Source organism: Streptomyces sp. NPDC008238 (assembly GCF_042956445.1).
In the GTDB taxonomy this organism is placed as follows: domain Bacteria; phylum Actinomycetota; class Actinomycetes; order Streptomycetales; family Streptomycetaceae; genus Actinacidiphila.
The window spans coordinates 274,158-331,036 of record NZ_JBIBGK010000003.1; the positions used below are offsets into that span (position 1 = coordinate 274,158).

Here is a 56,879-nt window from a genome sequence, read left to right on the forward strand (position 1 = left end):
GCACCCTGAAGAAGGGCCTCGGGCACTACGCGCACACCGCCCGGCTCGGCGCCGTGGGCAACTTCGCCGTCGCCGGCCACCGCCGCACCTACGGCAACCCGTTCAAGGACTTCCCCAGGCTGCGCGAGGGCGACGAGGTCGTCCTGACCGACGGGCGCACCTGGTACACCTACGAGATCGACCGCGCACCCTACCGCACCGTCCCCACCGACGTCGCTGTGATCGATCCCGTACCGGGGAAGTCCGGCTACACCGTTCCGGGGCGCTATCTGACCCTGACCACCTGCGATCCCGAGTGGGGCCACAGCCACCGGCTCGTCACCTGGGGGCACCTGGAATCCACACAGCCCGTGGAGGACGGTATGCCGGAGGGCTTGTCGGGCTAATCTTGGGCGAGGCACGGCACGGAAGGCAGGAAGGCGGCGCATGTACGGCTGGATCTGGCGGCATCTGCCGGGCAACGTGTGGCTGAAGGCACTCATCTCGCTGGTGCTCGTCCTCGCCGCCGTCTACGTCCTGTTCCAGTACGTCTTCCCCTGGGCGGAGCCGCTGCTGCCGTTCGGGGACGTGACCGTCGACGAGGGGATGACGGCCGTCCGATGAGCGCGCGCATCCTCGTCGTCGACAACTACGACAGCTTCGTCTTCAACCTGGTCCAGTACCTCTACCAGCTGGGCGCCGAGTGCGAGGTGCTCCGCAACGACCAGGTGCGGCCGGCCCACGCCCAGGACGGCTTCGACGGCGTCCTGCTCTCGCCCGGGCCCGGCACCCCCGAGGAGGCCGGCGTCTGCGTCGACATGGTGCGGCACTGCGCCGCCACCGACGTCCCGGTCTTCGGAGTCTGCCTCGGACTGCAGTCCATGGCCGTCGCGTACGGCGGCGTGGTGGACCGGGCGCCGGAGCTGCTGCACGGCAAGACCTCCCTGGTGACCCACGAGGGCCGCGGGGTCTTCGCCGGGCTGCCGACACCGTTCACCGCGACCCGCTACCACTCGCTGGCGGTCGAACGGGACACGGTGCCGGAGGAGTTGGAGATCACCTCCTGGACGGAGAACGGCATCATCATGGGACTGCGGCACCGCAGCGCCCGGGTGGAGGGCGTCCAGTTCCACCCCGAGTCGGTGCTCACCGAATGGGGGCACCGGATGCTCGCCAACTGGCTGGAGGAATGCGGCGACAAGGGCGCCGTCGAGCGTTCCGCGGGCCTCGCGCCTGTGGTCGGAACCAGGGCGTGACTGCGTGACCGCGCATCGGCACTTCGGTGACACCGCCGAATTCGCCGCCGCGGTGGAGCAGTTGGCGGACCCGCTCAACGACCCGCTGCCCGGCACCTCGCGGCGCGCGGCCCGGCCCGCGCAGGATTCCGCCGCGGAACCCGTCGTGGAGCCGGACGTGGAACCCGCCGCGGAGCCCTCCACACCGCCGCCCGCGGCGGCCCGGCCGGTCACGCCCGCCGGCGTGGTGCCGGGCCAGCAGTCGTACGCACAGGGCTTCCACGCGCCGGCGCGGCCCGCCTACGAGCCGCAGCCGGCCGAGCCGTGGCCGACCCGCCCCGCGCCGGCTCCGGTGCCGGCGCCCGGCGCCCCTCCCGGCACCGAGGAGCCGCGCTCCCGGCACCGGGGGCCGGCCGAACAGCCCTACGCCGAGGACGCCAGGGCCGTCCGGCGGCCGCTGACCGACGAGGAGCGCGCCGCAGTGCGCCGCCGTGTCGCGGGGGCTCCCGGCGACACCATGGCGATGCCCGTCGTGACCGAGCCGGCGGCCGAACGCGAACCGAACCCCGAACGGCACCTGGAACGGGACCTGGAGGGGGACGCGGAGCGGGAGGAGACCCCGCAGCCGTCCCCCGACGCCCTGGCGCCCGAGGGCGGCGGCCGTGCGGCCCGCCGTAAAGCGGCCCAGGAGGCCGCACGGCGCGGCGGCAGGGGACGGAGGCGTTCCGGTGCCCCGGCCGCCTCCCAGGCCGCCACAGAGGCCGCCACGGCCCCCATGGCGTCGACCCCGGCCGCCCCCAGGTCCCGCATGGAGGCGCGGCGCGCCGCACGCGCGGCGAAGGAGAGCCCCGCGGTGATCGCCAGCCGGGTGGCCGGCGAGGTGTTCATCACCCTGGGCGTGCTGATGCTGCTCTTCGTCACCTACCAGTTGTGGTGGACCAACGTCCTCGCCCACCAGCAGGCCGGCGGCGCCGCCAACAACCTGCAGAAGCAGTGGGAGGGCGAGAAAGGCCCGAACCGCGACCCCGGCGCCTTCACGCCGGGGCAGGGCTTCGCGATCATGTACATCCCCAAGCTGGACGTGAAGGCGCCCATCGCCGAGGGCGTCGACAAGCACAAGGTGCTCGACAAGGGCATGATCGGCCACTACTCCGGCCAGCTGGAGACGGCCATGCCCTGGGACAAGAAGGGCAACTTCGCCCTTGCCGCGCACCGCAACACCCACGGCGAACCGTTCCGCTACGTCAACAAACTGGTGGCGGGGGACAAGGTCGTGGTCGAGACGGAGAGCACGTACTACACGTACGAGGTGGCGAGCATGCTGCCCTCCACCCCGCCCTCCAACATCTCGGTGATCAAGCCGGTCCCCGACGGATCCGGCTTCACCAAGCCGGGCCGCTACATCACACTGACCACGTGCACACCGGAATTCACCAGTGAGTTCCGGTTGATCGTCTGGGGCAAGATGGTCGAGGAACGGCCGCGCAGCAAGGGCAAGCCGGACGCCCTGGTCGAGTAGGCCAGGAACGGACGCACACAGATCGGGGCAAGTGGTGACGACCACCCAGCATGACCGCGCCCGGGAGGCCGTGCCGACCCGGCGCCCCCTCTCGCGGCTCGCCGCCGCCGTCAGCCTGATCGGTGAACTCCTCATCACCACGGGCGTGATCCTCGGGCTCTTCGTCGTCTACTCCCTGTGGTGGACCAACGTGCTGGCCGACCGCGCCGCCCGGCAGGACGGCGACGCCGTCAGGCGCCAGTGGGCGGACAGCGCCCCGGGCAAGCTCGACACCAAGGGCGGCATCGGCTTCCTCCACGTCCCCGCCATGGGCCGGAACTTCGAGGTCCTGGTGAAGAAGGGCACCTCCACGAAGGTGCTCAACGAGGGCGTCGCCGGGTACTACACCGACCCCGTGGAGTCGGCCATGCCCTGGGACAAGAAGGGCAACTTCACGCTCGCCGCGCACCGCGACGGCCACGGCGCCAAGTTCCACAACATCCACAAGATCAAGGACGGCGACCCGGTCGTCTTCGAGGACCGCGACACCTGGTACGTCTACAAGGTCTACAAGGTCCTCCCGGAGACCTCGAAGTTCAACGTCGACGTCATCGACCAGATCCCGAAGGAGAGCGGCAGGAAGAAGGCCGGCCGCTACCTGACGCTCACCACCTGCACCCCGGTCTACACCTCGCGCGACCGCTACATCGTGTGGGCCGAACTCGTCCGTACCCAGAAGGTGGACGCGAAGCGGACGCCTCCGGCGGAGCTGGGCTGACGCGGACGCGCGGGCGCGCAGGCGCGCAGCGAACGGGAAGGGGCCGCGGACTCGGTGTCCGCGGCCCCTTCCCGTGTCCCGGCGCGGACGGATCCCTTGCCCGGGCCCCGGGCCGGACCCTCGCGGGCGGCAAAGAAGCGGGGAGGCGGCCACCGTGGTGACCGCCTCCCCGCTTCGTCAGGCGTGGTGACCGGCTGCGTCAGCCGCCGTTGCCTCCGTTGATGAAGCCTCCGCCGCCCCCGTTGTTCCCGCCGTTCTGGTCCCGGGCGAAGATCGTCAGGGTGTCACCCGGCTTCATCTGACTCTGGGGACCCGGGTTCTGGCCCTGGACGATGGCGTTCGGGTCCTGCGACGAACCGGGCGCGAACTGCAGCGTCACGCCGAACTCCTGCGCGATGCCGTTGACCTCGGCGACCGTCTTCCCCTGAAGGTTGGGGATGGCGTTGGTGGACGGCGGCTTCGCGATGATCAGGGTGACCGTCTCGCCCGCCTTGATCGTGCTCCCGGCCGTCGGGTCGGTCCGGATGACCGTGCCCTGGGCGTGGTCGGCGGACTCCTCCTCGGTGGCGACGACCTTCAGGCCGTCGTTCTGGAGGATCTGAGTGGCCTCGTCCTTGCTCTTGTTGCTCACGTCCTTGATCGTGACCTCTTCGGGCGCCACGGCCACCGTGAGGGTGATCGTCGTGCCCTTGGCCCGCTTCGAGCCGCCCTTGGGGTCCTGCTTGAGGACCGTGCCCTCGTCCTCGGTGGAGGTCTGGGACTGCTTGTCGACCTCGAAGCCCGCGTCCTTGAGCTTGCTCTCGGCGTCGTCGAAGGCGTCACCGGTGACGTCCGGGACGTCGATCTTCTCGGTGCCCTTGGAGAGCTGCAGGGTGACGGTCTGGTCCTTGGGGATCTTGCTGTTGACCACGGCCGACTGCTTGCAGACCTTGTCCTTGGGCTGGTCGGCGCAGAACATCGGATCGCCGAACGCGATGGTGATCCCGCCGTTCGCCGCCTTGGCCTCGGCCTCGGACTTGGTGTCGCCGACGAACTGCGGGACGGACACCGAGTCGGCACCGCCGCCGTTGCCGGAGAAGAGCGCCTTGCCCATGAAGATCGCGCCGATCAGGACCAGGACGGCCGCGACGACCAGCAGGATCGTGGAGGTGTTGCTCTTCTTCGGCTTGCGCCGGCCGCCACCGCCCTGGGGCTGGTCGTACCCGAAGCCGCCGTCGTCGTCGCGCATGGGCGGCAGCATCGAGGTGCCGGCGTCCTGCTGGGGCGGGAGGGCCGTGGTGGGCGAGTCGTTGCCGTAGCCGCCGTAGCCGCCGCCGTTGTAGCCGACGGCGCCCAGGGCGACCGTGGCGGCGACGGGCTGGCCGTCGAGGCAGGCCTCGATGTCGGCGCGCATCTCGTCGGCGGACTGGTAGCGGTAGTCCGGGTCCTTGGTCAGCGCCTTGAGGACGATGGCGTCCATCGCCGGCGAGACCTCGGGGTCGTAGACGCTCGGCGGCTGCGGCTCCTCGCGCACGTGCTGGTACGCGACCGCCACCGGGGAGTCGCCCACGAAGGGCGGCCGCACGGTGAGCAGCTCGTAGAGCAGGCAGCCCGTCGAGTACAGGTCGGAGCGCGCGTCGACGGTCTCGCCCTTGGCCTGCTCCGGGGAGAGGTACTGGGCGGTGCCGATCACGGCGGCGGTCTGCGTCATCGTCATGCCGGAGTCGCCCATGGCGCGGGCGATGCCGAAGTCCATGACCTTGACCTGACCGTTCCGGGTCAGCATCACGTTCGCGGGCTTGATGTCCCGGTGGACGATGCCCGCGCGGTGGCTGTACTCCAGTGCCTGGAGGATGCCGGTGGTCATCTCCAGGGACCGCTCCGGGAGGAGCTTGCGGCCCGAGTGGAGCAGCTCGCGGAGGGTGGAGCCGTCCACGTACTCCATGACGATGTACGGGATGGAGACCCCGTCGACGTAGTCCTCGCCGGTGTCGTACACCGCGACGATCGACGGGTGGTTCAGCGAGGCGGCCGACTGGGCCTCACGGCGGAACCGGGCCTGGAAGGACGGATCGCGGGCGAGGTCCACCCGGAGCGTCTTCACGGCGACGGTGCGGCCGAGCCGGGTGTCATGGGCGATGTACACCTCGGCCATGCCACCGCGGCCGAGCACCGAGCCCAGCTCGTACCGGCCGCCGAGGCGACGCGGCTCTTCCATAGCGCTTGCCCTTCCTAAACCGTCCGTGTGGCTGCTCGGGCATACCGTACCCGCCGCCGCGTGCCGATCCCGGTCCTCGCCGGTAGCCGATATACGACCGGTATCGCGACGTGCGACTTAGCGCACATCCATGGATACGGTGTGACCGGCATCACTTGTTCAGCACGGCCTCCATGACGCTCTTCGCGATCGGCGCGGCGAAGCCGCCACCGGAGATGTCGCCGCGGTTCGCGGCCGCGTCCTCCACCACGACGGCGACGGCGACCGGGGAGCCGCTGTCGGTCTTCGCGTATGAGATGAACCACGCGTAAGGCTTCTCACTGTTGTCCACGCCGTGCTGGGCGGTACCGGTCTTGCCACCGACGGTGACACCCGGGATCTGGGCCCGCGTGCCGGTGCCCGACTGCACGACGGTCTCCATCATCTGCTGGAGCTTCTGCGCGTTGTCCGAGCTGAGCGGCTGCGAGAGCTCTTCGGGCTTGACGCTGTCCACGAGCTTGTTGTTCGAGGCGCGGAGCTCACTCACCATGTACGGCTTCATCAGCTTGCCGTCGTTGGCGATCGCCCCGGCCACCATCGCCATCTGCAGCGGGGTGGCCGCGGTCTCGAACTGGCCGATGGAGGACAGCGCCGTCTGCGGCTTGTCCATCTTGGTGGAGAAGTTGCTGGCCGCCACGCGGACCGGGACGAACTGCTCCTTGTTGAAGCCGAACTTCTCGGCCTCCTCGACCATCTTGTCGCGGCCGAGGGTCGCCCCCAGCTTGCCGAAGACGGAGTTGCACGAGACCCGCAGCGCCTCCCTCAGGGAGACGTTCTTGCAGGCGATGCCGCCCTCGTTCTTCAGCTCCTGGTTGCTCGTGTCCGGGAGGATGTACGGCACCTCGGAGTCGGTCGGCTCGTCGACGTCGTCGTACAGGCCGTTCTCCAGCGCCGCGGCGGCCGTGACGACCTTGAACGTGGAGCCCGGCGGGTAGGTCTGCCGCAGCGCCCGGTTCAGCATCGGCTCGTCGGGGTCGTTCTCCTTCTGCAGGGCGTTCCAGGCCTTGCTGTCGGCCTGCGAGTTGCCGGCGAAGGTGGAGGGGTCGTACGAAGGCGTGCTCGCCAGCGCGAGGACGGCCCCGGTCTCCGGGTTGATGGCCGCGACCGCGCCCTTCTTGTTGCCCAGGCCCTCGAAGGCCGCCTTCTGGGCGGCGCCGCTGAGGGTCGTGACGACGTCGCCGCCCTGCTTCTGCTTGCCGGACAGCACGTCGACGGTGCGGGTGAAGAAGAGCCGGTCGTCGTCACCGGTGAGGATCTTGTCCTCGACGCCCTGGAGCAGGGTCGTGCCGAAGGCCTGCGAGGCGTAGCCGGTGACGGGCGCCCACATCTTCCCGTTCTTGAAGGTGGCCTTGTACTTGAAGTCGCTGCCCGTGGTCTCGGTGTGGCCGGTGATCGCCTTGCCGTCGACGAGTATGTCGCCGCGGGGGGTGGCGTACTGGTTGATCGTGACCCGTCGGTTGTTGGCGTCGTTCTTGAGCTCGTCCGCCTGCACGAACTGGATGTAGTTCACCCGGATCAGCAGGGCGAGCACGAGCACGCCGCAGAAGACGGCGACTCGGCGCAGGGGCTTGTTCACTGGGTCCGCACCACCTGGGTCGGCTCGGCGTCGGGGGACGAGGCGGGGGCCGGCGCCGGGCGGCGCGCGGTGTCGCTGATTCTCAGCAGGATGGCCACCAAGGCCCAGTTGGCGATCACGGAGGACCCGCCCTGGGCCAGGAACGGCATGGTCATACCGGTCAGCGGGATGAGTCCGGTGACACCGCCGGCGACGACGAACACCTGGAGGGCGAAGGCGCCGGACAGGCCGATCGCCAGCAGCTTGCCGAAGGGGTCACGGGCGGCCAGCGCGGTACGGGCGCCGCGCTCCACGAGGAGTGCGTAGAGCAGCAGGATGCCCATGAGCCCGGCCAGGCCCAGTTCCTCGCCGACGGTGGCGAAGATGTAGTCGCTCTTGGCGGCGAAGCCGATGAGCCGGGAGTAGCCCTGGCCGAGACCCGATCCGAAGAGACCGCCGGAGCCGAAGGCCCACATGGCCTGCGCGGGCTGGCTCGCGCCCTGGCCGGCCTCGATGCTGCGGAACGGGTTGAGCCAGTCCTCCACACGGCTGTGCACGTGCGGCTCGAAGCTGCCGACGACCACCGCGCCGCCCACGGACAGCAGCAGACCGAAGACGATCCAGCTGGTGCGCTCGGTGGCGACGTAGAGCATGATCACGAAGAGGCCGAAGAAGAGCAGCGAGGTGCCCAGGTCGGTCTCGAAGACGAGGATGAGGATGCTGAGGCCCCAGATCACCAGGATCGGGCCGAGGTCGCGGCCGCGGGGCAGGTACATCCCCATGAAGCGGCGGCTGGCGAGCGCCAGCGCGTCCCGCTTGACCATCAGGTAGCCGGCGAAGAACACCGCGATGATGATCTTCACGAACTCACCGGGCTGGATGGACATGCCCGCGACGGTGATCCAGATCCGCGCGCCGTAGACCGGCGGGAAGAACACCGGGAGGATCAGCAGGACCAGCGCCACGACCATCGAGATGTACGTGTAGCGCTGCAGGATGCGGTGGTCCTTCAGGAAGACCAGGACGCCGAGGAAGAGCGCGACGCCCAGTGTCGACCACATCAGCTGCGTCGGCGCCGAGGCGCCGCCGGGGAGCGAGCTCTCCAGGTCCAGCCGCCAGATGAACACCAGGCCCATGCCGTTCAGCAGGGTGGCGATCGGAAGCATCAGCGGATCCGCGTACGGCGCGAACTTGCGTACGACGAGGTGTGCGACGAGGGCGATCGCGCCCAGCCCGAGGCCGTAGGCGAGCATTCCGGCCGGCAGTGAGCCGCTCTTCGCCAGCCCGACGTTCGCGTACGCGAAGACCGGGATCAGGACCGCGAAGACGAGGAGCGCGAGCTCCGTGTTGCGGCGGCTCGGCGCGCCGACGGACGTGATGGTCGTGGTGTTGGTGACAACGCTCATGCTGGACTGACGCCCCTCCTGCTCACTGCTAGCTGCCGGTCGGGCACTGTTGGGCCAGCGACCGGTCCTCGTCGGAGAGGGTGGGGCTGGTCGACGGGCTGGTGGAGGGGGTCGTGCTGGGCTTGGGGGAGCCGGACGCGTCCGAGGACGGGGTGCCGTCGGTCTTGCCGGTGGCGGTGTCGGCGCCCTTCTGCTGGTCCTTCTTGGCCTTCTCCGCGGCGGCGGCGCTGGACTTGTCGATGGCTTCCTTGGTCTGGCAGACCTTCGCCTGGTGCTCGAGCTCGTCCGCGGTCCTGCGCGCGTCGGCGAGGTCGCTGGCGGCGATCGTGGCCGTGACGTACTTGCGCTGGTTCTGCGGTAGGTACTTGAGTTCGATCCCGGGGCGGTCCTCGTGGACCTTCGACAGGTCGAGCCAGGCCAGCTTCTGCTCGATGCCCTGGTAGATCGCCGCGTGGTCGCCCTTGACGCCCACGTAGTACTGCGTCTGGGTCCAGCGGTACGCGCCGTAGAGGCCGCCGCCGACGACGCCGAGGACGACCAGCAGGATCAGCGAGCGCTTGAGCCAGCGGCCGCGCTTGCGGGGCTTGCCCAGCTCCTCGTCGTCGTACGCGCCGAAGCCGCCCGCGGGCGTGCCGACCTGCGGGTTGCCGCTGCCGGGCGGGCCGAAGGCGCCCTCGGGGGCCGGCGGGCGGCCGAGCTCGGAGGCGCGGCCGGCCGGGGTCTGCAGGTGCCGCGGGTCGGACAGCGGCAGGTGGTGCCGGCTGTCGGCGACGGCGCCCACGACGACGGGCGTGTCGTGCAGCTGCACGGCCAGGGTGTCGCCGTCGTCGATGTCCAGGACGTCGGCGACGATGCAGGTGATGTTGTCGGGGCCGCCGCCGCGCAGGGCGAGCTGGATCAGCTCCTGCACGGTCTCGGCGGGCGCCTGGTACCCGGCGAGGGTGTCCTCGAGGGTCTGGTGGCTGACGACGCCGGACAGGCCGTCGGAGCAGATCAGGTAGCGGTCGCCGGCCCGGACCTCGCGGATCGACAGGTCGGGCTCGACCTGGCCGCGGCCGTCCAGGGCGCGCATCAGCAGCGAGCGCTGCGGGTGCGTGCCGGCCTCCTCCTCGGTGATCCGGCCCTCGTCGACGAGCCGTTGCACCCAGGTGTGGTCCTGGGTGATCTGGGTGAGCACACCGTCACGCAGCAGGTACGCACGGGAGTCACCGACGTGCACCAGGCCGAGCCGCTGCCCGGTCCAGAGCAGGGCGGTGAGCGTGGTGCCCATGCCCTCCAGCTGCGGGTCCTCCTCGACCATGACGCGCAGCTGGTCGTTGGCCCGCTGCACGGCGGTGGCGAGGGAGGTGAGGATGTCCGAGCCGGGGATGTCGTCGTCGAGCGGCACGAGGGTGGAGATCACCTCGGAGGAGGCGACCTCACCGGCGGCCTGGCCGCCCATGCCGTCGGCGATGGCGAGCAGCCGCGGACCGGCGTAGCCGGAGTCCTCGTTGCCCTCCCGGATCATTCCCTTGTGCGAGCCGGCGGCGAAGCGCAACGACAGAGTCATGCGCACCTCGCCCGTCGGCTCCGGGTACATCCGCACGCTGCCCACCCTCTCGCTCGCGCTCGCTGGCTGTGCTCGCCCATTGTGCGACTACTTCCGCAGCTCGATGACGGTCTTGCCGATGCGGATCGGCGCACCGAGCGGGATCGGGGTCGGCGTGGTGAGCCGGTTCCGGTCCATGAAGGTGCCGTTGGTGGATCCCAGGTCCTCGACGATCCAGTTGCCGTCGCGGTCCGGGTAGATCCTGGCATGACGGCTGGACGCGTAGTCGTCGTCGAGCACGATCGTGGAATCGTGCGCCCGGCCCAAGGTGATCGTCTGGCCCTGCAGCGCGACCGTGGTGCCCGCGAGCGAGCCCTCGGAGACCACCAGTTTGGTGGGGGCGCCGCGCCGGGCCCGGTTGTTGTTCTGCTGCTGGCGGCCCTGCGCAGCCGGCGCCTGCTGGCGCTGCTGCGGGGGACGCGACTGGGCCTCGCGGCGCCCGGCCGCGCGCTGGGTCACCCGGGTCCCGAACAGGTCGCTGCGGATGACCTGCACGGCCACGATGACGAACAGCCACAGTACGGCGAGGAAACCCAACCGCATGACCGTCAGGGTCAGCTCTGACATTGCCCCCGCTTCACCCTTCGGCTTGCCGGTACACGATGGTGGTACTGCCCACGACGATCCGTGAACCGTCGCGGAGCGTAGCGCGCTGGGTGTGCTGTCCGTCCACCACGATGCCGTTCGTCGACCCGAGGTCGACGACCGTCGAGGGCGATCCCGCCCTGATCTCGCAGTGGCGGCGGGACACACCGGGGTCGTCGACCCGCACGTCGGCCTCGGTGCTGCGGCCGAGTACCAGGGTCGGACGGGAGATCTGGTGGCGCGTGCCGTTGATCTCGATCCAGCGGCGTACGTTCATGGTTGCGCCCCCGGCGGCCGTCGGGCCGCCTCCGGGGAGCCGGGTGACCGGCGCGGCGCCGGGCGGCGGGCCGGCCGGCATCGGCGGCGGGCCCGAGGGGCGCTGCGGGGCCTGCGGCGGGTAGCCGTAGCCGCCGCGGCCCGCGGGGGGCTGCTGCTGGTACTGCTGTTGCGACTGCTGCTGTTGCTGCGACTCGCTGGAGGCGAGGGTGCGGCTGCGCACCCGGTACAGGCCGGTGTCGAGGTCGTCGGCCTTCTCCAGGTTCACCTTGATGTTGCCCATGAAGGTGTAGCGCTGCTGCTTGGCGTAGTCGCGCACCATGCCGGCGAGCTCCTCGCCGAGCTGGAGGGCGTAGGGGCTCAGCCGCTCGTAGTCGGAGGTGCTGAGTTCGACGATGAAGTCGTTGGGGACCACGGTGCGGTCCCGGTTCCAGATCGTCGCGTTGTTGTCGCACTCACGCTGCAGGGCACCCGCGATCTCCACGGGCTGGACCTCGGACTTGAACACCTTGGCGAAGGTGCCGTTCACGAAGCCCTCGAGACGCTGCTCGAACTTCTTGAGTACTCCCACGGTGCACCTCCCTCCTCGAGGTCCTGCGGTCGCACACGGCCTCCGCCGTGATTTTCCGGTCCGATCCTTCCGGTACTGCTTACTGATCGTATCCACGCACTGGGAAAACCGCTGGTTCCCCGGCAGCTCCCACGGGACCGGTGTCAACAGTGACACGGTCCGCGGCCGCTCCCCCACAGGGATGGTAGAGGCGGCCCCTGCCAGTGTCCCGCAACAGAGGACGGTTCCCCTCGCTCGGGGGTGCCCGGAAACGGATGTGATTCCACCCTGAGCAGCGTGCTAATGTTCTGGGTGTCGGAAGGGGCTGACGCACCGGACGGGGAAGACCCCCCAAGGTGTGAAGGACTCCAGAGGACAACACCCATGCGCGGGTGGCGGAATAGGCAGACGCGCTGGATTCAGGTTCCAGTGCCCGAAAGGGCGTGGGGGTTCAACTCCCCCCTCGCGCACAGAGCGGGAACGGGTCTTCGACCGTGACGGAAGTCGCAGTCGGAGGCCCGTTTCTCGTGTTGATCAAGATGTCTGCCGGCCTACGGCTCCTCAGCACGCTGCAGCCCCCTCAGTGGCCGTTTGCGGCCAGTGAGAGGGATCTTTCGTACGGCTGATGTTCATCTGTGAGGCGCGTCACTCAAGTGGCGGGTGTCAGGTGGCCCGTTGGTGCTGTCTGCCGAGGGACCGGCTGTCCGGCCACATCGTGATCTTCGGCCGGTTCGGCATGGCGATCTGGAAGACCAGGAGGACGGTCCTGGCGGTGGGGCCGCGGATGGGCGGGGATCGCGAGGATTCGTCGGTCTCCGCGAGCGGCTCTTGGCGAAGCCGTTGAAGCCCTCGATGGCGTTCCGGATCCGGAAGTAGATCTCCCGCCACGGCTCGTCGCCGGAGTCCGGGGTCTGCCGGTGCTTGGCCCCTTCTTCCGGGGCGAGGGTGATGGGGCGCCGACGGCAGTCCTTGAGGGGGCAGGTCGGGCTGGGCTGTGGGTCGACGAGCGGTAGGTGGATGTCGAGGCCCGGCGTGTGGGCTTGGGCGGGCACTGGACCTTGCCTGCCTCGGCCGGGCAGATCATTCGCTAATGGCCTTCGACGTCCTCTCCTTCTTTAGGCATGAGGCGGTACGGCTTGTGGGCGGCGATGCGGGCGGCCCAGGTCTCTCGGTCGATGCGGGTGGCGTGCAGATCGCTGGTGGCGTCGATGAGGGACTCGGGCATGGAGGGGCAGTACCAGGTGCTCTCGACGAGGATCGAGCCTTGCGCTCCGCCCTGGTAGCCGAGCTGGTCCGGGACAGGCGTGGCAGGTGCTGCTGCGACCCGATGCCGCGCAGTGCCCGGAATGCCAATCGGAGCGCGCGCTGAACGAGGCGCTGCGGTATCCGGGATGTCCGCGCTATGGCCGGCAGCGTGACTTCTGCTCCGGCTGGACGTTTCGGGCGGGCTGCGCCTGCCACGACGGGCGCTGGTCGTCCAGGTTCGCGCGGCCGGGTTGGCGGCGTCTTCGCCCTTTCCCTGCAGGGATGCGACGGCGTGGTCCAGGTGTCCGGACGGGTGGTGGACACTCACGGCACGCTGGGGCCGTCGTGGCTGAAGAGAGGACGGCACTTCTTCAGCACTTGTCCTATTTACGGTCTCGCTGTACGGGTCAGCAGGCACTCGTACAGCTGGTGTCCGACCGACACCAGCCACGTACAGCGAAAGACGGACAGCATGAAAAGCCCATCCGCCACCGCCCAAGGACACACTCGACATGCGATCGTCATAGGCGGCAGCATCGCGGGACTTCTTGCCGCGCGTGCCCTTCACGACACGTTCGACAAGATCACGGTTGTCGATCGGGACACCCTGCCCGACATGCCCGAGCCGCGTCGGGGCGTGCCGCAGAGCCGGCAGTTGCACGGCCTGCTGGCGAGCGGCATGGCGGCCATGGAAGATCTCCTTCCAGGTATCGCGGACGAATTGGTCGGTGAGGGCGCGCCCCGTGGAGACCTGCAGAGGGACGCGCTCTGGTACCTCGACGGACACCTCATGCGGAGAGCGGAATCCGGTCTCATCGGCATCGCCCCGACGCGCCCCTTGCTGGAGTACGTCATTCGCCGGCGTGCAGCGAGGCTGCTCTCCAAGGTCACTGTCGTGGACGCCTGTGAAGTGACCGGCCTGGTCATGGACGCGAGCGGTAAGCGGGTGGCCGGTGTACGCATTCACCGGCCCACTGTGCATTCGGCGGAGTCCGAGATGGCCGCCGACCTCGTCATCGACGCGTCGGGGCGCGGATCTCGCGCGGGCGCGTGGCTGTCGAAGCACGGCTTCTCCAAGGCGCCGGAGTCCAGGATTCGTGTGGACATGGTCTACGTGCACCGCTATTACCGTGCCGAACCGGGCTTGCTGGACCGCACATTGGCCGTGAGTTACACAGCTTCCCCGGGGCAGCCTCGGTCGGCGAACGTGCTGCGGCAGGAGGGAGACCGCTTCTCTCTCGCGCTGACAGGCATGCTGGGCGAGGAACCGCCGACGGATCCCGCAGGGATGCTCGCCTTTGCCGAATCTCTGGGAGCCCCGGAGATCCTGGAGGTCATGAAGTCCGCCGAGCCGCTGAGCGATCCGGTGAAGATGCGCTATCCGCACAGCGTGCGGCGGCACTACGAAAAGTCCAATGGGCACCCCGAGGGGTTCGTCGTCCTCGGTGACGCGTTGTGCAGCTTCAACCCTGTCTATGGGCAGGGCATGAGTGTCGCGGCGATGGAGGCCGTCCTGCTGCGCAGGTTGCTGCGGGAAGGGGACGAGAACCTGGCTCGGCGGTTCCACCGGTCGGTCGCGAAGCTCCTCGACACGCCGTGGGCCCTTTCGGCGGGTGGCGACCTCCGGTTCCCCGAAGTGGAGGGGAAGCGCACCCCTGTCGATGGCGTCATGAACCGATACCTGGACCGCTACCGCCGGGCCGCGACCGTCGATGCGCACCTCGGCCGGGCCCTGCTCGGTGTCATCAATCTGCTCGATCCCCCGACCCGCCTCCTTGCGCCTTCGCTGGTTCTGCGCACTCTCCGCACGAAAACCGGCACTACGCGCTGAGTCGCATTCATTCTCGCTCCTGCACGACGGACACATCTCTCCCAACCACACTGAACTGGAAAAGCCATGTCCATTTCCCACTCCGCCGAGCACCCCGTTGCCGAGCGGCCCTCTCCCGAGTTCCTGCACGACGGTCCCAAGGGGTTGCTGATCGGCGGACGGTGGCTGCCGCCGCAGAACGGTGCGTACTTCGACACCGTCGACCCGTCCACGGAACTAGTCCTCACCAGGGTCGCTGCGGCTGACTGGCTCGACGTCAGCCTGGCGGTCACTGTCGCCCGCCGAGCTCTGGAGGATGCCTCCTGGGCGTCGCTCACGCCCTACGACCGGTCGCGTGTCCTGCTGGACATCGCCGATGTGCTGGAACGCAATGCCGAGGAACTCGCCGTTCTGGAGGCGCTCGACGCGGGAAGTCCGGTCTCACAGAATCTGTGGGCCGTGGCGGGCGCCGTCGAGGCGTTCCGTCACTACGCCGGCTGGCCCACGCGGGCCTATGGAGAGACCGGTCCCACCGACCCGTCCTCGCTCCACTACACCGTGCGCCGACCGGTCGGCGTCTGCGCGGCGATCATTCCCTGGAATGTCCCGATCTTCATGGCGGGCTGGAAACTGGCACCGGCACTGGCCTTCGGCAACACGGTCATCCTCAAGCCTGCGGAAAGCACGCCGCTGACCGCTCTCCGGATCGGGGAACTGCTCCAAGAGACGGATCTTCCCCCCGGAGTGGTGAACATCCTGACCGGCTTCGGAGACGTGACCGGGGATGCCCTGGTCCGGCACCCCGGGGTCGACAAGGTCGCGTTCACCGGATCGGGGGAGGTGGGCCGGCACATCCTGCGGACAGCGGCAGACGACTTCAAGCGCGTCACCCTCGAACTGGGCGGGAAGTCCCCGACCATCGTCTTCGCGGACGCCGACCTGGAGGCCGCAGCTGCCACGGCAGCCTTCGCCTTCTGCTCCAACGCGGGGCAGTCGTGCATCGCCGGGACATGGATCTTCGTGCAGGAGACGGTGCGCGCCGAGTTCACCGAACGTCTGCAGCAGGAACTCTCCGGTTACACGCTGGGCGACCCCTTCGACCCGAGCACGCGTATGGGCCCGCTCAACAACAAGGATCACTTCGACCGCGTTCGCGGCTACCTGGAAGCGGCGGCCTCCGAGGGCAACGTCCGCCTCGGCGGAGAACCTACGGGAGGCACCGGCTACTTCGTGCCCCCCACGCTGGTTGACGAGGTGTCCCCCGATGCGCGCATCACCCGTGAGGAGATCTTCGGACCCGTGGCGACCATCATGTCGTTCGACGGCGAGGAGGATGCCGTACGGCTGGGCAACGACACGGCCTACGGCCTGGCGGCGTCCGTCTGGACCAGGGACCTGTCGACGGCGCACCGCGTCGCCGGCGGACTGAAAGCCGGAACGGTCTGGGTGAACAAGTGGGGCACGTTCGACCTGAGCCTGCCCTTCGGCGGTTTCAAGCAGTCCGGCATAGGCCGTGAACACGGCACCGCCGCTCTCGACATGTACACCGAGACGACCTCCGTCATGGTGAACCTGGGTCGCTGACGGAATCAGGCGAAGCGCGCGGTCAGGGCCCCTCGGCCCGACCGCGCGCTTTTGTGACGGAGGGCATCAGAGAGAAGGGTTCCGTCACCCTGCGATGGGGAATGTCCATTGGCTGGGTCGAGAAACCCGACGCGTCCAGCTTGGTGCGCAGCACACCTGCCCACGTGGGATCCAGGTCGGTCATGATGGCCAGTGACGCATGCCAGTACGTACGCGCGGCCTCGTCCTGTCCCGCTTTGGCACAGATGTCACCGAGACGGCTGAGCGTGCTGCCCTCGTTGTAGGGAGCGCCGCACGACCGGAACAGTGCGACGGCCCTTTGCGCGTGATCCACCGCGGAACGGTACTGGCCCAGGTGCGCATGGGCGAAGGCCAGGGTGTCCAGGCACCGAGCCGCGTTGAGCGGCTCGGTGGTCTCATCGAACCGCTCAAGCGCCAGGTGAGCGCAGGGGATGGCCTCCTCGCCCCTGTCCAGCAGTACCAGGAACCAGGCGACGGCGTACAGACACCGCCCTTCCATGATCGTCTCTCCAAGTGAACGGTACAGGTCGAGAGCCTGCTGGGCCTGGTGCACCGCTTCCTGGTGGCGGTTGCTCTTGGCCATCACCCAGGCCAGGGTGCGGTACGTGTGGGCCAGGTCGAGGGGGAGGTCGAGCCCCGTATAGAGCTCTCGTGCTCGCTCCAGATGGGTGCGCGCCTTCTCGTGCTGGTGCAGTAGCGAGGTGACCCGGCCCAAGCGGCGATGTGCGTGCGCCTGGGCACGGCGGTCCGACACCTCCATTGCCGAGTCGAATGCCGTCTGCTGCACCGCGGCCCACTCGTGGAACAGCCCGGTCAACTCGTAGAAGCCGCCAAGTGCGTGCCCGAGCTGCCAGGCGTATTCGTGCAGGCCCGCATCGGCGGCACGCTGGACCGCGGCAGCCAGGACGTTGCGTTCGGAGGAGAACCAAAGCGCGGCGCTCTCGGTGTCCGGGAAGGTTGTCGGCTCTGAGGTCGTCTCCGGATCGACCACGGCGGCGGCGGCCAGACCAAGGGCCAGGTAGTGATCGAGCGCGCGCTCGAGGACCGCCTGGCGTTCTTCCTCGGGCGTCTCCGTCCCCAGCAGTTCGACGGCGTAAGCCTGGAGGAGGTCGTGGAGGGTGTAGCGACCGGGGACGTGTTCGGTCAGCAGGTGTGTGTGGGTGAGTTCGGCAATCAGCAGGCCGGCTTCGTCGGCCGGCACCCCGGCCAGTGCTGCGGTGGCTGCCAGGGTGATGTCCGGGCCGGGGCGCAGGGCGAGCAGCCGGAAGAGTCGGGCCGCACCAGGTGACAGTCTCCGATAGGACCACGAAAAGACGCTGCGCACGTCGAGTTCTGCATCCGGTCCGGCGAATCCGCTCAAGGGACCGGTCTCCCGCAGGTGCTGGGCGACAGCCGTCATTGTGAAACCACGGTGAGTGGTGAGCCGAGCCGCGACGATGGCCAGAGCCAGCGGCAGCCGGCCGCAGTGCGCGGCGATCTCACGCACTGCCGCCGGTTCGGCGGCCAAACGGTCGGGGCCGAGCCGGTCGGCCAGGAGGGACCATGCGTCCTCCTCGCTGAGCACGTCCAGGTCCACGGAATGGGCCCCCTCGCGGGCCACCAGCCCTAGGAGCCTGTTGCGGCTGGTGACCACCACCAGGCTGTCCGACGCGCCGGGCAGGAGCGGCCTCACCTGTTCCGAGTCCAGCGCGTTGTCGAGCACGACAAGGGCGCGTCGGTCGGCCAGGAGACTGCGATAGAGCGCTGTCAGCCCGTCGAGGTCCTGTGGCATGTGGTGAGGCGTCACGCCCAAGCTGTGCAGGAAGCTCCGCAGGACGGCTTGAGGGCTGAGCGGCGGCTGGGAGGGGTCGAATCCGCGGAGGTTGACATAGAGCTGCCCGTCCGGGAACCGATCGGACACGCGGTGGACCAGATGGAGCGCCAGGGACGTCTTGCCCACCCCCGCCATTCCGCTGATCGCGCCGATGAACAAGGTTCGGCCGGCATCGGCGCCGGCGGCTTCGACCGCCGCGAGGAACCCGGCAACCTCCGTCCGCCTGCCGGTGAAAGGTGCCGGAGCCGAGGGCAGTTGGGCCGGCTGGGCCGGAACAGAGACAACGGTCCGCCGCGTCGGAAGACCGGACAGTACTTGCCGGTGAGCGGCCTGCAACTCTGCCCCAGGATCGACGCCCAACTCGTCCGCCAGGACGGCACGCATCTCCTGGTGGCTTCCCAGGGCCTCCGACTGCCGCCCCGCGGCCGCGAGGCACAACATGAGTCGCGCCCGTAGGGATTCGTCCAACGGATGTTCTCGCACTGCCACCTGTAGGGAAGGGAGGATCACCTCCGGGGTACCGGCGCGCAGCGCTGAATCGGCGGCTGCCATCACCGTGGTGACGTACTCGCGGTGCAGTCCGGTGAACATGGGGTGCTGGGCCGCTTGCGGCGTGATGCCGCGCACGGTGGGAGCCCTCCACAGGGAGAGCGCCTGGCCCCACAGGCCGAGTGCCTCAGAGGAACCTTCCGCCAGACGGGCTCGGTGTACCAGAGAACGGAAATCCTGCAGATCCGAGCACCCGCGTGGTACCCGGAGCCGATAACTTCCCGCGGCCGGCAGCAGCCATTGTCCGGCAGCCCGGCGTTTCAAATCCGGTTCCAGAAGCCGGCGCAATTCACCGATGTGCCGGTGCACGACATTTGCTGCATTCTCGGGGGCCGTTTGCCCCCACAGGACGTCGATGATCTCGGCGAGACTCACCGGGGATCCGTCGCGGAGGAGGAGCGTGGCCAGGATACTCCGTCGTTGAGGGGGGCCAAGTGCGAGATCTTCACCGGCGCGGCGACCCCTGAGTGTGCCGAGCAACGCCCAGCGCACGTGCTCCTGAGGCGAATCCAACGCAACATCGTCCGAACTTCGACTGCTCTCAACTCGCATCATTATAACGACAGTCGAAATGTGTGCCGGTGTGTCATGTTACCGCTACGTCCCGTAAGGAACGGGCGATGTCGTGCTAACTTTCCGCGTCGTTGTGACTTCCGCTCCTGAGGCCGGGCACACTTTTTGAGACCGAGCCATCTGCTCTCCAACACCGAGGACTGAGACCCACGGCTACGCGTCATGTCGCAGAAAGTGGACGAACCGCCGGTGGATTCGTTCTGCGAGTGCTGCGCCGGTACCCACATCGCATCGCGTTCAGCTGGGACGGCGGATCCGTGACTTATGCGGGAGTCGTCGATCAGATCGGCAGGATGCAGGCTGTCTTCGCTGCCTACGGCCTACGGTCCGGACAGTGCGCAGCCCTGCTTTCAGGGAACCGGGCCGAGAGTTGGTGCGCAGCCGTTGCCGCGCAGGCTTTCGGGCTCACCATCACCTGGCTGCATCCCCTGGCATCCCTGGAAGATCATGCCCACCAGTTGAACGACGTCGGTGCGGACGTGCTGGTCGTCGATGCGAAGGGCTTTGCCGACCGCGGAGGTGAACTGGCGGCACGCGCTGAAGGGGCCGCCCTGGTCTTCACCGTCGGCCGCACCGAGTACGGCATCGACCTGATGCGGGAAGTGGAGCACATCGGTGGGCACGAGGCGAGAGATGCGGCCGTCCCGGAGGGCGTCGCGTCCCTGTACTACACCGGTGGCACCACGGGACTTCCCAAGGGGGTGGTGAGCCTGAACTCAGTGCTGGCGGTGCTCACTGCCACGCTGCTCAGCGATTTCGAGCTACCGGAACGGCCCCGGTACCTGGCAGTCGGTCCCATCAGCCATGTTGCGGGCTCGAAGATCGTGCCGACCTTCGCTCGCGGCGGCACGGTGCACCTTCTCGGGGGCTTCTCCCCGGGGGCCGTTCTCGCGGCGATCGAGCGGGAACGGGTCAACGTCGCCCTGCTGGCTCCCACGATGATCTACTCGCTCCTCGATGACGCCGCTCTGCGCACCGCCGACCTGTCGTCCTTGGAACTGCTTTTGTACGGTGCCTCCGCCATCACCCCTGACCGCCTTGCAGAAGGGCTCGATCGCATGGGTGGTGTCTTCGCCCAGTTCTACGGCCAGACGGAGTGCTACCCCATCTCCCTGCTTCGCCGTGCCGATCACGACACGAGCAGACCGGAACTGCTGTCGTCTGCAGGAAGACCCGTTTCGGCATGCGCTGTCGCCATCTTGGATGACGCGGGTGACGAGATGGCCTCCGGTGGCATCGGGGAGATCTGTGTCCGCAGCCCGCTCGTCATGCACGGCTATCACCGTCAGCCAGGACTCACGGAAGAAGCTCTGGCCGACGGATGGCTCCACACCGGGGACATCGGCAGGCTCGACGATCGCGGATACCTCTTCATCGTCGACCGAAAGAAGGACATGATCATCAGGAACGGATCGAACGTCTTTTCGCGCGGTGTCGAGGACGTCCTCTCCGAGCACCCGGCTGTTTCTCACGCGGCGGTGTTCGGCACGCCCGACGCGGCTACGGGCGAGGCGGTCAACGCGGCCGTCGTTCTGCATCGTGGGGCGAACACGGACGCCCAGGCCCTGACGCAGTACGTCCGGGAGCGGAAGGGCGACCTGCAAGCACCCCAGCACGTCCACTTCGTATCGGAGATCCCCACGACCAGCCTCGGCAAAGCCGACAAGCGTGCGCTCCGGGAGTCGCTCAGGACCAGATCGGCGGTCGAACAGCGATGAGCGGCGCACGCGCCGGGTGACCGGGGTCCCCCGGCGCGCAGGCCGTCTGCGGTGGGACTGATGACTACGGTCGTCCAGCGGTCAGAACGGTACGCACCGCCGGACCGGCGGCATCTGCACCGTGCCCACCGCCCTCGACCATGGCGGCGGCCGCGACGCCGCCGGCATAAGCGGTGAACCAGCTGTCCGCAGCGGTACCGACTTCTGCGGTGCCGGTTTTGGCACCTCCGTCGAGGTTCGCCATGACCTGGGCAGCCGTCCCGCGCACAGCGGTGGTGTGCATCAGGTCCTTCAACCGGGCGTCCAAAAGCGGAGACAGAGCGCGGGCGGCGGGCTGCTGGATCACGTCGGTCCTGAGCACCGGCTGATGGAAGACTCCGGCCTGCACGGTCGCGGCGACCGATGCCATTGCGAGCGGGTTCATCTGGATGGAGCCCTGTCCGATCATGGAAGCGGCTTTGTCGACGTCAGTGCCCGGTGCGGGAACCTTGCCGTCGGCGTTGGCCAGGCCGGTGTGCCACTCCTGACCGATGCCGAAGACCTCACGGGCTTCTGCGGTCAGGTCGTCCGCGTCCAGCTTGCCGCGCAGTCCGATGAAGCCGGTGTTGCACGAGGCGGCGAAGTCGTCGCGCAGAGTGGCAGCCGGATTGGAGGTGCCCTCGACGTTGTGGAATTCCTTGCCGTCCACGACGAGGTGAGCAGGACAGGGGGCGGGGGTATCGGGGAAGACCCCGTGTTCCATCAGCGCGGCGGCTGTGATGATCTTCATGGTCGAACCCGGGGCGGTGAGCCCGCTGAAGGCCGCGTTGAAGGGCCGTGAATTGGCGAGGGCCAGGACATGCCCGGTGCTGGGCTCGATGGCGACCAGTGAGGCGACACGCTTCCCGTTCTTGCCCTGGAGCGCGACGGCACGTTCGGCGGCCTTCTGGTAGCGCCGGTCGATGGTGAGCCGTAGCGGGGGTGCAGGCTTTGACGCAGTGAAGGTGTGCACCACGACGGGAGCGTTCTCCCCGGCGGTGCCCCTGATGATCACGCCACGGCCCAAGGTGCCTCGAAAGCGCGGGTCATCGGGCTTCGCAATGCCGGAGGCGAGTGGCTTCAAAGAGGGGTAGGTGGTGATCGGCGTGCCAGTGCTGTCTGTCACCACAGGCGACGCCGGAGGGAGCGCGCCCACCTCCAGGTGGCCGCCCTTCGTGAGGCGGGGATGCAGCACCGAACTGTCCCAGTGGACCGCGATACGGCCGTTGGTCGCCTTGATGACGCTGACGAAACCGGCGTAGGACCACATGTGGTCGCCACGTATCTGCGCTGTGGCGCGGTAACCGACAGGTATGGAAGCGGCCGGCGGCGAGTCCCGGGCTATGACTGTGGGCTTCGCGATCGGTGTGAACCGCAACTTGGATACGGAGAGAACGTCCCTGTACTGCAGCATGCTCCGAAAGGCCGGCATGGGGTCGTCGGTCATCGATGCCGCGTTCTCGATATCGCCCCTGCCCCAGGTTGCGAGGAATGACGCGGCCGCGTGCTCAGCCTCGTCAGATGCGGGCGGCTGGTCAGAAGCCGTGAGCTTGGTGTGCTGGAGGTGATCCCATGGTTCATCGCCGAGATCACTGACGACGCTGTATGCGCCGTACCCCGTCGCACCGAGCGCGAGGCAACAAGCCAGGTAGAAGGTGATCTTGACGGACATCTTCATGTTGCGTGGTCCTAAATTTCAATGTGGTTCGATCTTCGGCTCGGGGTTCGCGTCGACGGGGACGGAACTTGCCGGCGCAGGGCCGTGGCCAAGGCGATGAGCAGGAGACTCTGCCGACTGTTGGCGTACTCGGGCTCAGCGCTCCGCGACGACGCGTACCGCGGCCGGCCCTCCGTTCCAGCGCAGCACGACGTCAAACAGATATCTGTCACCCGTGCGAGGGCTGATGAGCGCTACCGCACCCGTAGGCAGGGGGCGGGAGACGGTCTCATGCCGTTCGCCGGGCTGCGAGCCGCTGACCGCCACGATGGTGAGTGGCACCTGCCCTACGTTCCGCAAGCGCACCGAATGGGTGGGCGGGCAACGGCGCACACTCTCAGCGGATGCACAAGCGAATCGCACGTCTCCGAAACTCGTCAGCCCGCACGAGATTTCCGTTGCATACTCAAGGTCCGATTCACATATTTGCCCGGAACGGATCTGTGGGGCCGCATTGTTGGTTTCGCTCGGGTCAAGTGGAAAGCCATCCATTAATGCGGCAAGGGTCCCTAACGTGGCCGTAGCGAAAAATGCGGCGTAGAGGGCTGAAATTTTCCTCAAGGGCGCTGTGCCTTTCGGCTCCTTCGGCGGGTCGGTGATGGCGGGAACGGGTCTCACCGCCTTCTTGCCCGTCCAGCCTGTCGCGACTGAGTGCCGAATAAGTGCCGCACCGGGCGCAGGGCGCGACGGCGAGCCTCTCGACGTCCTCCACCCTGCCGAAGCCTCGGTCACCCTGCCCGACACCTTGCCGCCGGGCCGCCGTCCCCGGACCCCGGCTTCTCGAGAGTCTCGACCGCACCTCCGCCGGGTCCTCGCTTTTGGTGGAGGGGCTCAGCGGCAGGCGGGTTGTTGTGCGGGAGTCTCTTGAAACAAGGCCAGTGCACCCGAAATTGATTGAACAAAAGGTGAACGGGGTGGTGCATTGAGCGAATCGGCGGGCTGTCACCTGTCGCCCCGCCATGGAAAGCGATGGAAACTGCTTGGCCGTACAACCATAGGCCGCTCTCGTGGATCACATATCCCGTAGGACCGCCTGCGGGGCGGTCATGTGTCCAAAAGGGGACTCAGTGAGTAGTGTCGGTAGATCCCGCCTGGCCACCGGGACCGCGATGGTCGTGGCCTTGACGGGCGGTCTCGTCGCAGGGGCCGCATCGCCGGCGGGGGCAGCGACGTCGTGCGCGACGAACACCTACACCCGGCAGTTCTTCGCGAACACCACATTCTCAGGAAAGGCGAAGCGCACGGACTGCGACAGCGCGATCAGTGAGAACTGGGGCGGCAACTCGCCCGGCGTGTCCGGCGTCGGCAAGGACAACTTCGGAGTGCGCTGGCAGATGACCCGCGACTTCGGCTCCGGTGGCCCCTTCGCGTTCACCGCCTCCGGTCAGGACGGCATCCGCGTCTACCTCGACGGCGTACGCGAGATTGACCTGTGGAAGAACGGCACCACCACGGTCTCCAAGACGGTCAACCTGACGATCCCCAAGGGAACGCACACCCTCCGGATCGACTACGTGAACTGGACGGGCTCCGCCGCCGTCAAGTTCGCCTACACCCCGCGCACCGGGGCCGCAGTGGACCAGGTCGCCCCACTCACGCCGACCGGGCTGTCGATCGCCCGGGACGCCGGCGCCAAGCGGAACGTCCTGCGCTGGTCGGCGAACAAGGAGATGGACGTGGCCGGCTACCGGGTCTACCGCCGCACCCCCGGCCAGACCTCCTTCGGCAACCCCATCGCCACGGTCACCGGTACGATCTTCACCGACACCACCGCCGGCACGACCACCCACCTCTACGAGGTCCGCGCGTTCGACAAGTCGGGCAACACCTCTGCGGGAACAGCGGACGTCTCTGTCACCGGCAACCCGATGTTCCTCCGCCAGTACTTCGCCAACACCGCGCTCACCGGTACCCCGAAGCGCACCGACATCGACAGCGCGATCAGTGAGAACTGGGGCGGCAACTCGCCTGGCGTGTCCGGCGTCGGCAAGGACAACTTCGGAGTGCGCTGGCAGATGACACGCGACTTCGGCTCCGGTGGCCCCTTCGCGTTCACCGCCTCCGGTCAGGACGGCATCCGCGTCTACCTCGACGGTGCACGCGAGATTGACCTGTGGAAGAACGGCACCACCACGGTCTCCAAGACGGTCAACCTGACGATCCCCAAGGGAACGCACGCCCTCCGGATCGACTACGTGAACTGGACGGGCTCCGCCGCCGTCAAGTTCGCCTACACCCCGCACACTCCGCCGACCGTCGACAAAACCGCCCCGCTCGCGCCCGTGGGTGTCAAGGCGACCTTCTCGCCGTCGACCGGCAAGTCGACCATCACGTGGGCGAAGAGCCCGGAGATGGATCTCGCCGGCTACCGCGTTTACCGCACGCGCGGGTACACCGGAACCTGGACCAGGGTCAGCGGCACGAATGCGGTGACGACGACTTCGTACAGTGATACGCCGCCTCCGGGCCCCGACCGGTATGCGTATGCCGTCACCGCCGTTGACAGGGCAGGACACGCATCGGCGATCCCCTCCCCCTCGGCGTGGATCACGTGGGTGGACACCAAGGCCCCGGCCGCCCCCAAGGGGGTGGAGGACAACTGGGACATCGGCCTGACCAAAGAAGTCCAGCTCAACTGGGACAGCAACACCGAACAGGACCTGGCCGGCTATCGCGTCTACCGCTCCACGGAGACTCCGGTGGCACTCACCAGGGACAACCTGGTGAGCGGGGACGCGACGGTCTTGAACTCCCCCTGGTACGAGGAAACCCCGCCGGCGACCGGAGACTGGTACCACTACGTGGTCACAGCCGTCGACAAACTCGGACTGGAATCGCCGCCCTCACGTACCGCCACGTTCCAGACCTGGAACAAAACCGCACCCGTCTTCGTCGCCACGGACCTCAAGGCCACCGACGGCGAGCACGCCGTCACCCTGACCTGGTCCTGGAACCGGGACCTCAAGGACCTCGCTGGATTCCAGGTCTACCGCGACGGAGTGCCGATCGACGTGGCCTCCGGCTACTACGAGGACACCGAGGTCCAGCGCTCGATGACTCACAGCTACCAGGTGCGCGCCTACGACGAAACCGGAAACCTGGGCCGTGTGTCCGCCGCGGTCGTCGTCGCCCACGGCGGCGACTACACGGCCCCCGGCGCGGTGACCGGGCTGAAGGCCACCGCCGTCGAGAATGGCGTCAGCCTCGACTGGGACGACAGCACCGCCGTTGACTTTGATCACTACGAGGTCTTCCGCGGTACGCATTCCGATGGCCAGTGGTCCTACACGGACGTCACGGACGAGCTCTCGTTCGGCCGGATCTGGTCGGACAACCTTCACAGGACCCTGCCTGACGGTGAACAGGTCCGCTACGCGGTCGTCGCGGTCGACAAGGACGGCAACGCGCTGGATGCCTCGTCTGAGGAAGCGGCGGGGGTCGACGTGACCGAACTCGACATGACTCCCACCGTCGGCACCCCGGACGGGGCGCCGTTCTCGTTCCTGGAGACGGAGGACCAGCGATTGGCGCACGTCGAGCTCCGGTGGGGTTACGACCCTGAGCGGGACGAGCACGGCGCCGCGATCGGCTTCCACATCTATCGCTGGGACCGGGCTGCCGGGACGTACACCAGGCTGACCGACACGCTCCTTGCGCCGAACACCTGGTCCTACACGGACGTCACTTCTCCACTTGGCTCCACCCTCTACTACCGGATGACGGCCGTGTACGAGGACGGAACGGAGTCGGTGCCCATCGGCGACTACACCCTGACCTGATTTCTCGGTCCGGAGCTCTGCTGCAGCCCGTACCGCGTGACCGGGCCCGTGGGAAACGATCTCGGTGAGCGTGGGAAACGATCTTCGCTGGCGGAATGAGAACGCCTGATCAGCGCATTTCGTCGGTGCCCCACAGAGCGGGAACGGGTCTTCGACCGTGACGGAAGTCGCAGTCGGAGGCCCGTTTCTCGTGTTGATCAAGATGTCTGCCGGCCTACGGCTCCTCAGCACGCTGCAGCCCCCTCAGTGGCCGTTTGCGGCCAGTGAGAGGGATCTTTCGTACGGCTGATGTTCATCTGTGAGGCGCGTCACTCAAGTGGCGGGTGTCAGGTGGCCCGTTGGTGCTGTCCGCCGAGGGCCCGGCTGTCCGGCCACATCGTGATCTTCGGCCGGTTCGGCATGGCGATCTGGAAGACCAGGAGGACGGTCCTGGCGGTGGGGCCGCGGTTGGGCGGGGATCGCGAGGATTCGTCCGTCTCCGCGAGCGGGCTCTTGGCGAAGCCGTTGAAGCCCTCGATGGCGTTCCGGAGCCGGAAGTAGATCTCCCGCCACGGCTCGTCGGCGGCGGCAGTCCTTGAGGAGTCAGGTCGGGCTGGGCTGTGGGTCGACGAGCGGTAGGTGGACGTCGAGGACCGGCGTGTGGGCTTGGGCGGACACCGGACCTTGCCTGCCTCGGGGTTCCACAGTCGCGAGGCTCGATGGCCGTCGCCGGCCCGGAGGGCTCCCGGAGCACATTCCGGGAGCCCTGCGGCGTCCGTACCGGAGGAGCAGGATCAGGCGACCTTGAATATGACCTGCACGGACAGGCCGACGCGTCCGTACACGTCCACTGTCGCCACTTCGGCCACCCACAGGCCCTTTGCGGGCGGAATGTACGTCAGGGTGGCGTCCGGGGTCCGTTGGTAGCCCGTGTCCGTGCCTCCGATGATGCGCCACTGATACCCGCCGATGACGCGGTCGTCGCCGGCCGGGCGGCTCATCGTGAGCGTGACGGGTTGGCCGATGCCACCGTGGCCGGCACAGTCGTTCGACGTGCACGCGCTGTACGGGGCCTTGAGGGAGACGACCGGAGCCTGCGGTGGCGTGGGGGTCGCCGGGGTGATCCGGTCCACCGTGGCCGCGGGTGAGGGCGCGGAGTCCGCGCCGGCCGAGTCGACCGAGGCGACGTAGTAGTACGCCACTCCCTGGGGTGCGGTGGCGTCCTGGAACCTGTTGGCCCCGATTGCGGCGTCGTTGAGGAGTGTCCAGGCGCCGTTCGGGTCGGTACGCCGGTACACGTGGAAGTGCCACGCGTCGGTGTCGGGGAACGCCCACTCGAGGAAGTTGGCGCTGTCCCGGGGCGTGACGGTGATGGGCTGGGGTGCCGACACCGGGGCCGGGGCGGGGCGGACGCCCTCCACGGATGCGGAGACAGGCGAGATGTTGCCGGCCGCGTCCACGGCGTTGACCCGGTACTCGACGGTCTCGCCCACCGGGGCGGTGCTGTCCAGCCAGGAGGGGCCGTAGACGATCTGCGGGCCCGGGAACTCCTGCTCGCCTGCGGTGCGCGCCCATACTTCGTAGTACGCGGTGTCGTCCGCGTTCGCCGTCCAGCGCACGTTGTTGCCCGCCGTGCTGCCGACGGCCTGGACTCCGACGACCTGGGCGGGCGGGGTTTCGTCGGGGACGCCCGTGTCGGCGACCGCGGACGGTGCGGACGTGTTGCCCGCCGTGTCACCCGCGACGACCCGGTAGTACCAGCGCTTGGTGACGTCGAACGAGGGCGTGTCCTGGTTTCACTTATGCAGAAATTCATCTGCCCGGGCCTCCACGCTCCCTCCCGGTCAACCGGCCAGGACGACTCCGAGGGCGCTCACCAGCCGACGTGGCGGGCGTCGTGCGCGCCGACCGGGGGTTCGCCGCCGGCCTCGGCGAAGGCCTGGAGGGCCTGGACGAGGTGGCGGCGCTGTCCCGGGGGCATGGCGTCGACGATGCGGGCGATCTCGGCCCGGCGGCGCTCCGTGACGTCGTTCACGGTGCGTCGTCCGGTCGCGGTCAGCGAGATGACCGTCGTGCGCCGGTCGGTGGGGGAGGCGTCGCGGGCGACCATGTCGACCGTCACGAGCCGGTCCAGCATGCGCAGCGCCGTGGAGGGCTGCACGCCCAGTTCCGCGGCGAGCTGCGAGAGGTTCAGCGCGCCGTGGGTCTCGAGGACGACCAGCATGCGCAGTTGGGGCAGGGTCAGGGCCTCCTCGACCGCCGCGAGCGAGCGGGCGGAGACGGCGACGAGGAGCCGGGACGCGGTCAGCAGGGCGCTGACCATTTCCTCGGCGGTGCTCCCGGGGCCGTCGGCGCCGGAGGAGGAGTCGGACGAAGCACGGGAGCCGGTGGCCATGGGTCCTTTCTACCGCTACCGCGGCCTCGTGCGGGTCTGTACGGCACTCAGGTGAACGGCCGCGGCGCCGGGAACCCACGCCCGGGACGAGCCGTTGAGCGATTGGGCAAAGGAATCGTCAAGGGGCGCGGCCCGCGCCGGAATGAGCAGGGAGATCCCATGGGTGTCAGCCTTTCCAAGGGCGGCAATGTCTCGCTGACGAAGGAGGCCCCGGGACTGACCGCGGTCACCGTCGGTCTGGGCTGGGACGTCCGCACGACCACCGGCACCGACTTCGACCTCGACGCGAGCGCGCTCCTGGTCAACGCCGAGAGCAAGGTCGTCTCGGACAAGCACTTCGTGTTCTTCAACAACCTGAAGAGCCCGGAGGGCTCGGTTGAGCACACCGGCGACAACCTCACCGGCGAGGGCGAGGGTGACGACGAGCAGGTCAAGGTGAACCTGGCCACCGTGCCGGCCGAGGTCGAGAAGATCGTCTTCCCGGTGTCGATCTACGACGCCGAGAGCCGCCAGCAGTCGTTCGGCCAGGTGCGCAACGCCTTCATCCGCGTGGTGAACCAGGCCGACAACAACGAGCTCGCCCGCTACGACCTGTCCGAGGACGCCTCGACGGAGACGGCGATGGTCTTCGGCGAGCTCTACCGCAACGGCGCCGAGTGGAAGTTCCGCGCCGTCGGCCAGGGTTACGCCTCGGGCCTGCGCGGCATCGCGCAGGACTTCGGCGTGAACCTGTGAGGTAGCCGTACGCCCGGGCGCACGGGCACGTACGACGGGAGGGGCCGCGTGGCGCACGCCACGCGGCCCCTCCGTGCGTGGGGGGCGGCCGGGACGGGGTCAGGCGACCCGCGCGGCCAGCTCCTTGGCCTTGGCGGCGGCCTGCTCGTGGGCCTTGGCGCGGGAGGCGTCGGAGGCCTCGATGAGGCCGGACATGGCCGGGACCGCACGGGCCAGGGTCAGCTCGGGGACGATGAACTCGACGTTCGTGATGCCGAGGCAGCCCTCCAGGACCTTCGCCAGGTAGTTGGTGACGAACTCGAAGTCCTCGCGCGGGGTCCCGGGGCCGTAGCCGCCGCCGCGGCTGGCCACGACGACGACCGGGGTGTCCGCGGCGGAGGGCCGCTCGCCCGCGGTGCGGCCCAGGATGATCACCTGGTCGAGCCAGGCCTTGAGGGTGCTGGGGATCGAGAAGTTGTACATCGGCGCGCTGATCAGCAGGGCGTCGGCGCGCTCGAGCTCGTCGGCCAGTCCGTTCCGCAGCGGGTGCTCGGCGCCGCCCACGTAGTGGGCCGCGTCGAGGTGCGGCACGGGCTCGGCGTTCAGGTCGCGGTAGATCACCTCACCGCCCGGGTGCTGGGCCTCCCACTCCTTGCGGAAGGAGTTCGCCACGTCGCGGGACGCGGAGGTCTCGGAGGGCCAGATGGACGAGTCGAGGTGCAGCAGCGTGGGCATGGGGGTGCCTCCACTTCCATAAAGTTCGCAGTGAAAAATTCGTGCGCAACTAGTGCTACCACAGGACCTTACTTTTCTGCAGTGAGTGATGGCAAGCCGGGTACCCTTGTGGCCATGGGACAGGGGACTGAGCCGGCCGCGCACGACGCGGAGCCGTGCGCCAAGGTCGACGTCGGGTTGACCCGCGTCTTCGGGATCCTCGGCAAGCGCTGGAGCGGCCTGATCGTGGCCGTCCTCACGCATCGTCCGGCGTACTTCGTCGAGCTGCGCCGGGCCATCCCCAAGATCAGCGAACGGATGCTCTCCGACCGGCTCACGGAGCTGGCCGAGGCGGGCATCGTCGTCCGCGAGGTGGACCCCGGGCCCCCGCTGCGGGTGAGCTACCGGCTCACCGAGGCGGGCGAGGCGCTCGGGCCGGCCCTGGGGGAGCTGGGGTCGTGGGCCGAGAAGTACCTCCCCGACGGTGCCGCCGCCTGCACCGAGGCGGCGCAGGCCTGCACGGAGGGCGCTGAGGCCGGGCGCTGAGGCCGGGACGCCGGCCGCTGAGGCCAGGCGCCTGCTGCTGAGCCCCGGACGCCGGCCGCGGGCCGGTCAGTCCCGGCGCTCCGGGGCGTCGTTGTAGCGGGTCAGGTAGGCGGCGAACCGCGCCAGGTCCCCGTCGTCCCAGTCCGCCAGCCTCCCGCGGACGCTGCGCCGGGCCGCCCGGGTCGCCTCCGCCAGGAGTGCCGCGCCCGCCGTGCTCGGCAGCAGCACCTGGACGCGGTGGTCGGCGGGGTCGGGGCGCCGTTCGACGAGGCCGAGCCGTTCCAGGGTGGCGACCTGGCGGCTGACCGTCGACTTGTCGAGCAGGAACGCCTGGGCGAGGTCCGTGGCCCGGCAGTTCCGGCGCTCGCTCATGTGGGCCAGCAGCGTGTACGCGACCAGGGACAGTTGCGGGTGCATCCGGGCGGCCGCCGCGCGGGCGCGGCGGGCGAAGGCGGTCATCTCGCGGTGGATGGTCTCCACCGAGGCGTTTTTCCCGGCCTGCATGCTTGTAGGCTACATCTGACCGGATCGCGACGGTTTCCCCCGGTTCGTTCCCAGGTCAGACGGGCAAGGGCAGCTCGAACCAGACGACCTTGCCGACCGCCTTGCGGCTGGTGCCCCAGCGCCTGGAGAGGTTGCTGACCAGGGCCAGGCCGCGGCCCTCCTCGTCGTCTGCGTCCGCGCGGCGCAGCTGCGGCAGGTTGTGGTCGTCGTCGGTGACCTCGACCATCAGCTTGCCGACCCGCATCAGCCGCAGCGACACCTCGTGCGAGGCGACCCGCAGCGCGTTGGTCACCAGCTCGCTGACCAGCAGCTCGGTCAGGTCGCTGAGCCCGTGCAGCCCCCATCGCGCGAGCTGCTCGCGGGTGAGCGCACGGGCCCGCCGGACGTCGGAGATGTCCATCGCCAGCCGCCACTCGGCGACGTCCTCGGGCGGGATGCCCTGGAAGTTGGCGACCAGCAGCGCCACGTCGTCGCGGCGGTCGTCGGAGTGGACACGGCTGAGGATCTGCTCGCAGACGTCCTCGGGGGTCTGCTGCGGTTCGATGACGTTGGAGCACAGCGCCGCCAGGCCCGCGTCTATCCCCTGGCCGCGCACCTCCACCAGGCCGTCGGTGCAGAGCACCAGCCAACTGCCGTCCGGGACGGGGATCTCGACCGTCTCGAAGGGCACTCCGCCGACGCCGATCGGGGCGCCCTTGGGGATCTGCAGCAGCTCGCTGCGGCCGTCGTGGCGGGCCAGCACGGGAGGGATGTGGCCGGCGTTGGCGAGGGTCAGGGTGCGGTGGATCGGGTCGTAGACCGCGTACACGCAGGTCGCCAGGTGCTCGGCGCCGAGGCGGTGGGCCAGGTTGTCCAGGTGCCGCAGCAGCTGCGCGGGCGGCAGGTCGAGCGCGGCCATCGTGATCACGGCGGTGCGGAACTGGCCCATCACGGCGGCCGACAGCAGACCGTGGCCCATGACGTCGCCGACGATCAGCGCCACGCGGCCACCGGGCAGTTGGATGGCGTCGAACCAGTCCCCGCCGACCTGGGCCTGGCGGTCACCGGGCATGTAGTGGTGCGCGATCCGCACCCCGGGGATGCGGGGCGGGCGGGTCGGCATCATGCTGCGCTGCAGCGTCGCGGCGGCGCGCGACTCCAGCCGGTGCAGCCGGGCGTTGTCCAGGTGCACGGCGCCCCGGGCGGCGACCTCGGCGGCGGTCGCGGCGTCCTTGGCGTCGAAGGGACGGCGGCCGGGATGGCGCAGGAAGCACATCCGTCCCAGCACCGTGCCGCGCGCGGTGAGCGGTACGACGACCATCGACCGCTCGGGGAGTAACGGGCCGAGCCCGGGCACGCCCAGGTCGAGCGCGATGTCCCGGGCGAGGGCGGGGTCTATCACCGGTACGAGCAGCGGCTCGCCCAGCCGCGGGGTGGAGTCGGCGGGCAGCGGGATCAGCTCGCCCTCCGGCAGGGCCGCCGCCCACGGGCCGGGGGTGGTGCCGGTGTGGGCCACGGCGACCCGGCGGGCGATGATCGTGTCCCCGGACAGGTCGTCCTTCGGCGGCTCGGTGTCGGAGAACAGCTGGTCGACGACGAGGACGGCGGCGAAGTCGGCGAACCGCGGCACGGTGACCGCGCACAGCTCGCGGGCGGTCGTCTCCAGGTCCAGGGTCGTGCCGACCTTGGCCCCGGTCTCGCGCAGCAGGGCCAGTTGCTCGTCCAGCACGTGGCCCGGGGCGAGCGAGGGGCTGGGCGCGGCCACGGGGACCAGTACCGGCGCCGCCGCGTCGGCCCGCGGCCCGGGCAGCAACTCCGGGTGCGGGGCGGGCCGGGTGGGACGGGCGGTGCGGCCGGTGGCCGGGTTCACGGGGGGCGGCGCCACGGTCGTGCCGTACTCCTCGGGGAGCACGGGGAGCAGCACCGTGCCGTCGACCTCCACCGCCGGGTAGCCCAGGGGCACGATCTGACGGACGATCCGGTCCAGCCGCCCCGCGCTGACCCGGGGCAGCACCGAGCCCAGCCGGCCGGCCAGGTGCTCGGCGTGCGCGGGGTCGGCGACCGGGGCGAGGCGCGGGGTGATGCGGACGGCGCCGCGGGCGATGGTGCCGTCGGCGGTGTAGGGCAGCAGGTGGTCGCCGAGCGCGAGGCGCGGCCCGGTGTCGCGCAGCGGACGGGCGTTGGCGGCGATCACCAGCAGGCTCCGGCCGGCCGGTTCCATGATCCGGTAGGACCACCACACCACGTCCTTGACGCCGCCGTCGCGGTCGGTGGTGGGCAGCGCGCCGGCCCAGGCGGACCGGGTGAGCTCGTCCAGCACCTCCAGGGCGTCCTGCTCCCCGGGGTGGCGGCCCGCGGTGTGCGGCAGCAGTCCGGCCGCCGGGCGGCCGAACACGCCCTCCCAGCGGTGGCCGAAGAGTTCCTCGGCACCGCGGTTCCAGTACGAGATGTCGCCGTCGGGGCCGACGCAGAGCACGGCGAGGCGTACGAGCGCGGAGACACCGGTGGCTGCGAGCGGGGTCGTGGTCGTGGGAAGCCTGGTCATCTCGTCCAACGTCGGGCACCTGAGGTTCGGCTGCGGTTCGGCGCGGAAGGCTGAAAGAGCATCAGGGTCGGGTCTTCACCGTCCAGGCAAGCATGAAACATCGGGCGCGGTCCGGTAAATGGCTAGATTGCCCCCAGGAGTGACCAACCGGGCATGGCTCAAGGGGAGGGAGAACACGTGGAGCACAGGCTCCCGCACGTCGCGGGATTCCAGAGGTGGCCGCACGACGGCGCGCCCAAGCAGGAGGGCAAGGCGCTGCGGGAGCGGGTACCGCGCGAGGCGCACGCGGTGTTCGCCCCGGGTCCCGACCGGCCGGGCACGGTGGAGGCGGTGCGGGAGTCCGGCCTCGGGCGCATCCCGGGGCTCGTCCCGCTGCGGGTGGGGAGGATGGCGGCGAGCCCCTTCGCCTTCCTGCGCGGTTCGGCCGGGCTGATGGCCGCCGACCTCACGGGCGGCCCGGTCACCGGGATCGGCGCCCAGATCTGCGGTGACGCGCACGCCGCCAACTTCGGCCTGTACGGGGACCATCTGGGCCGGCTCGTCATGGACATCAACGACTTCGACGAGACCGTGCACGGCCCCTGGGAGTGGGACGTCAAGAGGCTCGCCGCCTCCCTGGTGCTGGCCGGGCGCGAGGCCGGGGCGGACGAGGACGTCTGCCGGGGCGCCGCCTTCGACGCGGTGGGCGCGTACCGGCGGACCATGCGGCTGCTGGCGAAGATGCCGGTGCTGGACGCCTGGCACGCCATCGCCGACGAGGAACTGGTCGCGCACGCCGACGCCCGCGACCTGGCGGGCACGCTGCGCCTGGTGGCCGGGAAGGCGCGCCGCAACACCAGCGCCAAGTTCGCGGCGAGGGCGACGGAGGAGGTCGCGGGCGGCGGCCGGCGCTTCGTGGACGCGCCCCCGGTGCTGCGCCGGGTGCCGGACGAGGAGGCGGCGGCGGTCGCCGGGGCCCTGTCGCACGACGGCTACCTGGCGACGATCGGCGAGGACCGGCGGCCGCTGCTGGCCCGGTACGCGGTGCACGACGTGGCGTTCCGCGTGGTCGGGACGGGCAGCGTGGGCACCCGTTCGTACGTGGTGCTGCTCCTGGACCACCTCGGGCAGCCGCTGGTGCTCCAGGTGAAGGAGGCCCGGCCCTCCGCGCTGCTGCCGTACCTGGGGAAGGCCGGGTTCGACGCTCCCGCGGCGGAGCACGAGGGGCGGCGCGTGGTGCTGGGCCAGAAGCGCATGCAGGTCGTCAGCGACAGCCTGCTGGGCTGGGCCGACGTGGACGGCCGGCCGTACCAGGTACGGCAGTTCCGCAACCGCAAGGGCAGCGTCGACCCCGCGGAGCTGGAGGCCGGCCTGATAGACGACTACGCGCGGATGACGGGCGCGCTGCTGGCCAGGGCGCACGCGCACTCCGCTGACCCGCGGCTGATCGCCGGCTACTGCGGCAAGGGCGAGCAACTGGACGAGGCGGTCGCGGCCTTCGCGGTCGCGTACGCCGACCGGACCGAGGCGGACCACGCGGAGTTGGTGGCGGAGGTGCGGGCCGGGCGGATCGCGGCGGAGGAGGGCGTGTGAGGGCGCGGGCGCCGGTGGGCCGGGGGCAGCTACCAGGCCGTAGGCTGTGACCGGCGCCCCCCACTCCTCGTAGGCTGGACCGGTGACGAATTCCCCCGGCACCGAGTCGGCCCCCGGCACCGAGTCGGCCGCCGCATCCTCCGAACCGCAGGACCGGCTGGCCCAGGCGGTGCGTGCCGCCGAGCGCGCCCTGATCGAGTTCGAGATCGCGGTGGAGACCTTCAGGGTGGAGGTCGAGAACTTCTCCCGGCTGCACCACCAGAAACTCGGCCCGATGTACGCCCGGCTCGACGAGCTCGACGCACTGATCGCGGAGGCGGTCGCGGCGAAGAGCGGCTCCCGTGAGGACATCCAGCGCGCCTGGGAGGCGCGGGCCCTCGTGATGCCGATGCCGGGGGTGGAGGAGCTCTTCGAGGGGCTGCTCGGCACCGACGGGGTCAGGCCGCAGGAGGACCCGAACCCGCCGCGCCGCGTGCGGCCGGGCAAGGAGGCGCAGCGGCTCTACCGCGAACTGGTCCGCAAGGCCCACCCCGACCTGGCGCAGGACGAGGCCGAGGTCGAGCGCCGCAGCGCGTTCATCGCCCGGGTCAACGAGGCGTACACCTATGCCGACGAGCAGCTCCTCCGCGAGCTCGCGGAGGAGTGGGAGGCCGGGCCGGTCCCGGAGGAGGCGCAGCCCAGCGAGGCCGAGGTGCTGTACGCGCGGCTGGAGTGGCTGGCGCAGCGCAAGGAGCAGCTGGCCGCGCTCGCGGGCGAGCTGGAGAACAGCGCGATCGCGCAGATGATGAAGCTGGCCCCGGACGACCCGGACGGGCTGCTCAACGAGATCGCGGAGAGCCTCCTCAACCAGGTCGCCAACCGCGAGGCCCGGCTGGCGGAGCTGGTGCGGTCCTCGAAGGGGTCCGGTTAGCGGGTCGGGTACGTTCGACCTGCACGCCCAGACCGAAGGAGTCCGTCCCATGTTCAACGCCCAGCTGCCCGCGGTGGACGCCGCGCAGGTCCCCGCCGACGGCTACCTGCTCGACGTGCGGGAGCACGACGAGTGGGACGCCGGGCACGCCGAGGGCGCGGTGCACATCCCGATGGGCGAGGTCGTCGCCCGTCTCGACGAGGTCCCGGCGGACCGCCGGGTGCACGTCGTGTGCCGGGTGGGCGGCCGCTCGGCGCAGGTGACCCAGTACCTGCTCGCGCAGGGGCTCGACGTGGTGAACGTCGACGGCGGCATGCTCGGCTGGGACGCCGCGGGCCGCCCGCTGGTGTCGGACGGCACGGGCCCGGCGCACGTGCTCTGAGGCCCCCGAGGGGCCGTGCCCGTCCGTTCCTGGCGCTCAGGCCTCGGCGGCCAGCAGGTCGCCCAGTTCCTCCTCGTGGGCGGCGGCGGGGCCGAGGGAGAGTTCCAGCTGCTTGGCCCAGGCGTGGTAGCGGTGCAGCGGGTACTCGGTGTCGGCGCCGAAGCCGCCGTGCAGGTGCTGCGCGGTCTGCACCACCCGTCGTACGCCCTCCGAGGCCCAGATCTTGGCCACCGCGACGTCGGCCGGGTCCAGCCGCCAGGCGGCCTGCCAGCAGGTGACCTCCATCGCCCGCAGGTCGATGTAGCGGTCGGCGGACTGCACGGCCACCGCCTGGAAGGTGGCCAGCGGGTGCCCGAACTGCTCGCGCCGGGAGGTGTAGGCGCCGGTCATGCGCAGGACGGCGGTGCCGAGCCCGAGGGCCAGGGCGCAGGTGCCGGTGGTCAGCAGCCCGCGCAGCCGGTCCCAGGCGCCGTCGGCGGTGATCACGTCCCGCGCGGGGACGTGGACGGCGTCCAGCCGCAGCTCGGCGTGGCGCTCCCCGCTGGTCGAGATCTGTTCGGCCGCGGTGACCGCGGCGCGGGGGACGACGGCGACGACGGTGCGGCCGTCGGCGGCGGAGGCCGGGACCAGGACGTGGTCGGCGTGCGGGGCCCAGGGGACGGCGGTCTGGACGCCGTCGAGCAGCCAGTCGCGGGGGGACCCGGTCCCGGTTCCGCTCCTGTCGTCGGCTCCGTCGGCGGGCCGCGCGGTGACGGCCAGCTCCGCGCCGTCGTGGCCGGTGCGGCCCGCGGAGGCGACGGTCAGCACCAGCTCGCCGCGGGCGACCGCGGGCAGCAGCCGGGCGCGCAGCTCGCCGGAGCCGTCGGCCTGCACGGCGAGGGCCGCGGCGCAGGTCTCCAGCAGCGGCACCCGGGCCAGTACCGCCCCCGCCTCGCGCAGCACCAGGCACAGGGCGACCGGGTCGAGGCCGGCCCCGCCGTACGTCTCGTCGAGCACCAGGCCGAGGAGGTCGGCCGAGGCCAGGCGGCCCCACAGCGGGCGGTCGAAGTCCTCGGCGACGGCCCCGGCGGTCAGGGCGGGGCTCGGCACGGCGTCGGGGGCGACGCCGGAGAACACCGCCCGTGCCGCCTCGACGGCCGCCAGCTGCTCCTCGCTGAAGCTGAAGTCCATGGGCCGGCCTCCCGGGTGCATCGATTCTGACGGTCTGTCAGATTAGGTGGGCCGGGCCGGGAAGTCCACATCCCCGTCGCCGCCCTTCGGCCCCGCCCGTGACCGCGCCCCCGCCCTTGCCGTGTGACCCGTGGCCCGTGACCGGGACGGCTGTACCGCACGCGTGGGGCATGAGTACCGTTCCGTGCGGAGCGGTACGCGGGGAAACAGGAGCGGAGACCACGATGGAGCCACCCGAGGAGTCCGGGGGACCGGCTGCGATAGCCACGCTGTCGCAGCCCGGGCGGATCGTGGTCGCGCTGGGGCTGGCCGCGGCGGCGGTCGGCGTCGCGGTGCACCTGCTGATGGTCTTCCTGCACGTCGCGCCGGCGAACACCGCCACCAAGAAGCACGGAGACCTGGTCGGTTCCTACGTCTACCCGGAGTTCGAGCAGAACTGGAAGCTCTTCGCGCCCAACCCGCTCCAGCAGAACATCCACGTGTGGGCGCGCGCCGAGGTGCGCAAGGACGACGGCGCCGCCGAGGTGACCGGCTGGGTCGACCTCACGGCCATGGACGTGGCCGCCATCAGGCACAACGTCGCGCCCAGCCACACCGAGCAGAACGAGCTGCGCCGGGCGTGGAGCTTCTACGCGGCCTCCCACGGTGAGGACGGCAAGCCCATCGGCATGCGCGGCGAGCTGAGCCGGCAGTACCTGCAGCGCATCGTCGAGCACCGCTTCGGGCCCCGGCTCAACGGCGGCGACGTCGTCCGCCTGCAGGTGCGGACCGGCACCACGGCGGTCGCGGCGCCCACCTGGAGCCCCGAGAAGACCGACACGCGCACCACCTTCCAGGTGCTGCCCTGGTGGAGCTCGGACGTGGCGGACGAGGACAAGGGCGGTTCCGAGGACGAGGGCGGGGAGGAGGCGTCGTGAGCGAGGCAGTGAACGGGGCCGCACACGGGGCGCACGAGGCCGCGCACGATGGCGGAGGTGCGGCCGCCGAGGCCGCCGTGGACCGGACAGCGCGCGAGCCGGCGCCCGCGGCCGCCCGCACGCCGGCCGCCCCCGTGCCGTCCCCCTTCGCGGGGCTGCTCGACTCCGCCGTCGGCGGTCTGTTCCGCGGCCTGGCCCGGATCACCGGCACCACCGTCGGCTCCTACCAGACCGCCGTCGTACGGATCGGCGTCGCGCTGACCTGGCTGCTGTTCCTGCTGCGCGAGTGGCCGCACCGCCACGAGCTCTACGGGCCCGACGGGGTCTGGAGCTGGGACCTGGCGAACCGGCTCGTCGCCGACAACCACGCCTTCACCGTGCTGCTGTGGGGCAGGGCCGACGCCTGGTTCGAGCTCGTCTACGCGGGCGCGATCGCGGCGAGCGTGATGCTGCTGCTCGGCTGGCGCACCCGCACGGCCTCGCTGCTGTTCATGATCGGCGTGCTCTCCCTGCAGAACCGCAGCGTGTTCGTCGGCGACGGCGGCGACAACGTGATCCACCTGCTGGCGATCTACCTCGTCTTCACCCGGTGCGGGCAGGTCTGGTCGCTCGACTCCCGCCGCCGGGCCAGGGGACGGGACGGCGACGGCGCGGGGATCGCGCTGTGGATCGTCCTCGGGCTCGTGCTCGCGGTGGCGCAGCTGCTCGGCCGTACCGGTCTGACCTGGACCGACGGACTGCTGCCCTGGCTGGGCTGGACCCCGTTCCTGTGGGGCTTCCTGCTGCTCCAGGCCGTGTGGTGGGCGGTGCGCCGCTACGTCCCGGGCGAGCCGCGCACGGTGCTCGACATGCTCGCCGGCATCGTGCACGCCGCCGCCCTGCTGGTGATCGTCGTCGAGGTGTGCCTGATCTACTCCACGGCGGGCTGGTACAAGGTCCAGGGCTCGCGCTGGCAGGACGGCACCGCGCTGTACTACCCGCTGCACCTGGACGACTTCAGCCCCTGGCCGGGGCTGTCCCACGCGATGGCCGCCAGCGGCCTGATGGTCATGGTGATCACCTACGGCACGGTGATCGTCCAGGTCGCCTTCCCCTTCACGCTCTTCAACCGCCGGGTGAAGAACGTGCTGCTCGCGCTGATGATGGTCGAGCACGCCTCGATCGCCGTCGTGCTCGGACTGCCGTTCTTCTCCCTGGCGATGATCGCCGCCGACGCGGTGTTCCTGCCCACCGGCTTCCTGCGCTGGGCGGGCGACCGGGTGGTGCGCCTGGTGCGGCGCGGCGGAGGCGCCGGCGGCCCCGGGAAACCGGGGGACGCCGGGCCGCGTGACGCGCGGGAGACCGCGGGCGCGGCCGACGTGCGGGCGGTGGCGGGGCAACGAGGGCCGGGACCGGCCGGCGAGCCCGCCCCCTCTAACCTCGTGGTGTGAGCACCAGCCAGGACGACGCGGCCGAGCCCCTGCAGTACGACGACGGCTTCGGCCCCGAAGTCGGCGTCGGTCCGCACCCGCGGCCGTGGCCGGAGGGCGCGCGTTACGACCCCGAGCTGCTCGCGCACGGCGACCGCCGCAACGTGGTGGACGAGTACCGCTACTGGACGCGGGAGGCGATCGTCGCCGACCTCGACACCCGGCGCCACGACTTCCACGTCGCCGTCGAGAACTGGCAGCACGACTTCAACATCGGTTCCGTGGTGCGCACCGCCAACGCCTTCCTGGCCAAGGAGGTGCACATCGTGGGGCGGCGCCGCTGGAACCGGCGGGGCGCCATGGTGACCGACCGCTACCAGCACGTGCGCCACCACCTGGACGTCGCGGCGCTGGCCGCGTGGGCAGCGGCGGAGGACCTGCCGATCATCGGGATCGACAACCTTCCCGGCGCCGTGCCGCTGGAGACCACCGAGCTGCCTCAGCGCTGTGTGCTGCTCTTCGGGCAGGAGGGGCCCGGTCTGACCGACGAGGCGTGGAAGCACGCCGCGGCGGTCTGCTCGATCGCCCAGTTCGGCTCCACGCGGTCGATCAACGCGGGCGCGGCGGCGGCCATCGCGATGCACGCCTGGATCCAGCGCTACGCGCGGGTCGGGGCGGAGGGGACGGAGCAGCCCCGTCCAGTGACGCAGCAGCCCCGTCCGGAGTGACAGGGCTGCTCCGGACGGGGCTGTGATCGCTGCGGTCGGGCGGGCCGGCCCGGGTCAGGCCTGGCGGCGGACCTCGATGACCCGGAAGCGGCTCGCGACGAAGGCGCCGTCGCACAGGGCCGCGTTGGCGGCCGGGTTGCCGCCGGAGCCGTGGAAGTCCGAGAAGGCGGCCGTCTGGTTGACGTACACCCCGCCGGTCAGGTTGAGGGAGAGCTGGGCGGCCTCCTCCAGGCAGACCTCCTCGAGCTGCCGTTCCACCTCGCCGGAGGTGGTGTAGGCGCCGACCGTCATGGCGCCCTTCTCCCGGACGGTGCGGCGCAGCAGCTCGACCGAGTCCTCCGTGGAGTCCATGGCGACGGCGAAGGCCACCGGGCCGAAGCACTCCGACATGTAGGCGGCCTCGTCGTCGGGCTTGGCGCCGTCCAGCTTCACGATCACCGGGGTGCGGACCACGGCGTCCGGGAAGTCGGGGTGCGTGACCTCGCGGGAGGCGAGCGCGACCTCGCCGAGGGAGGCGGCCGCCTCCAGACGGGCCTTCACGTCCGGGTTGACCAGGGCGCCGAGCAGCGCGTTCGCCCGGGCGTCGTCGCCGAGCAGCCCGCCGACGGCGGCGGACAGATCGCCCACCACCTCGTCGAAGCCCTTGTGGCCGTCGTCGGTGGCGATGCCCTCGCGCGGGATCAGCAGGTTCTGCGGGGTGGTGCACATCTGGCCGCTGTACAGGGACAGCGAGAAGGCCAGGTTGGACAGCATGCCCTTGTAGTCGTCCGTGGAGTCGACGACGACGGTGTTGACGCCGGCCTTCTCCGTGAAGACCTGGGCCTGGCGGGCGTTCTCCTCCAGCCAGTCGCCGAAGGCGGTGGAGCCCGTGTAGTCGATGATGCGGACCTCGGGGCGCAGCGCCAGGGTCTTGGCCAGGCCCTCGCCGGGCCGCTCGGCGGCCAGGCAGACCAGGTTCGGGTCGAAGCCCGTCTCGGCGAGCACCTCGCGGGCGATCCTGACCGTCAGCGCCAGCGGGAGCACCGCGCGCGGGTGCGGCTTGACGACGACCGCGTTGCCGGTGGCCAGGGAGGCGAAGAGGCCCGGGTACCCGTTCCAGGTGGGGAAGGTGTTGCAGCCGATCACCAGCGCGACGCCGCGCGGCACCGGCGTGAAGTCCTTGCGCAGGGTCAGCGGGTCGCGCTTGCCCTGCGGCTTGACCCACTCGGCCGTGCCGGGGGTGCGGACCTGCTCCACGTAGGCGTAGGCGACGGCTTCGAGGCCGCGGTCCTGCGCGTGCGGGCCGCCGGCCTGGAAGGCCATCATGAAGGCCTGGCCGGAGGTGTGCATGACCGCGTGGGCCATCTCCGTGGTGCGCGCGTTGATCCGGGCCAGGATCTCCAGGCAGACCAGGGCCCGGTTCTCCGGACCGGCCTCGCGCCAGGCGGGCATCGCGGCCTTCATCGCGGGGAGGAGCACGTCGACGTCCGGGTGCGGGTACTCCACGCCCAGTTCGATGCCGTACGGGGACACCTCGCCGCCGGTCCAGCCGTCGGTACCGGGCTGGTCCAGGTCGAAGCGGGTGCCGCGCAGGGCGTCGAACGCGGCCTGGGCGGTCTCGCCGTCCGCGTATGCCTTCGGGTGCTCGGGGTACGGGGACCAGTACTCGCGGGTACGGATCGCCTCGAGCGCCTTGTCGAGCGTCTCGCGGTGCGTTTCGACCGACGGGACAGCGGTGAGATCGGCAGCCATGGGGCCAACTCCTCGTCGAGCTGGATTGGGGTGGGCAGGGTGCTGGCTTCCCCGCTAGATTAACCGAATGTTCGGTCGGGACAAGGGGGCCGACCCAAGCTGTGGACAACCGGCGAGGAGCAGTGGCGGCGATGAGCGCTCTTGACCGATCTTGCACGGTCGCGGTGGTGGGCACGGGGACGATGGGCCAGGGGATCGCCCAGGTCGCGCTGGTGGCGGGGCATCCCGTACGCCTCTACGACGCGGGCCCGGGCCGGGCCGAGCAGGCCGAGCGGGCCATAGGGGAACGGCTGGACCGTCTGGTCGAGAAGGGCCGGTTGTCCGCCGAGGAGCGCGACGCGGCCCGCGGGCGCCTGTCGGCCGTCCGGGAGATCGAGGAACTGGCGGGCGTGTCGCTCGTCGTCGAGGCGATCCTGGAGGACCTGGGGGCCAAGCAGCAGCTCTTCACGGCGCTGGAGTCGGTGGTCCCCGAGGACTGCCTGCTGGCCACCAACACCTCCTCCCTGTCGGTGACGGCCGTGGGCGGCGCGCTGCGCCTTCCGGGACGTTTCGTGGGCCTGCACTTCTTCAACCCCGCCCCGCTGCTGCCCCTGGTCGAGGTGGTCTCCGGCGCCGCGACCGACGAGGCGGCCGCCGGGACCACGTACGACACGGCCGCGGTCTGGGGCAAGACGCCGGTGCGCTGCACCGACACTCCCGGCTTCATCGTCAACCGGGTCGCGCGCCCCTTCTACGCGGAGGCGTTCCGGCTCCACGAGGAGCGGGTCGCGGACCCCGCCACCATCGACGCGGTGCTGCGGGAGAGCGGCGGCTTCCGGATGGGCCCGTTCGAGCTCACGGACCTGATCGGCCAGGACGTCAACGAGGCCGTCACCCGCTCGGTGTGGGACTCCTTCTTCCAGGACCCGAAGTTCACGCCCTCGCTCGCGCAGCGGCGGCTGGTGGAGTCCGGGCGGCTCGGCCGCAAGAGCGGGCACGGCTGGTACGACCACGCCGAGGGCGCCGCTCTTCCGGCGCCCCGCACCGCGGGGCCGGAGAAGCCGCCCGCCGAGGTCACCGTGTGCATGGGCGGCCGCGGTCCCGCCGCGGTGCTGCCCCAGCTGATCGCCGAGGCCGGCATCGAGGTGCTGGACGGGGAGGTCGCGGACCCCGAGGACGGGTACGTGGAGCTGCCGGGCGGCGGCCGGCTCTACCTCGCGGACGGCGGACCGGCCACCACGGGCCCGGCCGTCGACTACGTGCAGTTCGACCTGGCGCTGGACTACCGGGCGGCGACCCGGATCGCCGTCGCGCCGTCCGACTCCGCGCGCCCGGAGACGGTGCAGGCGGCGATCGGGCTCTTCCAGGCGCTCGGCAAGAAGGTCAGCGTCATCGAGGACGTCCCGGGCATGATCGTCGCCCGTACCGTGGCGATGCTGGTGGACTTCGCCACCGACGCCGTCGCCCGGGGCGTGGCCTCGCCGGAGGACGTCGACGCCGCGATGCGGCTGGGGGTGAACTACCCGCGCGGTCCGCTGGCCTGGGGGGAGGAGCTGGGCTTCGAGTGGGTCCGCGAGGTGCTGCGCAACCTGCACCAGGCGTATCCGGGCGGGCGCTACGCGCCGTCCCGCCCGCTGGACCGCCGCGCGGCGGCCGAGGGGGGGCTGCTCTAATCATGACCATGGCACAGCGCGACGGCTCCGCCCCCAAGAGGGACACGTACACCCCGGACTCGCTGCTGGCCGTGGCCGTGGCGGTCTTCATCGAGCGCGGTTACGACGGCACGTCCATGGAGCACCTGTCGCGGGCCGCCGGCATCTCCAAGTCCTCGATCTACCACCATGTGCGGGGCAAGGAGGAGCTCCTGGAGCGTGCCGTCGGCCGTGCCCTGGACGGCCTCTTCGGCATCCTGGAGGAGCCCGGGGCGAGCGGCGGGCGCGCCGTGGAGCGGCTGGAGTACGTCACGCGCCGCACCACCGAGGTGCTGATGACGGAACTGCCCTACGTCACCTTGCTGCTGCGGGTGCGCGGGAACACCACGACCGAGCGGGCGGCCATGGAGCGCCGCAGGGAGTTCGACCATCGGGTCGCCGACCTGCTGAAGTCGGCCGTCGCCGAGGGGGACCTGCGCGGGGACGTGGAGCCCAGGCTGGCGACCAGGCTGCTCTTCGGGATGATCAACTCCATAGTCGAGTGGTACCAGCCGCACGCGGCCGGTACCCGGGAGCACGACGACGCCGCGGTCGTGGACGCCGTCGTGCGGCTGGCCTTCGACGGGCTGCGCGTCTCTTGACGCTGGTCCAGACCAGCCATCACGATCAGGGCCATGTCACTCGCCACGCGTGCCCGCCCGTACTGCGCCGTCGCGGCCGCCGTCCTGCTGCTCGCCGGGTGCGGCGGTGGTGACGACGGCCCGCAGGCCGCCGACGCCACGCCACCGGAGGACTTCGGCTGCCTGACGGCCGCGCAGGCGAAGTCCGGCTCCGTCGGTTACGACGACACCGACGCCAACCCGGTGGACGCCTGGTTCGCCGGCAAGGGCGGCACCGCTGTGCTGCTGATGCACCAGGCGGACGGCGACATGTGCCAGTGGATGCCGCAGGCGGACCTCCTGGTGAAGGACGGCTACCGGGTGCTGGTCGTCGACTCCAACGGCAGTGAGGTGCCCGAGGTCCTGGGCGGGGTGGGGTTCCTGCGTGCCAAGGGCGTGCGGCACGTCCTGCTGATGGGCGCCTCCAAGGGCGGCACGGCCGTCCTGGAGGGTGCCGCCTCCGTGGAGCCGCCGGTGGACGCCGTCGTCTCGCTCTCCGCGCCCGAGACCTACGGGACGATGGACGCGAGCTCCGCGGTGCCCCGGCTGACGGTGCCCGTGCTCTACATGGCGGCGGCGGGCGACACCGCGTTCGCGGAGTCGACCGAGGCGCTGAGCAAGGCGACGAAGAAGGCGGCCGAGAACCGGCTCGAGATCGTCAGCGGGCCCCAGCACGGCGTGGGCATGCTGACCTACGACCCCAACTGGGCCACCGTGACGGCCTTCCTGAAGAAGTACGCCGGCTAGGCCCGGCCCAGCCCGCCGGAGGGGCCGGCGGATCAGTCGGTCAGCACCCGGTCGGTCTCCTCGAAGACCAGCAGGGTCCGGCTGCTGAGCACCTCGGGCACCGCCTGGATGCGCGTCAGCACCAGTTCCCGCAGGCTGCGGTTGTCGGGGGTGTGGACGAGCAGCAGCACGTCGAAGTCCCCGGACACCAGGGCGATGTGCGCCACCCCCGGCAGCTCCAGCAGTTTCTCCCGAACGGTGCGCCAGGAGTTCTGCACGATCTTCAAGGTGATGTACGCGGATGCGCCGTGACCTGCGCGTTCGTGGTCGACACGGGCGGTGAAACCACGGATGACCCCGTCCTCGATGAGCCGGTTGATCCGTGCGTAGGCGTTGGCGCGGGACACGTGGACGTGCTCGGCCACCGAGCGTATGGACGCCCGGCCGTCCTCCTGCAGGTAGCGCAGGATCGCCCGGTCGATGGCGTCCAGCGGACGCACCGCCGCCGGACCGGTGTCCGCCGCCGCTGCCTGCGGTCCCGGGGCGCCGCCCCGAGAAATTTGAGAATCCGTCACGCCCCCGAGCCTCCCTAGCATGGACGTACTGGCTCCATCTCAGGGTGTGGAGAACCGTTTGTCCACAGGCGGGACACACCTGTAGCCAAAATGCCTCCGGCGACCGAACAATCGGTAGGGGAGCGATACCCGCTCCCCCCACCGAACACGCCCACGAGGAGGTGCTCGCGATGACCGTCCTGGACCAGCACGTCTGGCAACCCCGCACCGACCCGGCGCCGCTGCTGCCCGACCCTGAGCCGTACCGACTGCTCGGCACCCCCGAGGCAGGCGCGCTCGACGCCGGACTGCTGACCACGATGTACGGACAGCTGGTGCGCGGCCGCCGCTACAACCGGCAGGCCACCGCGCTCACCAAGCAGGGCAGGCTCGCCGTCTACCCGTCCAGCACCGGGCAGGAGGCCTGCGAGGTCGCCGCGGCGCTCGCCCTCGAGCCCCAGGACTGGCTGTTCCCCAGCTATCGCGACACCCTCGCCGCCGTCGCCCGCGGTGTGGACCCGGTGGAGGCGCTGACGCTGCTGCGCGGCGACTGGCACACCGGCTACGACCCGCGCGAGCACCGGGTCGCCCCGCTCAGCACGCCGCTGGCCACCCAGCTGCCGCACGCCGTCGGCCTGGCGCACGCCGCCCGCCTCAAGGGTGACGACGTCGTCGCGCTCGCCATGGTCGGCGACGGCGGCACCAGCGAGGGCGACTTCCACGAGGCGCTGAACTTCGCCGCCGTGTGGCGCTCCCCCGTCGTCTTCCTCGTGCAGAACAACGGCTTCGCCATCTCGGTCCCGCTCGACAAGCAGACCGCCGCCCCGTCGCTGGCCCACAAGGCCGTGGGCTACGGGATCCCCGGCCGGCTCGTGGACGGCAACGACATCGCGGCCGTCCACGCCGTGCTCACCGAGGCCGTGGCCCGCGCCCGCGAGGGCGGCGGCCCGACCCTGGTGGAGGCGATCACCTACCGCATGGACGCCCACACCAACGCCGACGACGCCACCCGCTACCGGGAGGACTCCGAGGTCGAGGTCTGGCGCGGGCACGACCCGATCGCCGTGCTCGAACGCGCCCTGCGCGAGCGGGACCTGCTCGACGAGGCGATGGTCCGCGACACCGAGGAGGACGCCGAGCGGATGGCCGCGGCGCTCCGCGAGCGGATGAACGAGGACGCCGTCCTCGACCCGATGGACCTGTTCGCACACGTCTACGCCGAGCCCACCCCGCAGCTGCGCGAGCAGGCCGCGATGCTGAGGGCCGAGCTGGAGGCCGAGGCACAGTCATGAGCACCGCCACCACCGCGACCCCCGTGGCCACCGGACGCAAGCCGGCCACCATGGCCCAGGCGCTCAACCGCGCGCTGCGCGACTCCCTCGCCGAGGACCCGTCGGTCCACCTCTTCGGCGAGGACATCGGCACCCTCGGCGGCGTCTTCCGGATCACCGACGGCCTCGCCAAGGAGTTCGGCGACAGCCGCTGCACCGACACCCCGCTCGCCGAGGCCGGCATCCTCGGCACGGCCGTGGGCATGGCGATGTACGGCATGCGCCCCGTGGTCGAGATGCAGTTCGACGCCTTCGCCTACCCGGCGTTCGAGCAGCTCGTCAGCCACGTCGCCAAGATGCGCAACCGCACGCGCGGCGCCATGCCGCTGCCGCTGACCATCCGGGTGCCCTACGGCGGCGGCATCGGCGGTGTCGAGCACCACAGCGACGCCTCCGAGGCGTACTACGCGCACACCCCCGGTCTGCACGTCGTCACCCCCGCCACCGTGGCGGACGCCTACGGGCTGCTGAGGGCCTCGATCGCCTCCGACGACCCGGTGATCTTCCTCGAGCCGAAGCGGCTGTACTGGTCCAAGGCGGACTGGTCGGCGGACGCGCCGGAGGAGGTGGCCCCCATAGGGAAGGCCGTCGTCCGCCGCAGCGGCCGCTCCGCCACGCTCATCACGTACGGCCCGTCGCTCCCGGTCTGCCTGGAGGCGGCCGAGGCCGCCGTGCAGGAGGGCTGGGACCTGGAGGTCGTCGACCTGCGCAGCCTGGTGCCCTTCGACGACGAGACGGTCACCGCGTCGGTGCGCCGTACCGGCCGTGCGGTCGTCGTCCACGAGTCCTCCGGCTTCGGCGGCGTGGGCGCGGAGATCGCCGCCCGGGTCACCGAGCGCTGCTTCCACCACCTGGAGGCCCCGGTCCTGCGGGTCGCCGGCTTCGACATCCCGTACCCGCCGCCGATGCTGGAGCGGCACCACCTGCCCGGTGTCGACCGCATCCTGGACGCGGTCGGGCGCCTGCAGTGGGAGGAGGCGTGATGGCCGTCGTCCGCGAGTTCGCCCTCCCCGACCTCGGCGAGGGGCTGACCGAGGCCGAGATCGTGCGGTGGATGGTGCAGGTCGGCGACGTCGTCGCCATCGACCAGCCGGTCGTCGAGGTCGAGACGGCCAAGGCCGTGGTCGAGGTGCCCTGCCCCTACGGCGGCGTGGTCACCGCGCGCTTCGGCGAGGAGGGGCAGACCCTCGACGTCGGGCGGCCGCTGCTGACCGTCGCGGTCGGTTCCCCCGACGGGCACGCCGACGGCGCGCCCGAGGCCGCCGCCCCGGCCGCCTCCGCCGACGGCGACTCCGGGTCCGGCAACGTGCTGGTCGGCTACGGCACCAGCGGTCCCGCGGCCCGGCGCCGCCGGGTGCGGCAGGCGGCCGGTGCCGTCGCGGCCGCCCCCGCAGCCGTCGCCGCTCCGGCCCCGTCGGCCGCCGCGCCGGCCGTGGTCGCCGTGCCGGTCCGGCACGAGGGTCCCGTCGCCGTCATCTCCCCGCTGGTGCGGCGCAGGGCCCGTGAGAACGGCCTCGACCTGCGTGCGCTGACCGGTTCCGGCCCCGAAGGGCTGATCCTGCGCTCGGACGTGGAACGAGCCATCACGGCCGCTGCCACGGCGCCGGTCGCCGCGGCCGCCCCCGCGGTGTCCGCCGCCCCGGCGGCCGGAGCCACCCGCATCCCCCTGCGCGGCATCCGCGGCGCCGTGGCCGAGAAGCTCGGCCGCAGCCGGCGGGAGATCCCCGACGCCACCTGCTGGGTGGACGCCGACGCGACGGAACTGCTTGCGGCACGGTCGGCGATGAACGCCGCGGGCGGTCCCAAGGTCTCCGTCCTGGCGTTGTTCGCACGGATCTGCGCGGCGGCCCTGGTCCGTTATCCGGAGCTCAACTCCACGGTGGACACCGAGCGCGCCGAGATCGTCGTGCTGCCGGAGGTGCACATCGGCTTCGCGGCGCAGACCGACCGCGGTCTGGTCGTGCCCGTCGTCCGGGACGCCTACCGGCGCAGCACGGAGGAGCTGTCGGCGGAGATCAGCCGGCTCACCGAGGCGGCCCGCTCCGGCGGACTGAACCCGGCCCAGCTCACCGGCGGCACCTTCACGCTCAACAACTACGGCGTGTTCGGTGTCGACGGCTCCACGCCGATCATCAACCACCCCGAGGCCGCGATGCTGGGCGTCGGCCGGATCACCCCCAAGCCGTGGGTGCACCAGGGCGAACTGGCGGTACGTCAGGTGGTCCAGCTGTCACTCACCTTCGACCACCGGGTGTGCGACGGCGGCACGGCGGGCGGCTTCCTCCGCTTCGTCGCGGACTGCGTGGAACAACCGGCGGTGCTGCTCCGGGCGGTGTGAACACGTCACGGTGGGCGATACTCCGGGCATGACTCCGGAGCCGCGTGAGCCGCGTGACCACCCATCGCCGCGTTCGCCGTACGAGCAGCCCCACGACGCGGTCGTCCTCGCCGGCGGCGCCGCAAGGCGCCTCGGCGGGGCCGACAAGCCGGGCCTGCCCGTCGCGGGGAGGGCGCTGATCGACCGCGTCCTGGACGCGTGCGCGGGCGCGGCCACCACGGTGGTCGTCGGCCCGCGCCGCCCCACCGTCCGGCCGGTGGCCTGGGCAAGGGAGGAACCGCCGGGCGGCGGCCCGCTGCCCGCGCTCGCCGCCGGACTGCGCCAGGTCACCGCGGACGTCGTGCTGGTGCTCGCCGCCGACCTGCCGTTCCTCTCCCGCACCACGGTGGACGCCCTGCTCGGCGCCCTGCGCGGAGCGGAGGGCGACGACGGGGTCGTGCTCACCGATCCCGACGGCCGCGACCAGACGCTGGCGGCCGCCTACCGCACGGAGGCACTGCGCCAGCACCTGGCGCTGATCGCCGCCGAGCACGGGACGCTCACCGGGCTGCCGTTGCGGCTGCTCACCGGTGAACTCGCCCTGCGGCGGCTGCCCGACCCCACCGGGCAGGCCTCCTTCGACTGCGACACCTGGGACGACCTCTCCACAGCCCGGGCCCGTATCAGGGAGCATGGGGGCGTGTTGGATGAATGGATCGCCGCAGCCAAGGCCGAACTCGGCATCGACCTCGACGTCGACATCCGTATGCTCCTCGATCTCGCCCGGGACGCCGCGCACGGCGTCGACCGCCCCGCAGCGCCGCTGACCACCTTCCTGGTGGGCTACGCGGCGGCCACGGCGGGCGGCGGCGAGCAGGCCGTCGCGGAGGCCGTCAGGCGCGCCTCCGCGCTGGCCGAGCGGTGGGCGAAGGAAGCGGAGAGCGGGGACCCGGACGCATGAACCTGCCGGGTGCGGCAGGCGGTGCCCGCGACACCGGTGCCGGGGCCGCCGACGACGAGCTGGAAGCGGCGCTCGCCCTGGCCAACGGGCGGGCCGCCGGCCGGTACGGCCCCGTGCAGCCGCCTTCCGGCGGCGGCGCGGACGGCGCCCGGTCGCTCCCCCACCTGCACGGCGGGACCCGGGGCGGGGACCACGGCGCCTCCCGCGGCGCGGCCCACGGCGGCCACCACGACATGCCGTGGCCGCGGGCCCGGCGCATCGCGGGCTCCGCCGCGGGACCGCTGGGCCGGCTGACCCTGCCGCTCGGCGAGGCCCTCGGGCACGCCCTGGCCGAGCCGCTGACCGCGCTCACCGACCTGCCCTCCTTCGACACCTCCGCGATGGACGGCTGGGCCGTCGCCGGCCCCGGCCCGTGGCGCACCGAGGGCAGCGTCCTGGCCGGTCAGCGGGCCGCGACCGCGCTGCTCGACGGGCAGGCGACCGTCATCGCCACCGGGGCCGCGCTGCCCCCCGGCGCGACGGCGGTGCTGCGCCGGGAGCACGGCCGGCTCACCGCCGACGGGCTGCTGCACGCCACGCGCGGCGGCCCCGGGCCCGGTCAGGACGTACGGCCCCGTGGCCAGGAGTGCCGCGGCGGCGACGAGTTGCTGGCGGCCGGCGCGCTGGTCACCCCCGCGGTGCTGGGCCTGGCCGCGGCGGCGGGATACGACGCACTGACCGTCACGGCGCGGCCCTCGGTGGAGGTCCTCGTCCTGGGCGACGAGTTGCTGGACGCCGGGGCGCCCGGCGGCGGCCGGGTGCGGGACGCGCTCGGCCCGCTGCTGCCCGGCTGGCTCACGGCACTCGGGGCGGGCACGGTCACCGTGCGGCGGCTGCAGGACGACGCCGGCCTGCTGGAGGACGCCGTCACCGCGTCCGCCGCCGACATGGTGGTCACCACCGGCGGCACGGCGGGCGGCCCGGTGGACTTCGTCCACCCCGTAATGGAGCGCATCGGCGCCCGGTTGCTCGTCGACGGCGTCGCGGTCCGCCCGGGACACCCGATGCTGCTGGCCGAACTGCCCGGCGGCGGGCGGCTGGTGGGCCTGCCGGGGAACCCGCTGGCGGCGGTCTCCGGGGTGCTGACCCTCGCCGTCCCCCTGCTGCGCGCGCTCGCGGGCCGCCCGGCCCCGGCGGCGTACGAGGCACGGCTCACCGGTGACGTGCACGGCCACCCCACCGACACCCGTCTGGTGCCGGTGGTCCTGGACGAGGAGTCGCAGGCGGCCCCGCTGCACTTCAGCGGCCCGGCGATGCTGCGCGGCATCGCGGCGGCCGACGGCATGGCCGTCGTCCCGCCGGGCGGGGCCGTGAAGGGCGACCGCACGGCCGTCCTGGAGACGGGCTGGGGGCGGCAGTGAGGGACGTGGGCCGCGGCCGTGGCGCCGCACGGACGGGTGTCGACATCGTCCACCTGCCCCACAAGAAGGCCGTCGGCCCGCTGGTCCAGGTGGTCCGGCGGCTCCTGATGGCCCTGCTGGTCCTGGTGCTGACCGTGCTGATCGTGTACGTCGACCGCGGCGGCTACCACGACAACGCCGGCGGCACGATGTCGCTGCTGGACTGCGTCTACTACGCGACCGTCACCCTCTCCACCACGGGCTACGGCGACGTCGTCCCCTACAGCGCGAGCGCCCGGCTGAGCAACGTGCTCCTGGTGACGCCCCTGCGCGTGCTCTTCCTGATCATCCTCGTCGGCACCACGCTCGAAGTGCTCACCGAGCGCACCCGTGAGCAGTACCGGCAGCAGCGCTGGAGGTCCACCGTGCGCGACCACACCGTCATCGTCGGATACGGCACCAAGGGCCGTTCGGCGGCCAGGACGCTGACCGGGCACGGGGTGCCGGCCCAGCGGATCGTGGTGGTCGACCCCGACCACAAGGCCGTGGAGTCCGCGGTCGCCGCGGGATTCGCCGGGGTCGTCGGCGACGCCACCCGCAACGACGTGCTGCTGCGCGCCGAGATCCAGCGGGCCAAGGAGCTGATCATCGCCGCGCAACGGGACGACACCGCCGTCCTGGTGGCCCTCACGGCCCGGCAGTTGAGCAAGCGGATCAACATCGTCGCGTCCGTGCGCGAGGAGGAGAACGCCCCGCTGCTCCGCCAGTCCGGCGCCAACGCCGTCGTCACCAGCTCCGGGGCGGCGGGCCGGCTGCTCGGGATGTCGATGCTCAGCCCCAGCGCCGGCGAGGTGATGGAGGAGCTGATCAGCTACGGCAGCGGGCTGGACCTGATCGAGCGCCCCGTCACCAAGGCGGAGGCCGGGCTGGACCCGCGCGAGGTCGACGACCTGGTGGTGGTCGTCAAGCGCGGCCACCGCCTGCTCGACCACGACAACCCCGAGGCGAGCCCGCTGCAGTTGACCGATCGGCTCATCGTCATCCACAGGACGAGCCAGGACGACCCGTCGCACGTCCCGCAGGGGTAGCGTCGGCGGCATGCATGCGATCACCATCCCCGAACCCGGCGGCCCCGACGCGCTCGTCTGGGCCGAGGTCCCCGATCCCGTACCCGCCGAGGGCGAGGTGCTGGTCGAGGTCGCCGCGACCGCCGTCAACCGTGCCGACCTGCTGCAGCGGCAGGGCTTCTACGACCCGCCGCCCGGCGCGTCCCCCTACCCGGGCCTGGAGTGCTCGGGCCGTGTCGCCGCCCTCGGCCCGGGGGTGAGCGGCTGGTCGGTGGGCGACGAGGTGTGCGCGCTGCTCGCGGGCGGCGGCTACGCCGGGAAGGTGGCCGTCCCCGCCGGGCAGCTGCTGCCGGTGCCCAAGGGCGTGGGGCTCGTCGAGGCGGCGGCCCTGCCCGAGGTGGTCTGCACCGTCTGGTCCAACGTCTTCATGATCGCCCACCTGCGTCCCGGCGAGACGCTGCTGGTCCACGGCGGTTCCAGCGGCATCGGCACGATGGCGATCCAGCTGGCCAAGGCGGTCGGCGCCAAGGTCGCCGCCACCGCGGGCAGCGCGGACAAGCTCGAGAAGTGCCGTGAACTGGGCGCCGACCTCGGGATCAACTACCGGGAGCAGGACTTCACGGCCGAGGTCCGGGAGGCCTTCGGCGGCGCCGACGTCATCCTCGACATCATGGGCGCCAAGTACCTGGGCCGGAACGTCGACGCCCTCGCGGTCAACGGCAGGCTGGCCGTCATCGGGCTCCAGGGCGGCGTCAAGGGCGAGCTCGACCTCGGCAGGATGCTGGCCAAGCGGGCCGCGATCACCGCGACCTCGCTGCGCGGACGGCCGCTGGAGGAGAAGGCGGCCATCGTGGCGGCGGTGCGGGAGCACGTCTGGCCGCTGCTGGAGTCCGGGGTGGTGCGCCCGGTCGTGGACCGCGCCCTCCCGATGCGGGAGGCCCCGGAGGCGCACCGGCTGGTCGAGGCCAGCACCCACGTCGGCAAGGTGCTGCTCACCCTCTGACCGCCGCCGGGCGGCCGGTACGGCCCCAGGGCACGACTGGCCGCCCATGACGCTCCGTGTGACGCTGGGAGCATGGAGTTGCGGAAGGTGGTCGTGGCGACGACGGTGACCGGAGTCGCCCTCCTGGTCACCGGCGCGGCCGCGCCGCCCCCTCCCCACCCGGCGGCGTCCTCCGGGCTGGCGGGCACCGAACCCGGTGAGGGACGCAGGCACCCCGGCCGCGCGGAGCCGCCGCAGACCCCGGGCGACGACGGCGGACGGCCCTCGGCCCACGTCCCCGTGCATGTCGAGGAGCCGCAGGACCAGGGCCCGGCCGCCGTCCGGGTACCCGTGGGACGGGTGCTGGAGGTCCTGCCGCTCGGCGTGGGACTGCTGCTGATCGGGCTCGGACTGGGCTTCCTGGCGCTCCGGCTGCGCCGTGGCCGCTGACCTCCGCGTGCCGCGGACCGGGCCGGCCGGGGCCCCCGGGCCGCGGACGGGGGCTGCCGGGAGGAGTGGCGCGGGACGGTGGGGGGCACACATTCCGGAGAGGCGCCGGTGCGCGACAATGGCGGCATGGAGATGCCGATGAACGAACGGTCGCAGGAGAGCCCGCAGGTCCTGGTCGTCGGCCCGGACGGGATGGCCCTCGGCGGCGGCGGACACGCCGACCGCGCCGGAGAAGGCGACGAGCAGCGCGAGGTCCCCGTGACGGAGATGGTCGAACAGCCCGCGAAGGTCATGCGGATCGGCAGCATGATCAAGCAGCTCCTGGAAGAGGTCAAGGCCGCGCCCCTGGACGAGGCGAGCCGGGTGCGCCTGAAGGAGATCCACCACAGCTCCGTGAAGGAGCTCGAGGCGGGCCTCGCGCCCGAGCTCGTCGAGGAGTTGGAGCGGCTCTCGCTGCCCTTCGCCGAGGACGGCGTGCCGAGCGACGCCGAGCTGCGCATCGCCCAGGCGCAGTTGGTGGGCTGGCTGGAGGGCCTGTTCCACGGCATCCAGACCGCCCTGTTCGCCCAGCAGATGGCCGCCCGCGCGCAGCTGGAGCAGATGCGCCGCGCCCTGCCGCCCGGTGTGGGTCACGAGGGCGACGAGGACGGGCAGGCCCCGGGCGGGGCGCGCACCGGCCCCTACCTGTGAGCCGGCGGCACGACGACGGTACGTACGCGTAGGTACAGACGGCGGGGACCCATGGGGTCACCCGCCGTCCGTCGTTGATCCGGGTCCGTCCACGAGCGGGTCCGTCCACGAGCGGGTCCGCCCACGGGCAGGTCCGCCCGGTGCGAGAGCCCGGGGGCGTCAGCCGCCCTGGCCGGTGGAGACCCAGACGGTGATCCGGTCCTTCTCCGGCCTGAACGCGCCGTAGGTCTTGGGCTTCTGGTCGACGACCGCGCCCTTCCCGTAGATCTGCTCGTTGCGGTACTTGATCTCGTAGTCCCAACCGGCGGCTTCCATGCAGGACTTGACCGAGTCGACGTACTTGGTGAAGAAGTCCGGCATCACCACGGCGTCCGGGTCGTCGCCCAGGTAGCTCTTGGTGGCCTCGGTGCAGCGCGAGGCGTCGATGGTGCGGGTCTGGTCGGCCTGGCTGACGCCCGGCGCGGGTTCGTCGCCCGCCGGTTCGTCGCCCGCCGGTTCCGAAGAGGTCTCCTGGCGGCCGGTGGTGGCGGTGTTGCCGGGCCGGGAGTCGTAGGTGGGAGTGCCGCCGGTGTCGTCCTTGGTACCCGGGCCGCCCATCGACATGGCGATGACGACGACCACGACGACCGCGATCACGGCGACCGTGGCGCCGATGGCCACGACCGCGGTCGAGGCGCCGCCGCCCCTGCGCCCGCCGCCTGACGGGGTGCCCGGGCGCATCGTGTAGGGCGGGGTGGAGTGCTGCTGCCCGGCCTGCGGGTGCGAGGGGTGGGGGGCGTTCTGCGGGTAGCCGTAGGCGGGGCCGGGCGGCGGGGTGTGGGCGCCGCCGCCCTGGGCGGCCGCGCCCCAGCGCTGCGGGTGTTGCTGTTGCTGGGGCTGCGGGTACGGAGCCGGGGCCGGGGCCTGGTAGTGGCTCTGTATGTGCGGCGGCGGGGTGCGCAGGTCACCCTGCACCGGCGGGAAGACCGCGGAGGAGACGTCCTCGCCGCGGCCGCGCGGGCGCGGCCCGCCCCCGATGATCAGCGGCGTGGTGGCGCCGCCGTGGCCCGGGGCGGCGACCCGCTGCGCCTCGTCGCGCATGGCGTCGGCGGTGGGGAAGCGCTCGGCGGGGTTCTTCCTCAGGGCCCGCGCGACGAGCGCGTCGACGCCCGGCTGCACCGCCCGGTTGAGCGCCGACGGGGCCGGCGGGACCTCCTGGACGTGCTGGTAGGCGATGGACAGCGGGGAGTCGCCGTCGAACGGGAGCCGTCCGGTGAGCAGCTCGAAGAGCAGGCAGCCCACCGAGTACAGGTCGGAGCGCTCGTCCACGCCGCGTCCCAGCGCCTGCTCGGGCGAGAGGTACTGCGGGGTGCCGACCACCATGCCGGTCTGCGTCATCGACGACACGCCGGACTGCATCGCGCGGGCGATGCCGAAGTCCATCA

General features: G+C 71.1%; 47 protein-coding genes and 1 tRNA gene (2 of these 48 cut by a window edge). 30 read left to right on the forward strand and 18 right to left on the reverse strand.

Annotation, left to right across the window (positions count from 1 at the left end):
- From ACFZAU_RS10115 to ACFZAU_RS10135, 5 genes are all read left to right on the forward strand, one after another.
- On the forward strand, positions 1-386 hold the 3' portion of the coding sequence (locus ACFZAU_RS10115) for a class E sortase (protein WP_500551768.1). Its footprint begins 340 nt before the window's first position; only the last 386 of its 726 coding nucleotides appear in the window; the start codon falls outside the window, past its left edge; it ends in the stop codon at positions 384-386.
- Positions 387-426: 40 nt separating this feature from the next.
- A complete protein-coding gene (locus tag ACFZAU_RS10120; protein ID WP_499604589.1) occupies positions 427-603 on the forward strand; it encodes a hypothetical protein in 177 nt (58 codons plus the stop codon).
- Entirely contained in the window at positions 600-1,235 is a 636-nt protein-coding gene (locus tag ACFZAU_RS10125) for an aminodeoxychorismate/anthranilate synthase component II (protein WP_499604587.1), read from the forward strand. The genes ACFZAU_RS10120 and ACFZAU_RS10125 overlap by 4 nt, the downstream gene beginning before the upstream one ends.
- Before the next feature lie 4 nt (positions 1,236-1,239).
- Entirely contained in the window at positions 1,240-2,733 is a 1,494-nt protein-coding gene (locus ACFZAU_RS10130) for a class E sortase (protein WP_500551769.1), read from the forward strand.
- Positions 2,734-2,803: 70 nt separating this feature from the next.
- The gene (locus ACFZAU_RS10135) at positions 2,804-3,490 is read left to right on the forward strand and encodes a class E sortase (RefSeq protein WP_499605026.1); all 687 of its coding nucleotides are present in this window, start codon (positions 2,804-2,806) and stop codon (positions 3,488-3,490) included.
- A gap of 199 nt (positions 3,491-3,689) precedes the next feature.
- On the opposite strand, the gene pknB is transcribed toward ACFZAU_RS10135, so the two are convergent.
- From pknB to ACFZAU_RS10165, 6 genes are all read right to left on the reverse strand, one after another.
- On the reverse strand, positions 3,690-5,687 hold the full coding sequence (pknB, locus tag ACFZAU_RS10140) for a Stk1 family PASTA domain-containing Ser/Thr kinase (RefSeq protein WP_500551770.1): 1,998 nt from the start codon (positions 5,685-5,687) through the stop codon (positions 3,690-3,692).
- A gap of 151 nt (positions 5,688-5,838) precedes the next feature.
- Positions 5,839-7,302: a peptidoglycan D,D-transpeptidase FtsI family protein gene (locus tag ACFZAU_RS10145; protein WP_500551771.1), complete on the reverse strand. Its 1,464-nt coding sequence runs from the start codon at positions 7,300-7,302 to the stop codon at positions 5,839-5,841.
- Positions 7,299-8,687: an FtsW/RodA/SpoVE family cell cycle protein gene (locus tag ACFZAU_RS10150; protein WP_499604580.1), complete on the reverse strand. Its 1,389-nt coding sequence runs from the start codon at positions 8,685-8,687 to the stop codon at positions 7,299-7,301. Before ACFZAU_RS10150 ends, ACFZAU_RS10145 begins: the two co-directional genes overlap by 4 nt.
- A gap of 28 nt (positions 8,688-8,715) precedes the next feature.
- Positions 8,716-10,266, reverse strand: a complete 1,551-nt coding sequence (locus ACFZAU_RS10155) for a PP2C family protein-serine/threonine phosphatase (RefSeq protein ID WP_500552075.1) — start codon at positions 10,264-10,266, stop codon at positions 8,716-8,718.
- A 57-nt stretch (positions 10,267-10,323) separates the two neighbouring features.
- The gene (locus ACFZAU_RS10160; protein ID WP_499604578.1) at positions 10,324-10,842 is read right to left on the reverse strand and encodes an FHA domain-containing protein FhaB/FipA; all 519 of its coding nucleotides are present in this window, start codon (positions 10,840-10,842) and stop codon (positions 10,324-10,326) included.
- 10 nt (positions 10,843-10,852) lie between these two features.
- The gene (locus ACFZAU_RS10165; RefSeq protein WP_500551772.1) at positions 10,853-11,707 is read right to left on the reverse strand and encodes an FHA domain-containing protein; all 855 of its coding nucleotides are present in this window, start codon (positions 11,705-11,707) and stop codon (positions 10,853-10,855) included.
- A 365-nt stretch (positions 11,708-12,072) separates the two neighbouring features.
- Here ACFZAU_RS10165 and ACFZAU_RS10170 point away from each other — a divergent pair.
- Positions 12,073-12,156, forward strand: a tRNA-Leu gene (locus ACFZAU_RS10170).
- 617 nt (positions 12,157-12,773) lie between these two features.
- Here ACFZAU_RS10170 and ACFZAU_RS10175 read toward each other — a convergent pair.
- A complete protein-coding gene (locus ACFZAU_RS10175; protein ID WP_500551773.1) occupies positions 12,774-12,911 on the reverse strand; it encodes a hypothetical protein in 138 nt (45 codons plus the stop codon).
- 492 nt (positions 12,912-13,403) lie between these two features.
- Here ACFZAU_RS10175 and ACFZAU_RS10180 point away from each other — a divergent pair, with 492 nt between their 5' ends.
- Positions 13,404-14,762 carry an FAD-dependent oxidoreductase gene (locus tag ACFZAU_RS10180; RefSeq protein ID WP_500551774.1) on the forward strand — a complete coding sequence of 453 codons (1,359 nt, stop codon included), beginning with the start codon at positions 13,404-13,406 and terminating at the stop codon, positions 14,760-14,762.
- 66 nt (positions 14,763-14,828) lie between these two features.
- The gene (locus ACFZAU_RS10185) at positions 14,829-16,325 is read left to right on the forward strand and encodes an aldehyde dehydrogenase family protein (protein WP_500551775.1); all 1,497 of its coding nucleotides are present in this window, start codon (positions 14,829-14,831) and stop codon (positions 16,323-16,325) included.
- A gap of 22 nt (positions 16,326-16,347) precedes the next feature.
- Here the strand turns inward: ACFZAU_RS10185 and ACFZAU_RS10190 are convergent, their stop codons facing one another.
- Complete coding sequence (locus ACFZAU_RS10190) at positions 16,348-19,263, reverse strand: AfsR/SARP family transcriptional regulator (protein ID WP_500551776.1); 2,916 nt, start codon at positions 19,261-19,263, stop codon at positions 16,348-16,350.
- A gap of 224 nt (positions 19,264-19,487) precedes the next feature.
- On the opposite strand from ACFZAU_RS10190, the gene ACFZAU_RS10195 reads away from it, so the two are divergent.
- Positions 19,488-20,999, forward strand: a complete 1,512-nt coding sequence (locus tag ACFZAU_RS10195; protein WP_500551777.1) for an AMP-binding protein — start codon at positions 19,488-19,490, stop codon at positions 20,997-20,999.
- Between the two features lie 64 nt (positions 21,000-21,063).
- Here the strand turns inward: ACFZAU_RS10195 and ACFZAU_RS10200 are convergent, their stop codons facing one another.
- The gene (locus ACFZAU_RS10200) at positions 21,064-22,695 is read right to left on the reverse strand and encodes a penicillin-binding transpeptidase domain-containing protein (protein WP_500551778.1); all 1,632 of its coding nucleotides are present in this window, start codon (positions 22,693-22,695) and stop codon (positions 21,064-21,066) included.
- A 1,046-nt stretch (positions 22,696-23,741) separates the two neighbouring features.
- On the opposite strand from ACFZAU_RS10200, the gene ACFZAU_RS10205 reads away from it, so the two are divergent.
- A complete protein-coding gene (locus ACFZAU_RS10205; protein ID WP_500551779.1) occupies positions 23,742-26,513 on the forward strand; it encodes a PA14 domain-containing protein in 2,772 nt (923 codons plus the stop codon).
- Positions 26,514-27,286: 773 nt separating this feature from the next.
- Here the strand turns inward: ACFZAU_RS10205 and ACFZAU_RS10210 are convergent.
- Together ACFZAU_RS10210 and ACFZAU_RS10215 are read right to left on the reverse strand one after the other, a co-directional pair.
- Positions 27,287-28,111: a hypothetical protein gene (locus tag ACFZAU_RS10210; protein WP_500551780.1), complete on the reverse strand. Its 825-nt coding sequence runs from the start codon at positions 28,109-28,111 to the stop codon at positions 27,287-27,289.
- Between the two features lie 254 nt (positions 28,112-28,365).
- Positions 28,366-28,887 carry a MarR family winged helix-turn-helix transcriptional regulator gene (locus ACFZAU_RS10215; protein WP_500551781.1) on the reverse strand — a complete coding sequence of 174 codons (522 nt, stop codon included), beginning with the start codon at positions 28,885-28,887 and terminating at the stop codon, positions 28,366-28,368.
- Positions 28,888-29,046: 159 nt separating this feature from the next.
- On the opposite strand from ACFZAU_RS10215, the gene ACFZAU_RS10220 reads away from it, so the two are divergent.
- A complete protein-coding gene (locus ACFZAU_RS10220) occupies positions 29,047-29,622 on the forward strand; it encodes a TerD family protein (RefSeq protein ID WP_431959002.1) in 576 nt (191 codons plus the stop codon).
- 99 nt (positions 29,623-29,721) lie between these two features.
- Here ACFZAU_RS10220 and ACFZAU_RS10225 read toward each other — a convergent pair whose 3' ends face one another.
- Entirely contained in the window at positions 29,722-30,336 is a 615-nt protein-coding gene (locus ACFZAU_RS10225) for an FMN-dependent NADH-azoreductase (RefSeq protein WP_500551782.1), read from the reverse strand.
- Between the two features lie 114 nt (positions 30,337-30,450).
- Here ACFZAU_RS10225 and ACFZAU_RS10230 point away from each other — a divergent pair, with 114 nt between their 5' ends.
- Positions 30,451-30,861, forward strand: a complete 411-nt coding sequence (locus ACFZAU_RS10230; protein ID WP_500551783.1) for a winged helix-turn-helix transcriptional regulator — start codon at positions 30,451-30,453, stop codon at positions 30,859-30,861.
- 66 nt (positions 30,862-30,927) lie between these two features.
- Here the strand turns inward: ACFZAU_RS10230 and ACFZAU_RS10235 are convergent, their stop codons facing one another.
- Positions 30,928-31,365, reverse strand: a complete 438-nt coding sequence (locus tag ACFZAU_RS10235) for a MarR family winged helix-turn-helix transcriptional regulator (RefSeq protein ID WP_500551784.1) — start codon at positions 31,363-31,365, stop codon at positions 30,928-30,930.
- Positions 31,366-31,420: 55 nt separating this feature from the next.
- Positions 31,421-33,889, reverse strand: a complete 2,469-nt coding sequence (locus ACFZAU_RS10240) for a SpoIIE family protein phosphatase (protein WP_500551785.1) — start codon at positions 33,887-33,889, stop codon at positions 31,421-31,423.
- Between the two features lie 153 nt (positions 33,890-34,042).
- Here ACFZAU_RS10240 and ACFZAU_RS10245 point away from each other — a divergent pair, with 153 nt between their 5' ends.
- From ACFZAU_RS10245 to ACFZAU_RS10255, 3 genes are all read left to right on the forward strand, one after another.
- A complete protein-coding gene (locus ACFZAU_RS10245; protein WP_500551786.1) occupies positions 34,043-35,461 on the forward strand; it encodes a DUF2252 domain-containing protein in 1,419 nt (472 codons plus the stop codon).
- A gap of 82 nt (positions 35,462-35,543) precedes the next feature.
- Positions 35,544-36,371, forward strand: coding sequence for a hypothetical protein (locus ACFZAU_RS10250; RefSeq protein ID WP_500551787.1), 828 nt, complete (start codon positions 35,544-35,546; stop codon positions 36,369-36,371).
- A 49-nt stretch (positions 36,372-36,420) separates the two neighbouring features.
- Positions 36,421-36,753 carry a rhodanese-like domain-containing protein gene (locus ACFZAU_RS10255; RefSeq protein WP_499604557.1) on the forward strand — a complete coding sequence of 111 codons (333 nt, stop codon included), beginning with the start codon at positions 36,421-36,423 and terminating at the stop codon, positions 36,751-36,753.
- Between the two features lie 36 nt (positions 36,754-36,789).
- Here the strand turns inward: ACFZAU_RS10255 and ACFZAU_RS10260 are convergent, their stop codons facing one another.
- A complete protein-coding gene (locus ACFZAU_RS10260; RefSeq protein WP_500551788.1) occupies positions 36,790-37,923 on the reverse strand; it encodes an acyl-CoA dehydrogenase family protein in 1,134 nt (377 codons plus the stop codon).
- A 224-nt stretch (positions 37,924-38,147) separates the two neighbouring features.
- On the opposite strand from ACFZAU_RS10260, the gene ACFZAU_RS10265 reads away from it, so the two are divergent.
- From ACFZAU_RS10265 to ACFZAU_RS10275, 3 genes are read left to right on the forward strand one after another with little or no spacing between them, the layout of a single operon-like run.
- The gene (locus ACFZAU_RS10265) at positions 38,148-38,840 is read left to right on the forward strand and encodes a DUF5819 family protein (protein WP_500551789.1); all 693 of its coding nucleotides are present in this window, start codon (positions 38,148-38,150) and stop codon (positions 38,838-38,840) included.
- Positions 38,837-40,270 (forward strand): HTTM domain-containing protein, encoded by a 1,434-nt coding sequence (locus tag ACFZAU_RS10270; protein ID WP_500551790.1) that lies wholly within the window; start codon positions 38,837-38,839, stop codon positions 40,268-40,270. The genes ACFZAU_RS10265 and ACFZAU_RS10270 overlap by 4 nt, the downstream gene beginning before the upstream one ends.
- Positions 40,267-40,977, forward strand: coding sequence for a TrmH family RNA methyltransferase (locus tag ACFZAU_RS10275; RefSeq protein ID WP_500551791.1), 711 nt, complete (start codon positions 40,267-40,269; stop codon positions 40,975-40,977). Before ACFZAU_RS10270 ends, ACFZAU_RS10275 begins: the two co-directional genes overlap by 4 nt.
- Before the next feature lie 54 nt (positions 40,978-41,031).
- Here the strand turns inward: ACFZAU_RS10275 and paaN are convergent, their stop codons facing one another.
- Positions 41,032-42,708 carry a phenylacetic acid degradation protein PaaN gene (gene paaN, locus ACFZAU_RS10280; protein WP_500460860.1) on the reverse strand — a complete coding sequence of 559 codons (1,677 nt, stop codon included), beginning with the start codon at positions 42,706-42,708 and terminating at the stop codon, positions 41,032-41,034.
- A 131-nt stretch (positions 42,709-42,839) separates the two neighbouring features.
- Between paaN and ACFZAU_RS10285 the strand changes: the two genes are divergently transcribed.
- From ACFZAU_RS10285 to ACFZAU_RS10295, 3 genes are read left to right on the forward strand one after another with little or no spacing between them, the layout of a single operon-like run.
- Positions 42,840-44,360, forward strand: a complete 1,521-nt coding sequence (locus ACFZAU_RS10285) for a 3-hydroxyacyl-CoA dehydrogenase (RefSeq protein WP_500551792.1) — start codon at positions 42,840-42,842, stop codon at positions 44,358-44,360.
- Positions 44,361-44,362: 2 nt separating this feature from the next.
- Positions 44,363-44,980 (forward strand): TetR/AcrR family transcriptional regulator, encoded by a 618-nt coding sequence (locus tag ACFZAU_RS10290; RefSeq protein WP_500551793.1) that lies wholly within the window; start codon positions 44,363-44,365, stop codon positions 44,978-44,980.
- A 33-nt stretch (positions 44,981-45,013) separates the two neighbouring features.
- Positions 45,014-45,745, forward strand: a complete 732-nt coding sequence (locus tag ACFZAU_RS10295; RefSeq protein WP_500551794.1) for an alpha/beta hydrolase family protein — start codon at positions 45,014-45,016, stop codon at positions 45,743-45,745.
- Positions 45,746-45,777: 32 nt separating this feature from the next.
- Here ACFZAU_RS10295 and ACFZAU_RS10300 read toward each other — a convergent pair whose 3' ends face one another.
- On the reverse strand, positions 45,778-46,320 hold the full coding sequence (locus ACFZAU_RS10300; RefSeq protein WP_499604542.1) for an Lrp/AsnC family transcriptional regulator: 543 nt from the start codon (positions 46,318-46,320) through the stop codon (positions 45,778-45,780).
- A gap of 149 nt (positions 46,321-46,469) precedes the next feature.
- On the opposite strand from ACFZAU_RS10300, the gene pdhA reads away from it, so the two are divergent.
- From pdhA to ACFZAU_RS10345, 9 genes are all read left to right on the forward strand, one after another.
- Positions 46,470-47,570, forward strand: a complete 1,101-nt coding sequence (gene pdhA, locus ACFZAU_RS10305; RefSeq protein WP_500551795.1) for a pyruvate dehydrogenase (acetyl-transferring) E1 component subunit alpha — start codon at positions 46,470-46,472, stop codon at positions 47,568-47,570.
- A complete protein-coding gene (locus ACFZAU_RS10310; RefSeq protein ID WP_500460866.1) occupies positions 47,567-48,592 on the forward strand; it encodes an alpha-ketoacid dehydrogenase subunit beta in 1,026 nt (341 codons plus the stop codon). Before pdhA ends, ACFZAU_RS10310 begins: the two co-directional genes overlap by 4 nt.
- Positions 48,592-49,947 (forward strand): dihydrolipoamide acetyltransferase family protein, encoded by a 1,356-nt coding sequence (locus tag ACFZAU_RS10315; protein ID WP_500551796.1) that lies wholly within the window; start codon positions 48,592-48,594, stop codon positions 49,945-49,947. The genes ACFZAU_RS10310 and ACFZAU_RS10315 overlap by 1 nt, the downstream gene beginning before the upstream one ends.
- Positions 49,948-49,975: 28 nt before the next feature.
- Positions 49,976-50,887 carry an NTP transferase domain-containing protein gene (locus tag ACFZAU_RS10320; RefSeq protein WP_500551797.1) on the forward strand — a complete coding sequence of 304 codons (912 nt, stop codon included), beginning with the start codon at positions 49,976-49,978 and terminating at the stop codon, positions 50,885-50,887.
- Positions 50,884-52,287, forward strand: coding sequence for a molybdopterin molybdotransferase MoeA (locus tag ACFZAU_RS10325; protein ID WP_500551798.1), 1,404 nt, complete (start codon positions 50,884-50,886; stop codon positions 52,285-52,287). Before ACFZAU_RS10320 ends, ACFZAU_RS10325 begins: the two co-directional genes overlap by 4 nt.
- A complete protein-coding gene (locus ACFZAU_RS10330) occupies positions 52,284-53,354 on the forward strand; it encodes a potassium channel family protein (RefSeq protein ID WP_500460872.1) in 1,071 nt (356 codons plus the stop codon). Before ACFZAU_RS10325 ends, ACFZAU_RS10330 begins: the two co-directional genes overlap by 4 nt.
- A 10-nt stretch (positions 53,355-53,364) precedes the next feature.
- The gene (locus ACFZAU_RS10335) at positions 53,365-54,336 is read left to right on the forward strand and encodes an NAD(P)H-quinone oxidoreductase (protein WP_500551799.1); all 972 of its coding nucleotides are present in this window, start codon (positions 53,365-53,367) and stop codon (positions 54,334-54,336) included.
- 72 nt (positions 54,337-54,408) lie between these two features.
- Positions 54,409-54,765 (forward strand): hypothetical protein, encoded by a 357-nt coding sequence (locus ACFZAU_RS10340; protein ID WP_500460874.1) that lies wholly within the window; start codon positions 54,409-54,411, stop codon positions 54,763-54,765.
- A gap of 126 nt (positions 54,766-54,891) precedes the next feature.
- Positions 54,892-55,455: a bacterial proteasome activator family protein gene (locus ACFZAU_RS10345; RefSeq protein WP_499604524.1), complete on the forward strand. Its 564-nt coding sequence runs from the start codon at positions 54,892-54,894 to the stop codon at positions 55,453-55,455.
- Positions 55,456-55,614: 159 nt separating this feature from the next.
- Here the strand turns inward: ACFZAU_RS10345 and ACFZAU_RS10350 are convergent, their stop codons facing one another.
- Positions 55,615-56,879, reverse strand: the 3' portion of a protein-coding gene (locus ACFZAU_RS10350; protein ID WP_500551800.1) for a Stk1 family PASTA domain-containing Ser/Thr kinase. Its footprint extends 499 nt past the window's final position; the window shows 1,265 of its 1,764 coding nt (coding positions 500-1,764); the start codon falls outside the window, past its right edge; its stop codon occupies positions 55,615-55,617.

Excerpts from the sequence above, each read along its gene's own strand:
- ACFZAU_RS10245 (WP_500551786.1), top strand. The coding sequence starts at position 34,043 with ATGGCTCAAGGGGAGGGAGAACACGTGGAGCACAGGCTCCCGCACGTC.
- ACFZAU_RS10220 (WP_431959002.1), top strand. The coding sequence starts at position 29,047 with ATGGGTGTCAGCCTTTCCAAGGGCGGCAATGTCTCGCTGACGAAGGAG.
- pknB (WP_500551770.1), bottom strand. The coding sequence starts at position 5,687 with ATGGAAGAGCCGCGTCGCCTCGGCGGCCGGTACGAGCTGGGCTCGGTG.
- ACFZAU_RS10340 (WP_500460874.1), top strand. The coding sequence starts at position 54,409 with ATGGAGTTGCGGAAGGTGGTCGTGGCGACGACGGTGACCGGAGTCGCC.
- ACFZAU_RS10200 (WP_500551778.1), bottom strand. The coding sequence starts at position 22,695 with ATGAAGATGTCCGTCAAGATCACCTTCTACCTGGCTTGTTGCCTCGCG.
- pdhA (WP_500551795.1), top strand. The coding sequence starts at position 46,470 with ATGACCGTCCTGGACCAGCACGTCTGGCAACCCCGCACCGACCCGGCG.
- ACFZAU_RS10255 (WP_499604557.1), top strand. The coding sequence starts at position 36,421 with ATGTTCAACGCCCAGCTGCCCGCGGTGGACGCCGCGCAGGTCCCCGCC.
- ACFZAU_RS10225 (WP_500551782.1), bottom strand. The coding sequence starts at position 30,336 with ATGCCCACGCTGCTGCACCTCGACTCGTCCATCTGGCCCTCCGAGACC.
- ACFZAU_RS10315 (WP_500551796.1), top strand. The coding sequence starts at position 48,592 with ATGGCCGTCGTCCGCGAGTTCGCCCTCCCCGACCTCGGCGAGGGGCTG.
- ACFZAU_RS10260 (WP_500551788.1), bottom strand. The coding sequence starts at position 37,923 with ATGGACTTCAGCTTCAGCGAGGAGCAGCTGGCGGCCGTCGAGGCGGCA.
- ACFZAU_RS10310 (WP_500460866.1), top strand. The coding sequence starts at position 47,567 with ATGAGCACCGCCACCACCGCGACCCCCGTGGCCACCGGACGCAAGCCG.
- ACFZAU_RS10160 (WP_499604578.1), bottom strand. The coding sequence starts at position 10,842 with ATGTCAGAGCTGACCCTGACGGTCATGCGGTTGGGTTTCCTCGCCGTA.
- ACFZAU_RS10345 (WP_499604524.1), top strand. The coding sequence starts at position 54,892 with ATGGAGATGCCGATGAACGAACGGTCGCAGGAGAGCCCGCAGGTCCTG.
- ACFZAU_RS10150 (WP_499604580.1), bottom strand. The coding sequence starts at position 8,687 with ATGAGCGTTGTCACCAACACCACGACCATCACGTCCGTCGGCGCGCCG.
- ACFZAU_RS10215 (WP_500551781.1), bottom strand. The coding sequence starts at position 28,887 with ATGGCCACCGGCTCCCGTGCTTCGTCCGACTCCTCCTCCGGCGCCGAC.
- ACFZAU_RS10300 (WP_499604542.1), bottom strand. The coding sequence starts at position 46,320 with ATGCTAGGGAGGCTCGGGGGCGTGACGGATTCTCAAATTTCTCGGGGC.
- ACFZAU_RS10120 (WP_499604589.1), top strand. The coding sequence starts at position 427 with ATGTACGGCTGGATCTGGCGGCATCTGCCGGGCAACGTGTGGCTGAAG.
- ACFZAU_RS10290 (WP_500551793.1), top strand. The coding sequence starts at position 44,363 with ATGACCATGGCACAGCGCGACGGCTCCGCCCCCAAGAGGGACACGTAC.
- paaN (WP_500460860.1), bottom strand. The coding sequence starts at position 42,708 with ATGGCTGCCGATCTCACCGCTGTCCCGTCGGTCGAAACGCACCGCGAG.
- ACFZAU_RS10180 (WP_500551774.1), top strand. The coding sequence starts at position 13,404 with ATGAAAAGCCCATCCGCCACCGCCCAAGGACACACTCGACATGCGATC.
- ACFZAU_RS10335 (WP_500551799.1), top strand. The coding sequence starts at position 53,365 with ATGCATGCGATCACCATCCCCGAACCCGGCGGCCCCGACGCGCTCGTC.
- ACFZAU_RS10230 (WP_500551783.1), top strand. The coding sequence starts at position 30,451 with ATGGGACAGGGGACTGAGCCGGCCGCGCACGACGCGGAGCCGTGCGCC.
- ACFZAU_RS10295 (WP_500551794.1), top strand. The coding sequence starts at position 45,014 with ATGTCACTCGCCACGCGTGCCCGCCCGTACTGCGCCGTCGCGGCCGCC.
- ACFZAU_RS10265 (WP_500551789.1), top strand. The coding sequence starts at position 38,148 with ATGGAGCCACCCGAGGAGTCCGGGGGACCGGCTGCGATAGCCACGCTG.
- ACFZAU_RS10320 (WP_500551797.1), top strand. The coding sequence starts at position 49,976 with ATGACTCCGGAGCCGCGTGAGCCGCGTGACCACCCATCGCCGCGTTCG.
- ACFZAU_RS10175 (WP_500551773.1), bottom strand. The coding sequence starts at position 12,911 with ATGCCCGAGTCCCTCATCGACGCCACCAGCGATCTGCACGCCACCCGC.
- ACFZAU_RS10190 (WP_500551776.1), bottom strand. The coding sequence starts at position 19,263 with ATGATGCGAGTTGAGAGCAGTCGAAGTTCGGACGATGTTGCGTTGGAT.
- ACFZAU_RS10155 (WP_500552075.1), bottom strand. The coding sequence starts at position 10,266 with ATGTACCCGGAGCCGACGGGCGAGGTGCGCATGACTCTGTCGTTGCGC.
- ACFZAU_RS10240 (WP_500551785.1), bottom strand. The coding sequence starts at position 33,889 with ATGACCAGGCTTCCCACGACCACGACCCCGCTCGCAGCCACCGGTGTC.
- ACFZAU_RS10125 (WP_499604587.1), top strand. The coding sequence starts at position 600 with ATGAGCGCGCGCATCCTCGTCGTCGACAACTACGACAGCTTCGTCTTC.
- ACFZAU_RS10235 (WP_500551784.1), bottom strand. The coding sequence starts at position 31,365 with ATGCAGGCCGGGAAAAACGCCTCGGTGGAGACCATCCACCGCGAGATG.
- ACFZAU_RS10185 (WP_500551775.1), top strand. The coding sequence starts at position 14,829 with ATGTCCATTTCCCACTCCGCCGAGCACCCCGTTGCCGAGCGGCCCTCT.
- ACFZAU_RS10285 (WP_500551792.1), top strand. The coding sequence starts at position 42,840 with ATGAGCGCTCTTGACCGATCTTGCACGGTCGCGGTGGTGGGCACGGGG.
- ACFZAU_RS10325 (WP_500551798.1), top strand. The coding sequence starts at position 50,884 with ATGAACCTGCCGGGTGCGGCAGGCGGTGCCCGCGACACCGGTGCCGGG.